At 63.7% G+C, this 53,441-nt stretch carries 57 protein-coding genes and 1 tRNA gene (1 of these 58 cut by a window edge); 27 read left to right on the top strand and 31 right to left on the bottom strand.

Annotated elements, in window-relative coordinates; all coding sequences use genetic code 11:
• A protein-coding gene (gene rpsD, locus GBJ34_RS03390; protein ID WP_151717844.1) for a 30S ribosomal protein S4 crosses the window boundary here: on the top strand, positions 1-434 show its 3' portion. The gene continues 187 nt to the left of window position 1, outside the view; the window shows 434 of its 621 coding nt (coding positions 188-621); its start codon lies off the left edge, out of view; it ends in the stop codon at positions 432-434.
• A 225-nt stretch (positions 435-659) separates the two neighbouring features.
• On the top strand, positions 660-1,235 hold the full coding sequence (locus tag GBJ34_RS03385) for a hypothetical protein (RefSeq protein ID WP_151717843.1): 576 nt from the start codon (positions 660-662) through the stop codon (positions 1,233-1,235).
• A 52-nt stretch (positions 1,236-1,287) separates the two neighbouring features.
• Here GBJ34_RS03385 and GBJ34_RS03380 read toward each other — a convergent pair whose 3' ends face one another.
• On the bottom strand, positions 1,288-1,626 hold the full coding sequence (locus GBJ34_RS03380; protein WP_151717842.1) for a hypothetical protein: 339 nt from the start codon (positions 1,624-1,626) through the stop codon (positions 1,288-1,290).
• A 220-nt stretch (positions 1,627-1,846) separates the two neighbouring features.
• Here GBJ34_RS03380 and GBJ34_RS03375 point away from each other — a divergent pair, with 220 nt between their 5' ends.
• The 4 genes from GBJ34_RS03375 (at position 1,847) to GBJ34_RS03360 (ending at position 5,652) form a co-directional block, all read left to right on the top strand.
• Positions 1,847-2,380 carry a TIGR00645 family protein gene (locus GBJ34_RS03375; protein WP_151717841.1) on the top strand — a complete coding sequence of 178 codons (534 nt, stop codon included), beginning with the start codon at positions 1,847-1,849 and terminating at the stop codon, positions 2,378-2,380.
• Positions 2,381-2,541: 161 nt separating this feature from the next.
• Complete coding sequence (gene hisC, locus GBJ34_RS03370; RefSeq protein ID WP_151717840.1) at positions 2,542-3,627, top strand: histidinol-phosphate transaminase; 1,086 nt, start codon at positions 2,542-2,544, stop codon at positions 3,625-3,627.
• A gap of 63 nt (positions 3,628-3,690) precedes the next feature.
• The gene (locus GBJ34_RS03365; protein WP_151717839.1) at positions 3,691-4,611 is read left to right on the top strand and encodes a prephenate/arogenate dehydrogenase family protein; all 921 of its coding nucleotides are present in this window, start codon (positions 3,691-3,693) and stop codon (positions 4,609-4,611) included.
• A gap of 24 nt (positions 4,612-4,635) precedes the next feature.
• Positions 4,636-5,652, top strand: coding sequence for an extensin-like domain-containing protein (locus GBJ34_RS03360; protein WP_226341026.1), 1,017 nt, complete (start codon positions 4,636-4,638; stop codon positions 5,650-5,652).
• Positions 5,653-5,856: 204 nt separating this feature from the next.
• Here the strand turns inward: GBJ34_RS03360 and GBJ34_RS03355 are convergent, their stop codons facing one another.
• The 3 genes from GBJ34_RS03355 to GBJ34_RS03345 all read right to left on the bottom strand — a co-directional run bounded on the left by GBJ34_RS03355 (position 5,857) and on the right by GBJ34_RS03345 (position 9,197).
• Positions 5,857-7,440, bottom strand: a complete 1,584-nt coding sequence (locus GBJ34_RS03355; protein ID WP_151717838.1) for a peptidoglycan -binding protein — start codon at positions 7,438-7,440, stop codon at positions 5,857-5,859.
• Between the two features lie 2 nt (positions 7,441-7,442).
• Positions 7,443-8,606 carry a biopolymer transporter ExbB gene (locus GBJ34_RS03350; RefSeq protein WP_151717837.1) on the bottom strand — a complete coding sequence of 388 codons (1,164 nt, stop codon included), beginning with the start codon at positions 8,604-8,606 and terminating at the stop codon, positions 7,443-7,445.
• 69 nt (positions 8,607-8,675) lie between these two features.
• Entirely contained in the window at positions 8,676-9,197 is a 522-nt protein-coding gene (locus GBJ34_RS03345; protein ID WP_151717836.1) for a gamma-glutamylcyclotransferase, read from the bottom strand.
• A gap of 60 nt (positions 9,198-9,257) precedes the next feature.
• Between GBJ34_RS03345 and GBJ34_RS03340 the strand changes: the two genes are divergently transcribed.
• Positions 9,258-10,226, top strand: a complete 969-nt coding sequence (locus GBJ34_RS03340; RefSeq protein ID WP_192931094.1) for a DUF2125 domain-containing protein — start codon at positions 9,258-9,260, stop codon at positions 10,224-10,226.
• On the opposite strand, the gene GBJ34_RS03335 is transcribed toward GBJ34_RS03340, so the two are convergent.
• From GBJ34_RS03335 to gloB, 3 genes are all read right to left on the bottom strand, one after another.
• On the bottom strand, positions 10,218-11,180 hold the full coding sequence (locus tag GBJ34_RS03335) for a M23 family metallopeptidase (protein WP_151717834.1): 963 nt from the start codon (positions 11,178-11,180) through the stop codon (positions 10,218-10,220). The genes GBJ34_RS03340 and GBJ34_RS03335 overlap by 9 nt on opposite strands.
• The gene (gene clpA, locus GBJ34_RS03330; protein WP_151717833.1) at positions 11,177-13,498 is read right to left on the bottom strand and encodes an ATP-dependent Clp protease ATP-binding subunit ClpA; all 2,322 of its coding nucleotides are present in this window, start codon (positions 13,496-13,498) and stop codon (positions 11,177-11,179) included. Before clpA ends, GBJ34_RS03335 begins: the two co-directional genes overlap by 4 nt.
• A 175-nt stretch (positions 13,499-13,673) precedes the next feature.
• Positions 13,674-14,435 (bottom strand): hydroxyacylglutathione hydrolase, encoded by a 762-nt coding sequence (gloB, locus tag GBJ34_RS03325; protein ID WP_151717832.1) that lies wholly within the window; start codon positions 14,433-14,435, stop codon positions 13,674-13,676.
• Positions 14,436-14,547: 112 nt separating this feature from the next.
• Between gloB and GBJ34_RS03320 the strand changes: the two genes are divergently transcribed.
• A complete protein-coding gene (locus GBJ34_RS03320) occupies positions 14,548-15,309 on the top strand; it encodes a class I SAM-dependent methyltransferase (protein ID WP_151717831.1) in 762 nt (253 codons plus the stop codon).
• Positions 15,310-15,374: 65 nt separating this feature from the next.
• Here the strand turns inward: GBJ34_RS03320 and GBJ34_RS03315 are convergent, their stop codons facing one another.
• Together GBJ34_RS03315 and GBJ34_RS03310 are read right to left on the bottom strand one after the other, a co-directional pair.
• Positions 15,375-16,874, bottom strand: a complete 1,500-nt coding sequence (locus tag GBJ34_RS03315) for a calcium-binding protein (RefSeq protein WP_192931093.1) — start codon at positions 16,872-16,874, stop codon at positions 15,375-15,377.
• Between the two features lie 132 nt (positions 16,875-17,006).
• Positions 17,007-17,528, bottom strand: coding sequence for a L,D-transpeptidase (locus tag GBJ34_RS03310; protein ID WP_192931104.1), 522 nt, complete (start codon positions 17,526-17,528; stop codon positions 17,007-17,009).
• Positions 17,529-18,277: 749 nt separating this feature from the next.
• Between GBJ34_RS03310 and GBJ34_RS03305 the strand changes: the two genes are divergently transcribed.
• The 6 genes from GBJ34_RS03305 (at position 18,278) to GBJ34_RS03280 (ending at position 23,640) form a co-directional block, all read left to right on the top strand.
• Positions 18,278-18,838: a F0F1 ATP synthase subunit delta gene (locus GBJ34_RS03305; RefSeq protein WP_151717828.1), complete on the top strand. Its 561-nt coding sequence runs from the start codon at positions 18,278-18,280 to the stop codon at positions 18,836-18,838.
• Positions 18,838-20,376, top strand: a complete 1,539-nt coding sequence (atpA, locus tag GBJ34_RS03300) for a F0F1 ATP synthase subunit alpha (RefSeq protein ID WP_151717827.1) — start codon at positions 18,838-18,840, stop codon at positions 20,374-20,376. The genes GBJ34_RS03305 and atpA overlap by 1 nt, the downstream gene beginning before the upstream one ends.
• 21 nt (positions 20,377-20,397) lie before the next feature.
• Complete coding sequence (locus GBJ34_RS03295) at positions 20,398-21,282, top strand: F0F1 ATP synthase subunit gamma (protein ID WP_151717826.1); 885 nt, start codon at positions 20,398-20,400, stop codon at positions 21,280-21,282.
• A gap of 21 nt (positions 21,283-21,303) precedes the next feature.
• The gene (gene atpD / locus GBJ34_RS03290) at positions 21,304-22,728 is read left to right on the top strand and encodes a F0F1 ATP synthase subunit beta (RefSeq protein WP_151717825.1); all 1,425 of its coding nucleotides are present in this window, start codon (positions 21,304-21,306) and stop codon (positions 22,726-22,728) included.
• 10 nt (positions 22,729-22,738) lie between these two features.
• Positions 22,739-23,137 carry a F0F1 ATP synthase subunit epsilon gene (locus tag GBJ34_RS03285; protein WP_151717824.1) on the top strand — a complete coding sequence of 133 codons (399 nt, stop codon included), beginning with the start codon at positions 22,739-22,741 and terminating at the stop codon, positions 23,135-23,137.
• A 152-nt stretch (positions 23,138-23,289) separates the two neighbouring features.
• Entirely contained in the window at positions 23,290-23,640 is a 351-nt protein-coding gene (locus tag GBJ34_RS03280) for an H-type lectin domain-containing protein (RefSeq protein ID WP_151717823.1), read from the top strand.
• 129 nt (positions 23,641-23,769) lie between these two features.
• Here the strand turns inward: GBJ34_RS03280 and GBJ34_RS03275 are convergent, their stop codons facing one another.
• Positions 23,770-24,789, bottom strand: a complete 1,020-nt coding sequence (locus GBJ34_RS03275) for a ribose-phosphate pyrophosphokinase (protein ID WP_151717822.1) — start codon at positions 24,787-24,789, stop codon at positions 23,770-23,772.
• Between the two features lie 142 nt (positions 24,790-24,931).
• Between GBJ34_RS03275 and GBJ34_RS03270 the strand changes: the two genes are divergently transcribed.
• Both GBJ34_RS03270 and GBJ34_RS03265 read left to right on the top strand, forming a co-directional pair.
• Positions 24,932-25,528: a 2-hydroxychromene-2-carboxylate isomerase gene (locus GBJ34_RS03270; protein ID WP_151717821.1), complete on the top strand. Its 597-nt coding sequence runs from the start codon at positions 24,932-24,934 to the stop codon at positions 25,526-25,528.
• The gene (locus GBJ34_RS03265; RefSeq protein ID WP_226341025.1) at positions 25,525-26,349 is read left to right on the top strand and encodes an alpha/beta fold hydrolase; all 825 of its coding nucleotides are present in this window, start codon (positions 25,525-25,527) and stop codon (positions 26,347-26,349) included. Before GBJ34_RS03270 ends, GBJ34_RS03265 begins: the two co-directional genes overlap by 4 nt.
• Before the next feature lie 100 nt (positions 26,350-26,449).
• On the opposite strand, the gene GBJ34_RS03260 is transcribed toward GBJ34_RS03265, so the two are convergent.
• The 7 genes from GBJ34_RS03260 to GBJ34_RS03230 form a co-directional block, all read right to left on the bottom strand.
• A complete protein-coding gene (locus GBJ34_RS03260) occupies positions 26,450-27,469 on the bottom strand; it encodes a threonine aldolase family protein (RefSeq protein ID WP_151717820.1) in 1,020 nt (339 codons plus the stop codon).
• 1 nt (position 27,470) lies between these two features.
• Positions 27,471-27,923, bottom strand: coding sequence for a YcgN family cysteine cluster protein (locus GBJ34_RS03255; protein ID WP_151717819.1), 453 nt, complete (start codon positions 27,921-27,923; stop codon positions 27,471-27,473).
• Between the two features lie 38 nt (positions 27,924-27,961).
• Complete coding sequence (locus GBJ34_RS03250; protein WP_151717818.1) at positions 27,962-28,882, bottom strand: bifunctional riboflavin kinase/FAD synthetase; 921 nt, start codon at positions 28,880-28,882, stop codon at positions 27,962-27,964.
• Between the two features lie 28 nt (positions 28,883-28,910).
• Positions 28,911-29,354: a MaoC family dehydratase gene (locus tag GBJ34_RS03245; RefSeq protein ID WP_151717817.1), complete on the bottom strand. Its 444-nt coding sequence runs from the start codon at positions 29,352-29,354 to the stop codon at positions 28,911-28,913.
• Positions 29,355-29,473: 119 nt separating this feature from the next.
• The gene (locus GBJ34_RS03240; RefSeq protein ID WP_151717816.1) at positions 29,474-30,355 is read right to left on the bottom strand and encodes an HAD family hydrolase; all 882 of its coding nucleotides are present in this window, start codon (positions 30,353-30,355) and stop codon (positions 29,474-29,476) included.
• 92 nt (positions 30,356-30,447) lie between these two features.
• Entirely contained in the window at positions 30,448-31,365 is a 918-nt protein-coding gene (locus GBJ34_RS03235; protein ID WP_151717815.1) for a manganese-dependent inorganic pyrophosphatase, read from the bottom strand.
• Positions 31,366-31,561: 196 nt separating this feature from the next.
• Positions 31,562-32,584: a TraB/GumN family protein gene (locus GBJ34_RS03230; protein ID WP_226341024.1), complete on the bottom strand. Its 1,023-nt coding sequence runs from the start codon at positions 32,582-32,584 to the stop codon at positions 31,562-31,564.
• Positions 32,585-32,778: 194 nt separating this feature from the next.
• Between GBJ34_RS03230 and GBJ34_RS03225 the strand changes: the two genes are divergently transcribed.
• From GBJ34_RS03225 to GBJ34_RS03215, 3 genes are all read left to right on the top strand, one after another.
• Positions 32,779-33,066, top strand: coding sequence for a co-chaperone GroES (locus tag GBJ34_RS03225; RefSeq protein ID WP_151717814.1), 288 nt, complete (start codon positions 32,779-32,781; stop codon positions 33,064-33,066).
• 73 nt (positions 33,067-33,139) lie between these two features.
• On the top strand, positions 33,140-34,777 hold the full coding sequence (gene groL, locus GBJ34_RS03220; protein WP_151717813.1) for a chaperonin GroEL: 1,638 nt from the start codon (positions 33,140-33,142) through the stop codon (positions 34,775-34,777).
• A gap of 175 nt (positions 34,778-34,952) precedes the next feature.
• Positions 34,953-35,357 carry a low affinity iron permease family protein gene (locus GBJ34_RS03215; protein WP_151717812.1) on the top strand — a complete coding sequence of 135 codons (405 nt, stop codon included), beginning with the start codon at positions 34,953-34,955 and terminating at the stop codon, positions 35,355-35,357.
• Positions 35,358-35,484: 127 nt separating this feature from the next.
• On the opposite strand, the gene GBJ34_RS03210 is transcribed toward GBJ34_RS03215, so the two are convergent.
• Positions 35,485-36,225, bottom strand: coding sequence for a DeoR/GlpR family DNA-binding transcription regulator (locus GBJ34_RS03210; protein ID WP_192931092.1), 741 nt, complete (start codon positions 36,223-36,225; stop codon positions 35,485-35,487).
• Positions 36,226-36,300: 75 nt separating this feature from the next.
• Between GBJ34_RS03210 and GBJ34_RS03205 the strand changes: the two genes are divergently transcribed.
• The gene (locus GBJ34_RS03205; protein WP_151717810.1) at positions 36,301-36,654 is read left to right on the top strand and encodes a DUF4406 domain-containing protein; all 354 of its coding nucleotides are present in this window, start codon (positions 36,301-36,303) and stop codon (positions 36,652-36,654) included.
• 111 nt (positions 36,655-36,765) lie between these two features.
• On the opposite strand, the gene GBJ34_RS03200 is transcribed toward GBJ34_RS03205, so the two are convergent.
• The 3 genes from GBJ34_RS03200 to GBJ34_RS03190 form a co-directional block, all read right to left on the bottom strand.
• Positions 36,766-37,842, bottom strand: coding sequence for a 5-(carboxyamino)imidazole ribonucleotide synthase (locus tag GBJ34_RS03200; protein ID WP_151717809.1), 1,077 nt, complete (start codon positions 37,840-37,842; stop codon positions 36,766-36,768).
• Between the two features lies 1 nt (position 37,843).
• Positions 37,844-38,329, bottom strand: coding sequence for a 5-(carboxyamino)imidazole ribonucleotide mutase (gene purE, locus GBJ34_RS03195; protein WP_151717808.1), 486 nt, complete (start codon positions 38,327-38,329; stop codon positions 37,844-37,846).
• A gap of 174 nt (positions 38,330-38,503) precedes the next feature.
• Complete coding sequence (locus tag GBJ34_RS03190) at positions 38,504-38,722, bottom strand: YdcH family protein (protein ID WP_151717807.1); 219 nt, start codon at positions 38,720-38,722, stop codon at positions 38,504-38,506.
• Between the two features lie 261 nt (positions 38,723-38,983).
• Here GBJ34_RS03190 and GBJ34_RS03185 point away from each other — a divergent pair, with 261 nt between their 5' ends.
• Both GBJ34_RS03185 and GBJ34_RS03180 read left to right on the top strand, forming a co-directional pair.
• Positions 38,984-39,439 (top strand): Hsp20 family protein, encoded by a 456-nt coding sequence (locus tag GBJ34_RS03185; RefSeq protein ID WP_151717806.1) that lies wholly within the window; start codon positions 38,984-38,986, stop codon positions 39,437-39,439.
• Between the two features lie 14 nt (positions 39,440-39,453).
• On the top strand, positions 39,454-39,681 hold the full coding sequence (locus tag GBJ34_RS03180; protein WP_151717805.1) for a DUF1150 family protein: 228 nt from the start codon (positions 39,454-39,456) through the stop codon (positions 39,679-39,681).
• A 102-nt stretch (positions 39,682-39,783) separates the two neighbouring features.
• Here the strand turns inward: GBJ34_RS03180 and GBJ34_RS03175 are convergent, their stop codons facing one another.
• Both GBJ34_RS03175 and trxB read right to left on the bottom strand, forming a co-directional pair.
• The gene (locus GBJ34_RS03175) at positions 39,784-41,076 is read right to left on the bottom strand and encodes an MFS transporter (protein WP_151717804.1); all 1,293 of its coding nucleotides are present in this window, start codon (positions 41,074-41,076) and stop codon (positions 39,784-39,786) included.
• Positions 41,077-41,289: 213 nt separating this feature from the next.
• Positions 41,290-42,228, bottom strand: coding sequence for a thioredoxin-disulfide reductase (trxB, locus tag GBJ34_RS03170; protein ID WP_151717803.1), 939 nt, complete (start codon positions 42,226-42,228; stop codon positions 41,290-41,292).
• A 282-nt stretch (positions 42,229-42,510) separates the two neighbouring features.
• Here trxB and GBJ34_RS03165 point away from each other — a divergent pair, with 282 nt between their 5' ends.
• Complete coding sequence (locus GBJ34_RS03165; RefSeq protein ID WP_151717802.1) at positions 42,511-43,011, top strand: Lrp/AsnC family transcriptional regulator; 501 nt, start codon at positions 42,511-42,513, stop codon at positions 43,009-43,011.
• A 536-nt stretch (positions 43,012-43,547) separates the two neighbouring features.
• Here the strand turns inward: GBJ34_RS03165 and GBJ34_RS20455 are convergent.
• The 4 genes from GBJ34_RS20455 to lgt all read right to left on the bottom strand — a co-directional run bounded on the left by GBJ34_RS20455 (position 43,548) and on the right by lgt (position 46,737).
• Positions 43,548-43,718 (bottom strand): hypothetical protein, encoded by a 171-nt coding sequence (locus GBJ34_RS20455; RefSeq protein WP_192931091.1) that lies wholly within the window; start codon positions 43,716-43,718, stop codon positions 43,548-43,550.
• 261 nt (positions 43,719-43,979) lie between these two features.
• Positions 43,980-44,750, bottom strand: coding sequence for a peptidoglycan editing factor PgeF (gene pgeF, locus GBJ34_RS03160; protein WP_226341023.1), 771 nt, complete (start codon positions 44,748-44,750; stop codon positions 43,980-43,982).
• Positions 44,751-44,753: 3 nt separating this feature from the next.
• A complete protein-coding gene (locus GBJ34_RS03155; protein WP_151717801.1) occupies positions 44,754-45,845 on the bottom strand; it encodes a class I SAM-dependent methyltransferase in 1,092 nt (363 codons plus the stop codon).
• A complete protein-coding gene (lgt, locus tag GBJ34_RS03150) occupies positions 45,832-46,737 on the bottom strand; it encodes a prolipoprotein diacylglyceryl transferase (RefSeq protein ID WP_151717800.1) in 906 nt (301 codons plus the stop codon). Before lgt ends, GBJ34_RS03155 begins: the two co-directional genes overlap by 14 nt.
• A 166-nt stretch (positions 46,738-46,903) precedes the next feature.
• Here lgt and GBJ34_RS03145 point away from each other — a divergent pair, with 166 nt between their 5' ends.
• Together GBJ34_RS03145 and GBJ34_RS03140 are read left to right on the top strand one after the other, a co-directional pair.
• On the top strand, positions 46,904-47,161 hold the full coding sequence (locus tag GBJ34_RS03145; RefSeq protein ID WP_151717799.1) for an accessory factor UbiK family protein: 258 nt from the start codon (positions 46,904-46,906) through the stop codon (positions 47,159-47,161).
• Positions 47,162-47,449: 288 nt separating this feature from the next.
• Positions 47,450-47,523, top strand: a tRNA-Gly gene (locus GBJ34_RS03140).
• Positions 47,524-48,035: 512 nt separating this feature from the next.
• Here the strand turns inward: GBJ34_RS03140 and GBJ34_RS03135 are convergent.
• The 3 genes from GBJ34_RS03135 to fabA all read right to left on the bottom strand — a co-directional run bounded on the left by GBJ34_RS03135 (position 48,036) and on the right by fabA (position 50,670).
• A complete protein-coding gene (locus GBJ34_RS03135; protein ID WP_151717798.1) occupies positions 48,036-48,824 on the bottom strand; it encodes an enoyl-ACP reductase FabI in 789 nt (262 codons plus the stop codon).
• Positions 48,825-48,865: 41 nt separating this feature from the next.
• Entirely contained in the window at positions 48,866-50,095 is a 1,230-nt protein-coding gene (gene fabB / locus GBJ34_RS03130; RefSeq protein ID WP_151717797.1) for a beta-ketoacyl-ACP synthase I, read from the bottom strand.
• A 65-nt stretch (positions 50,096-50,160) separates the two neighbouring features.
• Positions 50,161-50,670: a bifunctional 3-hydroxydecanoyl-ACP dehydratase/trans-2-decenoyl-ACP isomerase gene (gene fabA, locus GBJ34_RS03125; protein ID WP_151717796.1), complete on the bottom strand. Its 510-nt coding sequence runs from the start codon at positions 50,668-50,670 to the stop codon at positions 50,161-50,163.
• Between the two features lie 300 nt (positions 50,671-50,970).
• On the opposite strand from fabA, the gene irrA reads away from it, so the two are divergent.
• Entirely contained in the window at positions 50,971-51,432 is a 462-nt protein-coding gene (gene irrA, locus GBJ34_RS03120; protein WP_151717795.1) for an iron response transcriptional regulator IrrA, read from the top strand.
• Positions 51,433-51,534: 102 nt separating this feature from the next.
• Here irrA and GBJ34_RS03115 read toward each other — a convergent pair whose 3' ends face one another.
• The gene (locus GBJ34_RS03115) at positions 51,535-52,245 is read right to left on the bottom strand and encodes a hypothetical protein (RefSeq protein ID WP_151717794.1); all 711 of its coding nucleotides are present in this window, start codon (positions 52,243-52,245) and stop codon (positions 51,535-51,537) included.
• A 230-nt stretch (positions 52,246-52,475) separates the two neighbouring features.
• Between GBJ34_RS03115 and GBJ34_RS03110 the strand changes: the two genes are divergently transcribed.
• Complete coding sequence (locus GBJ34_RS03110) at positions 52,476-53,375, top strand: LysR substrate-binding domain-containing protein (protein ID WP_151717793.1); 900 nt, start codon at positions 52,476-52,478, stop codon at positions 53,373-53,375.
• Positions 53,376-53,441 lie beyond the last annotated feature (66 nt).

The following is a 53,441-nucleotide window of genomic DNA, read 5'->3' as shown; positions in this document are numbered from 1 at the left end:
GCGACCTGACCGAAAAGCAGTTCCGCAAGATCTATGGCGAAGCCGAGCGCGTCAAGGGCGATACCGGCGAGATGCTGGTGGGTCTGCTGGAGCGCCGTCTGGATGCGGTTGTCTACCGCGCCAAGTTCGTTCCGACCGTCTTTGCTGCCCGTCAGTTTGTCAACCACGGCCATGTGCTGGTGAATGGCAAGCGCGTGAACATCGCTTCCTACCGTGTGAAGGAAGGCGATCTGATCGAAGTTCGTCAGAAGTCGAAGCAACTGGCCATCGTGCTGGAAGCCGTCGCCCTGACCGAGCGTGACGTGCCGGATTACATCGAAGTCGACCATTCCAAAATGACCGCGAAATTCGTGCGCACCCCGGCTCTGTCGGACGTGCCCTATCCGGTCGTCATGGAACCGAACCTCGTCGTCGAATACTACGCGAAGAACTGATCGTTCTTTTTGCATCTTGTGCTTTGGAAAGGGCCTGCCATGTGCGGGCCCTTTTCCTTTTTGAGCCGCAGTCTGGGGCCGCTGCCTGGGCTGAGGACGGCGCAGCTTCGCAGAAGGCAGGCAAGGCCATCTGATCCAGATCAACGCATGGGCCGGCACCTGGGCTCTATGGTTTGCGAAACGCAGCTGCCAGATCCCCGCAGATGCCGGAATCCGGAACCGCCCATGTCTTTGATCGCCTTTCTTTCCGCCACGCTGGCGCTGCTGCTGGCCCCGGGGCCGACCAATACCCTGATGGGGGTGGCCGGGGCGCAGGGTGGGATGCGCCATGTGCTGCATCTGCTGCCGGCGGAACTTCTGGGCTATCTTGCCACGATCCTGCCTCTGCTTCTGCTGGGGGCGGGGGTGCTGGCGCAATACCCGCAACTTGTCTCCGCGCTGACGCTCGCCTCGGCGATCTGGGTCATGGTCCTTGCATTGCGGTTGTGGGGGCAGCAGGTGCGCGGTGGGGCGGATACCGCGATCACCCTGCGGCGGGTCTTTGTGACGACCCTGCTCAATCCCAAGGCGCTGATCTTCGGCCTTGTATTGCTGCCCGATCCGGCAAGCCCGGATATTCTGTCGCGCCTCGGGCTGTTCTGCTTGATGGTCAGCGGCGTTGCCATGGTCTGGGGTGGGGCGGGGGTACTGGCGCAGGCGGGCCTGGGCGGGGCCGCACGCGTGCAGGTGATCCAACGCTGCGCCGCGCTCTGGCTGGCTATCGTCTCGATCACCCTGATCGCCGGGGTGATCCGCGCCTGAGCGCGGATGCCGGTTCAGGTTTAGGCTGGCAAAAACTCTGGAACGAGCCGGATCAGCGTTCGAACAATCCGCTGATTTCAGCGCGTTGCGAGGCCTTGTCATAGGCGCAGACCGCGACGCGTTCGGTGGTTGTGCCTGCCTCAAAACCGATCAACACGGCAAAGCCATAGGATTCCGACCCAAAGGGATCGACGTGAATTGTATTTACCGCAATCTTGCCCACCGCAGCACTCAGGCAGGTCTGGCGCACATCTTCGGCAAATTCCTCCCATGCGTCGCCGCTGGAGGCGCGGGCGGGCTGCATGGATGCAACAACCCCGGCAAGCAGGCAGGCGGCAATCGAAAGCGGCCGGGCAAGGCCAGAACACGGTATCCCAAAACGCTGTGTCATCGATAGTATTCCTCTGAAGTCCGGCTTCGCCCACAGGTATAGCGGTAAATCCGGGTGGTGCCAGCGCTTTGGCCGTTCGGGGCGTGGCCCATATGGCCCCGACATGGCGCGGCGGCCGCGATCCCGAAGAATTTTGGTCACACTGTCCTTTCGCCGGGCTTTTCTTTTCAGGCACCGCCGCTTATTTCGCAACTGCAGCACAAACAGGAGTCGCGAAGCAATGGCCGCGGACAAGAATTCTCTCGAAGCCCGGTTCGAGCAGGGGCTTTTCGCCTCGCGCTGGCTGATGGCACCGATGTATCTCGGGCTGGTGATCAGCCTTGCGATGCTGACCATCGTTTTTGTGAAGGAACTGGCCTATTACGCGGGCAAGACCTTCACCATGACCGCCGATCAGGGGATCCTTGCGATCCTGACGCTGATCGATTTGTCGCTGGCGGCGAACCTTTTGCTGATCGTGCTGTTCTCGGGCTATGAGAACTTCGTCTCCAAGCTGGATCTGGGCGATCAGCGCGACCGGCCGAGCTGGATGGGCAAGGTCGATTTCTCGGGCCTGAAGATGAAGCTGATCGCCTCGATCGTCGCGATCTCGGGCATCCATCTGCTGAAGGTCTTCATGGAGATCGGCAAGGGCGCGGTGCCGCTGGATCCGGCCAAGCTGCAATGGATGGTGATCATCCATCTGACCTTCGTGGCCTCGGGCGTGCTTCTGGCACTGATGGACTGGCTGGCGGCCAAGACCACCAAGCACTGAGACGGGCAAACACTGAGGCGGGTCGCAATAGCACCCGAAACCACCCCGAAACTGACGCAACAGGGCCGCGATTGCGGCCCTTTCGCATGGCGCGGGCAAATCGCACTGGCAAAGCGCGGGGGCGACCGCTAAACCCGCCTCGGAAGACAATGGAGACCGCGATGACCGACGCCATCCGCCCGCAGCCCGGGATCATGGATATTGCCCTTTATGAAGGTGGCAAGGCCCATGTTGCCGGCGTGAGCAATGTGGTGAAGCTGAGTTCGAACGAAAACCCGTTCGGACCCTCGGACAAGGCAAAGGAAGCCTTCGCCAAATCGGTGCATCAGCTGCATCGCTACCCCTCCACCGATCATGCCAGCCTGCGTCAAGCCATTGCCGAGGCGCATGGTCTGGATGCCAGCCGCATCATCTGTGGCGTGGGCTCGGATGAGATCATCCATTTCCTGAACCAAGCCTATGCGGGTCCGGGGGATGAGGTGCTTTATACCGAGCACGGTTTCCTGATGTATAAAATCTCGGCCATGGCGGCGGGGGCCACCCCGGTCGAGGTGCCCGAGCGCGAGCGCACGACCGATGTCGATGCGCTGCTGGCGGCCTGCAATGAGCGCACCAAGCTCGTGTTCATCGCCAATCCGAACAACCCGACCGGCACGATGATTTCCGCCGGTGAGGTGGCGCGTCTGGCGCGCGGCTTGCCGCCGCAGGCCATTCTGGTGCTGGACGGGGCTTACGCCGAATATGTCGACGGCTTTGATGCGGGCCTCAGCCTGGTCGAAGCGATGCCGAATGTGGTGATGACGCGGACTTTCTCCAAGATCTATGGCTTGGGCGGTTTGCGGATCGGCTGGGGCTATGGGCCGAAAGACATCATCGATGTGCTGAACCGCATCCGTGGGCCGTTCAACCTGTCCAATACCCAGCTGGAAACGGCTGAGGCTGCGGTGCGCGATCAGGATTTCGTCAGCAAATGCAGATCCGAGAATGCCCGCCTGCGTCATTGGCTGGCCGAGGCGCTGGCGGCGGTTGGCGTGCCCTCTGATACATCGATGGCGAATTTCGTGCTGGCGCGCTTTGCCAATACCGAAGAGGCCGAAGCCTGTGATGCCTTCCTGCAAGAGCAGGGGCTGATCGTGCGCCGCGTCGCGAGCTACAAGCTGCCGCATTGCCTGCGCATCACGGTGGGCGATGAGGCCTCGTGCCGCCGGGTCGCCTATGCGATCGGTCAGTTCAAGGGCGTGAAGTGATGGTGGGCGCGGCGTGGCAACGGGCGTGACGGATGGCGGGCGCAAAGTGATGGTGGGCGTGAAATGACGGTGATCTACAAGCGCGTCGCCCTGATCGGGCTGGGGCTGATCGCCTCTTCCATGGCACATGCGATGAAGGCGCAGGGGCTGGCGGCTGAGATCGTGGGCTATGCCAAATCGCCCGAAAGCCGCGCCATCGCCTGCGAAATCGGCTTTATCGACCACGCGGCGGATACTGCGGCCGAGGCGGTTCGGGGCGCCGATCTGGTGGTGCTGGCCGTGCCGGTCGGCGCGATGGAGGCGATTGCGACTGAGATCGGGCCTCATCTGGCACCCGGCGCGACCGTCACCGACGTGGGCTCTGTCAAGCAGGCGGTGATTGCTGCGGTGCAGCCGCATATGCCGGAAGGCGTGCATTTCATCCCCGGACACCCGATTGCGGGCACCGAACATTCCGGCCCGCGTTCGGGCTTTGCCAGCCTGTTCCAGAACCGTTGGTGGCTGCTGACACCGGTGCCGGGGGCCGATCCCGAGGCCACGCGCCGCCTGCGCCAACTGTGCGAGGCGATGGGGGCCAAGGTCGACGAGATGGATGCGGCGCATCACGACCTCGTTTTGGCCGTCACCTCGCATACCCCACACCTTATTGCCTATACGATGGTGGGCGTGGCTGACGATCTGCGTCGGGTGACCGATAGCGAGGTGATCCAGTATTCGGCGGCGGGTTTTCGCGACTTTACGCGGATTGCCGCCAGTGACCCTACCATGTGGCGCGATGTGTTCTTGACGAACAAGGAGGCGACGCTGGATATTCTCGGCCGGTTCACCGAGGAGCTGTTCGCGCTGCAGCGCGCGATCCGTCTGGGGGATGGCGATCATCTGCACGCCTATTTCACCCGGACCCGCGCCATCCGTCGGGGGATCATCGAAGCCGGGCAGGACACCTCTGCGCCGGATTTCGGGCGGGGTCAGCCGCCCGGCTGATTGAGACGGGTCGGGGGATATCGAATGAAATCTGTTGCACTGGTTCTTGCCACTGGTTTTGCGCTGTTCTCCGGTGCGGCAGGGGCAGAGGGGCTGCAGAAATCGCTGCTGCCCAAGGCGCGTCCGGTGCTGGATGCGGCTGCCGGGGCCACCCAATCTTCGCGACCCACCGCGCCTTCGCAAACGCCGGTGCCTTCGCAAAGTCCGGCACCATCTCAGATCTCAGGGCCCGCACAGATGGTGGTCGCCACGGTCTCCACCGCCAATGCGATCATCCCTCCGATGAAGCCGCAACCACGCCCGGATGGGCTGGCTGAACGTTATGCGAAGGTGCTGGAGGATCTGGCCGCGCCGAAGATCGATCCCGGTTCTGTGACCGAAGTGGCGGCGCTGACGCTGGTCAAGCCGCTGACCCGTCCCAAGCCCCGGCCTGCCAACCTGGACACCACGCGCCGGAAAGAGGCACCCGAGGCGCGGGTGCAAAAGGCGGCGGCTGTGCGCACCCTGCCGGGTAAATCTGCCGTCTTATCGCAAAAGGGATCGGTCTGCGGTGATCCGTCGATCCGGGGCCAGACCATTGCCCCGATCACCAGCCGGGTGCAGGGCTGCGGCATCGCCGATCCGGTGAAGGTGACCGAGATTGCGGGGGTGAAGCTGTCGCCGGCTGCGACCATCACCTGCGACACGGCGCAGGCCGCGAAATCCTGGATCGAGCGCGGCGTGCAGCCGGCCTTTGACCATCAGGTGGTCAAGCTGCAAATCGCGGGCAGCTATGTCTGCCGTCCGCGCAATGGCAAGAAGGGTGCCAAGGTCAGCGAGCATGCCCGCGGGCGGGCAATCGATGTCGCGGCCTTTGTGCTGGCCGATGGGCGGTCGCTGTCGGTGCTGGGCGATTATCGCAAATCCCGTGCGATCAAGGCCGCGCATAAATCGGCATGTGGCCCCTTTGGCACCACCCTCGGGCCGGGGTCGGATGGCCATCACGAAGACCATCTGCATATGGACATCGTGAGCTATCGCAACGGACGTTACTGCAAGTAAAGGGGGCGGGGCGCTTGGTGCCCTTCGGCCCGTGTCCACGGCACAGCCATGGGCGCTTCACGCGCGCGTCCAAGCAAATGGCGTGTGAAAAAGGAAGAGGCACAGGCATGTCCTCCTCTCTCATTCGTCTTATCTCAACTTTCCTCAGGTCGGGCGCGCCGTTGGTGAATGGGCGCGCGGGCCCGAAAGGGGCGCGGGCCCCCCTTATCTTTCCGTCAGCTTCAGTTCGATCCGGCGGTTCTGGGCGCGTGCCTCGGGGCTTGTGCCTTGTGCGACGGGCTGCCATTCGCCAAAGCCGGTGGCGGCAAGGTGATTGGCCGGGAAGCCCAGATCTGTCTGCATATAACGCACGACTGACAGGGCGCGGGCCTGGCTCAGTTCCCAATTGTCGCGGAAGGTGCCAGTGCCTGAAAGTGGCACATCATCGGTATGGCCATCGACGCGGATGATCCAGTCAATGCCGGGCGGGATCTCGGAGGCGACCTCTTTCAGCGTCGCGGTCACGCTGGCAATCTGGGTGCGACCCTCAGGGGCGAGATCGGCAGAGCCGGGGTTGAACAGCACTTCGGACGAGAACACGAACCGATCGCCCACGATGCGCACGCCTTCGCGCCCGGCCAGAACCTGCCGCATCTGCCCGAAGAACTCGGAGCGGAACTTTTCCAGATCCAGCTTCTCGGCCTCCAGCCGCTTGCGCTCGGCCTCTTCCAGCTCCGCCCGGCGCTTTTGTTCCGAGGCGACCTGCGCCAAGGCCGAATTCAGCTGCCCGCCCAGATTTTCCAGCTGCACCTTGGCCGCGCTGTCCCGCGCCACGGCGCTGTCCAGCAGGCCCTGCAATTCGCCCAACTGGCTGCGCAGCGCCGCGATCTGTTCGTTCAGCAGGGCAACCCTGCGGTCAGATTCGGTGGATCTGGTCTTTTGATCGGCCAGCAGCGCGCGGGCGGTCTCCAGCAGATCGGCCTGCGGGGCCTCCACCCCTTGGGCGGCGGCCAGCAGGGTCAGGGTTTCCTCCGCCCGTTTGCGTTGTTCTTCGAGCGAGAGCGTCAGGGCGGTCAGTTCGCTGTCCGATGATTGCAGCTTGTCGCGCAATTCCTGCAAGGCATTGGCATCGACCAGCTTCTCGGCCTCGGCCTGTGACAGCGCCACGCCCTGCGCAGCATTGTCGGCGCGCAGCTTGGCGGCCAGGGCCTCCACCGCGTCGGCACGGGCGGCGGCAAGGCGCGCGGCTTCGGTCTGGGCATCAATCTCGGTGCGGGCTTTCGCAAGGGCAAGGTTCAGCGCCTCTTGCTCGGTCAGCAGTTTCTGCTGTGCCGCCTGCAGTTCGGTGACCGAGGCGGTCAGGGCCTGCGCCTCGCCCTTCGCCGCGTCGCGTTCGGCGATCAGGCTGGCCACTTGCGCCTCGAAACTGGCGATACGGCCCCGTGCCGCCGTCAGATCGCCCTGCGCGGTGGTCAGTTGCGACGACAGCGCCGCGATCTGCCCCGCCTGTGCCTCGCCACGCGCGCGGGCCTCGGCCAGTGTGGCAGTCAGATTGCCCACCTCGGCTTGCAAGCCATCGGCGCGCTTGCGCTCCAATCCAAGTGTATCGGCCAGTTGCGCGACCTGCGCGGTCAACGAGTCCAACTCGGTGTCCTGGCTGTCGATGGTCTGGCGTAGCACCGATTGCATGACGGTGAAGATCGTCAGAACGAACATCAGCACCATCAGCAGCGTGGTCACCGCATCGACAAAGCCGGGCCAGACCATGCCTTCGGAATTGCGATCCGATCTGCGGCGGGACAGGGCCATGGTCAGCCCCGCATCCGCAGCAACTGCCGCACCGATTGGGTCAGCGCCGACAGATCGCCGCGCAGATCGGCCAGACTTTCCTGGCGCCCAGCCGAGATTTCCTCAAGAATCCGTAGCAATTGCACATCGATGGAGCGCAGCCGCATCCGGCTTTCGGCATCGACATGCGGCCCGCCATCCTCGCGCGTCAGGGCCTGGACCATGCGCTCCTGCCCTTCGGCGATGCGCATCAGCAGGGCGGTCTGTGCCTCCTGCGCCTCAAGCCGGGCGGCAAGGCGGCTGACTGCGCCCGCCAGTTCGCCGGTCCGTTCATCCGCAAGGCTGCGGCTGACATCGGATTGGGTGAACAGCATTTGCAGATTGTCGATCTGCCCCCCGAGATTGTCGAGCACCTGCGCAAGCTGCCCCATGCCATTGTCGCCACCCTCGCCACCCTCCAGCCCGATGCGGGTGATCGAGGACAGCCATTCCTCAAGTTCACGGAAGAAGCGGTTCTGGCCATGGCCCGAGAACAGTTCCAGCAAACCGATGACCAGCGATCCGGCAAGGCCCAGAAGCGAGGATGAAAACGCTGTGCCCATGCCGCCAAGCTGGTCTTCCAGCCCACTCATCAGCTTTGTGAAGATATCGGCAGAAGATTCGCCTTCTTGCGGGGTCAGCGAGCGGATGGTTTCGACCACCGCCGGCACCGTCGTCGCAAGGCCGTAGAAGGTGCCCAGAAGACCGAGGAAGATCAGCAGGTTGGTCAGGTACTTGGTGATATCGCGCGCCTCGTCCAGCCGGGTTGCGACGGAATCAAGGATCGTGCGCGAGGACGATGACGAGATCTGCATCCGCGCGCTGCGCGGCCCCAGCAGCGCGGCCAGCGGGGCAAGGATGCGGGGCGCGGCCTCCACCTCTGCGCCGGGGCGGTCCTGCACGAAGGCATCGATCCAGCTGACCGATTGCACCAGTTGCCAGATCTGCCAGAAGCAGCTGATCAGGCCAAGGACGAAGACGGCCACGATCAGGAAGCTGAGACCGTGATTGGCCTCGAAGATATGGCGCAAGGTCGGAAACATCAGCCAGCATGTCGCGCCGACGGCCGCCAGCGAGACAAGCATCAGCACGATCTGACGGATGGGTTGCGTAAAGGCGGGCGGAGGGGTCTGGGCCAGACGGGTCACGAAGAATTCCCTGCTGCTCGGGGCGCTTTGGGCGTCAGGATAGGGGCGGGCCGTCGATAAGCCAAGCGCTTAGGCGGTCAGTTCACGCACCCGTTGTGCCAGCCATTCCAGATCCGGATCTGCGATGCCCAGATCGGTCAGATGTGCGGCCGTGTTCCACAGGTAATCGCGGTTGGGGCCGCGCCCGCCGGTGGCATGGGCGATGATTTGCGCCTGTTCCTCAAGGGCCAACCCGCCGCAATATTGCACATGGTCGGGGTCGATCACATAGGTCAGGCAGGCGATGGTCTGGCCTTCTGCCGTGACGGGCAGGGTTTCTTCCAGATAGGCGGAAGACACCAGCTCGCGCTCGCGCAGCTCCGCCAGCGTCTGCGCCTCAGCCCCCGGTTCGACGCGAAAGGCCACGCCATCACACCATGCGCCATTGGCCCGATCCAGCGCCAGAACCAGACCCGGCGCGGTCTCGCTGCCACGATGATGGATGGAGCGCATACAGAAGCTGCGATGCCAGCCCGAGGCGCGGGCGATGCGCCGTTCCGCCACCGGAAAGCCGGGATGCCAGATCAAGGAACCGTAACCGAAGACCCACATGGCTGGCCCTCCCTTCCCGGTCTTAGTAAGATGGCGCAAAGCGAAGGAAAAGGGGCTGAAATGCGGGCGCTGACTTGGATCGTGATCATTCTGGCGGTGCTGTATGGCGGCTACTGGTTCGTGGGCGCGCGCAGCGCCGAACAGGCGGTGGAAACCGCGCTGCAAGAGGCCGGTGCGCGCGGCATTCATATTGCGCATCAGGGTTATGGCATTTCGGGCTTTCCCAGCCGGTTCGACCTGACGGTGACTGAGCCGCGCGTAGATGCAGGCGGCGTGCAGTGGCAGGCACCTTTCGCGCAGGTCTTCGCGCTGAGCTATACACCCTGGAAGCTGATCGCAGCGCTGCCGGAAGAGCAGAGCATCAGCTTTGCCGGGCAGGCGGTCGATGTGGCCTCGACCGAGATGAAGGCCTCGCTGTTCATGAAGCCGCGCGGCGCGTTGCCGCTGGACCGGTTCGATGCGGTGATCGAGGGGGCGAGCCTGCGCTCGGACGCCGGATGGTCGCTGGGCTTTGCCTCGGCCAATGCCTCCTTGATCGCGGGCGAAGGGGCGCAGGCGCAGGCGGCGTTCCGCATGTTGGATATCGTGCCGGATCAGGCGCTTATGGCGCGGCTGAACGGCGCGCTGCCCGGCACGGTCGCGCGGCTGGACCTGCTTGCTGACCTGACCCTGGATGCGGCCCTGGAACTGCGCGGGGCGGCGCCACGGTTGCAACAGGTGTCGTTGACCGAGGCCAATCTGATCTGGGGGTCTTTGACGCTGAAGGCGGCGGGCGATCTGGTCGCAGATCCGCAGGGCCAGGCCGAGGGCACGGTGCAATTGCGTGTCGAGGGCTGGCAGGAGGGCCTGGCCGCGCTGGAGGCCGCCGGTCTGGTGCCGGAGCAGTTCCGCTTGCCGCTGCGCTCGGTGCTGGAAAACCTGGCCGCGCAATCGACCGAGACGGGGGTCTTGCAATTGCCGCTGGTGATGGCGAATGGCCGGATGATGTTGGGGCCGGTGCCGCTCGGCCCCGCGCCGCTGCTAAGGTAGCGTGATCTCGGCGCGGTGACGGTCGATCACCGCGTCACCGCGATGCAATACCGCCTCGCCGATATAGTTGCCTGACGGCCACCGCGCCGCGCGCAGGCGCTTGCCAAGCGCGCGGAAACTTTGCGCCTGTGTCCGTTCCAGCGTGACATTCTCTTCGGCCAGGATCCCGTCCGGGCCAGTCAGACGCAGATCCAGCCGGTCACCCGCGCGGGTGCCGTAAAGATAGGCCCAGAACACGAAGCCGGGGGATGTTGCATCGGGCCGGGCGACATCACCCTGCTGCACCGCATCATAGGCGGGCACCTCACTGGCAAAGCCGCCGGTGATGAGGCCGCCCGGTTGCAGCGCCAGATCAGGTTGCCAGAGATCGGGCTGGGAAGCGCCGCAGGTGGATTGCGCCTCGGGCGCGAAGGGATCGACCTCGGTGCCATTGCGGCGCAGGCTCAGATGCAGATGCGGAAATTCGGTCATGCCGGACAGGCCGATCTCACCCAAAGGGGTGCCTGCAGCCACCCGATCGCCCGCCTTCACCCGGATGCTGCCTTGCTTCAAGTGGCAATACTGGGTTTCCCAGTCGTCCTCATGGCTTAGCACGACGCCATTGCCGCATTCGCGCCCCGCAACGGTTGGCGCGCCCGCATCCCCCTGCCGGATATCGGCCATGCCATCGCGCAGGCCTCGCACCGTGCCGGGGGCGGCCGCGAGCACAGCCACACCGGCCTGCATTGCATTCAGTGAAGGCAGGGCGAAATCGGTGCCGTCATGGCCATCATAGGTTAGGCTGCCACAGGCAAAATCCTGTGCGCCGGGGCCGGGATCGTGGTCTGGTGCGTGCTGGATGAAACAGCTTTCGCCAAGCATGCAATCGACCGGCAAGGCCAATTGAAAAGCCCCCGCCGGAAGGGCGGGGGCGATCAGCGCCGCAAGCAGCGCCGGTTTCAGCGCAGGGCTCATTCCGCCGTCAAGAGCGGCGGCTTTTGCCCGGTGAGGCGCGGCTTGCCGGGCTCTTCGATCACGAGGTCGATCTTGTCGTCCTTGACGCCGACCCGGACCACACCACCTTTTTGCAGACGGCCAAACAGCAACTCCTCTGCCAGCGGTTTCTTCAGATATTCCTGAATGACCCGGCCCAGCGGACGCGCGCCCATCTTGTCGTCATAGCCATTGTCGCCCAGCCATTGCGCGGCCTCGGGCGACAATTCGATATGGACATTGCGATCCATCAACTGCGCCTCAAGCTGCAGCACGAACTTCTCGACCACCTGCATGATCGTGTCCTTGATGAGCGGCGCAAAGGAGACGACGGCATCCAGACGGTTGCGGAACTCCGGTGTGAAGGTGCGCTCGATCGCCGCCGTATCCTCGCCCGTGCGCTTTTCGCGGCCAAAGCCAATGGCGGATTTCTGCATATCCGAGGCACCGGCATTGGTGGTCATGATGAGGATGACATTGCGGAAATCAACCTGCCGCCCGTTATGGTCGGTCAGCTTGCCGTGATCCATCACCTGCAACAGAATGTTGTAGACATCCGGGTGGGCCTTTTCGATCTCGTCCAGCAGCAGCACGCAATGCGGGTGCTGGTCAACACCATCCGTCAACATGCCGCCCTGATCGAAGCCGACATAACCGGGGGGCGCACCGATCAGACGCGAGACCGCGTGTTTCTCCATATATTCCGACATGTCGAAACGCAGCAGCTCCACCCCCAGCGTGTTTGCCAGTTGCTTGGCGACCTCGGTCTTGCCGACGCCTGTTGGCCCAGCGAACAGATAATTGCCAATGGGCTTTTCCGGCTCGCGCAGACCGGCACGGGCGAGCTTGATCGAGGCCGAAAGCGCCTCGATCGCCTTGTCCTGCCCGAAGACCACGCGTTTGAGCGATTTTTCCAGATCGCGCAGGATCTCGGCATCGTCTTTCGACACCGATTTCGGCGGGATACGGGCGATCTTGGCCACTACGGCCTCGATCTCCTTGATGCCGATGGTCTTGCGGCGCTTGTTCGCCGCCAAGAGATGCTGCGCGGCCCCCGCCTCATCGATCACGTCAATCGCGCTGTCGGGCAGTTTGCGGTCATTGATATAGCGCGCGGCCAGTTCCACCGCCGATTTGATCGCCTCATTGGTGTAGCGCAGATCGTGATGTTCCTCGAAATGCGGCTTCAACCCTTGCAGGATCTTGATCGTGTCGGGAACAGACGGCTCGTTCACGTCGATCTTCTGGAACCGGCGGCTCAGTGCGCGGTCCTTCTCGAAATGCTGACGGAACTCCTTGTAGGTCGTCGATCCCATGCAGCGCAGCTTGCCGCCCTGCAGCGCAGGCTTCAGCAGGTTGGAGGCATCCATTGCCCCGCCAGAGGTGGCACCGGCCCCGATCACGGTATGGATCTCGTCGATGAACAGGATCGCGTCTGGGTGATCCTCCATCTCCTTGACGACGGCCTTCAGACGTTCCTCGAAATCCCCGCGATAACGGGTGCCTGCCAGCAGCGCGCCCATATCAAGGCTGTAGATGGTCGCCCCGGACAGGATTTCCGGCGTTTCACCATCGACGATCTTCTTTGCCAGACCTTCGGCAATCGCGGTCTTGCCCACGCCCGGATCCCCCACCAGCAGCGGGTTGTTCTTGCGGCGACGGCACAGGACCTGAATCGCCCGCTCCACCTCGGCCTCGCGGCCGATCAGCGGGTCGACATCGCCCTTGCGGGCCTTCACGTTCAGATCGACGCAATATTTGGACAGCGCCGATTCCTTGGCCTCACCCGCCTCGCCCTTGGGCGTCTCGTGCTGATGCTCCTCCGATCCGGTGATCGGGCGGCTTTCGCCAAAGCTCGGGTCCTTGGCCACGCCATGGGCGATGAAATTCACCGCATCATAGCGGGTCATGTCCTGTTCTTGCAGGAAATAGGCGGCATTCGATTCGCGCTCGGCAAAGATCGCGACCAGCACATTGGCGCCGGTCACTTCGGTCCGGCCCGAGGATTGCACATGGATCGCCGCGCGCTGGATGACACGCTGGAAGGCGGCGGTCGGCACCGCCTCCGACCCTTCGACTTCGGTGACGAGGGTGGAAAGGTCATCATCGACGAATTCGGTCAATGTCTTGCGCAGATCATCAAGGTCGACCGAACAGGCACGCATGACGCGCGCGGCATCGGGTTCGTCGATCAGCGCCAGAAGCAGATGTTCGAGCGTTGCCAGTTCATGACGGCGGGCATTGGCCAAAGCGAGCGCGCCGTGGATGGCCTGTTCAAGGGTGGTGGAAAACGATGGCACGATCGAGTGCTCCTTCCTTCTGGCGGGGGAGGGGTGTGACCCCCCTCCGGTCCGACCTTGGCCTCATAGGGTTAAAGTTCGGTTTTACTGCGCGCCGCTTCAAGCCCCAATTCGCAGATTTGCCCGTTTGGCAGGCATCGGTCACAAAATGTGATCCTTTGGATTCACCAAAGCCTCAGAAATTGTCCTTGAGGGCGCGGATTTTGGTGAAAACCTCGGCATCCGGCGCGCCTTCCATGCCAAGTGCCGCCTTCATCGCCGGATCGCGGGCGCGCAGCATCGGGTTGGTTGCGATCTCTTCCGACAGGATCGAGGGCACGGTGGGCAGGCCTGCGCTGCGCGCGCGGGCGATGCGGTCCAGCCGTTCGGTCAGCGCGGGCGGCTCATCCAGGCTTCGGGCGAAGCGGGCATTGCTTTCGGTATATTCATGCCCCGAACAGACCACCGCATCGCCGGGCAGATCCATCAGCCGCGACAGGCTGTCCCACATCTGTGCCGGGCTCCCCTCGAACAGCCGGCCGCAACCCATCGCCATCAGGCTGTCGCCGGTGAACAGAAATCCATCCTCGGGGAACCAGAAGGCGATATGGCCGACCGTATGGCCCGAGACGTCGATCACCTCTGCATCGGCGGAACCCAGGCTGAACCGCTCGCCCGGCATCACCGTCCGGGTCAAGGGCGGCAGGCGATGGGCGTCGGCTGCGGCGCCGATCACCGCCACATCGGGGCCAAGGGCCAGCCCTGCCAGCCCGTCGACATGATCGCTGTGGTGATGTGTCAGAAGCACATGGCTCAGTGCCCAGCCGCGCGCGTCCAGCTCTTTCAGGATCGGATCAGCCTCCGGCACATCGATCACGGCTGTGGCCCCCGAGACATCATCGTGGATCAGGAAGGCGTAATTGTCCTTCAGGCAGGGGATGGTCACGAGTTGCAGCATGGCGTTTCCTGTTCTGTGGTCTATGGTGCCAGACAGATCTCTGACTGGACGGTCTCTCGTTATCTGAAATCCGGCGTTGCCTGAAATCTGGGGCCTGGGGGAAGCGGCTGCAATGCATCTCGACGTGCTCGACCTGCGGAATTTCTATTATCGCACCCAATTGGGGCGCGTGGCGCAGCGCGCGATCCGCGATCAGCTGGTTTCCATGTGGCCTCCGGCGGCCGGCGAGACGGTGGCAGGATTCGGTTTTGCGGTGCCGCTTTTGCGCCCCTATCTGGCGGAAGCGCGGCGGGTGATCGGCCTGATGCCGGGCCCGCAAGGCGTGATGCCCTGGCCTGCCGGCATGGAGAATGTCAGCGTTCTCTGCGAGGAAACCGCATGGCCTGTCCAGACCGGCCATGTCGATCGGTTGGTGCTGATGCACGGACTTGAGACATCGGATAACCCATCAGAGGTGCTGGCGGAATGCACGCGGGTTTTGGGGCCTGGCGGCAAGGCGATTTTCGTGGTGCCCAACCGATCCGGCCTCTGGGCGCGGCGCGATGGCACGCCCTTCGGCTTTGGCAGGCCCTATTCGCTGGGCCAGCTGGAGGCGCAGCTGAAACGGCATGGGTTCACGCCTGAACGCCATGTGGCATCGCTTTATGCCCCGCCCTCGGCGCGGCGTTTCTGGTTGCGCACCTCTCATGTCTGGGAACGGCTTGGGCGCGGCATTGCCCCCTGGCTTGCGGGTGGGGTGCTGATGGTGGAGGCCAGCAAGCAGGTCTATGCCCCCACTCGCGGCGGACTTGCGGCGGCGGTGCGCAAACCCTTGAAAGTGCTGGAGGGCATGGGCCAACCCGCGCCGGAGCCCGCGCTGAACCGGCTGGATTGACCACCCGGGCAGCGGTTGCAGGGCCCAGGTTTGGTGCCCCTTGCCCAAGTCGTGACTGCTGGCCCTTAGCGGATCCAATCCGAGCTTGTCAGAGCGACCCGCGCCAGATCGACCGTCGTGCCGGGCGGGAAGGTCACGGCACAGAAGGGCATGATCTGCTGGTCATAGTTCGGGTCATCCACATCCGCGGGCGGCCCGAAGGTGGAGCTGACCCAGATTTCCAGCCCCTTGCCGGTCTCGCGCAGTTCGGCCTGCAGGCTGCCCTGGCGGGCAAAGGATTCGACCTCGATGGTGATGCGATCCTCGCCCGGGTCGTAATCGGCGATATGGGTCGGGCCGATGCTGCTGCTGATCTCGCCAGTGTGGTGGTAATCCGGGGCATTGGCGTTGACCTCGAACAGATCCGCCCCCGCGCCCCCGATGCCGGTATCGCCGCTGGACAGCACCAGACGATCATCCCCCGCGCCGCCCGCCAGCGTGTCGGCGGCACCATCATCATGCAGGCTTTCCCAAGTTGACATGGGCGACCAGTCCTGCATGACCGCCAGATCATCCGATCCGTAAAGCGTGTCATTGCCCGCGCCGCCATCAATGCTGTCGGCCCCCTGACCGCCAGAGATCATATCGGCCTCAGGGCCCCAGAGGTTCGGGCCCAGGACGTCATCCTGCTCCCCACCTTGCTGCATCGAATAGGCATCGCGCGGCAGGTCGGTATCGATATGGCCGTCCGGGCTGACCTTGAGGCTGTCGCCGGGATAGCGCGCCCGCAGCAGGTCGCCGTCTTCGGCGGTCAAGGGCGCGTCGGTGCCTTCCGGCCCGTAATCGATCACCAACAGCGCCTTGTCGCCATCAAGGATCTGGGTCGACAGCACAGTGCTGCCATCCTCGGAAAGCGTTTGTTCAAAGGCAAGTTCCGAAGGTCTGGTGATCCCTTCGGCCTCCAGCACGACCGGCGGGAAGGGATTGCCACCCGCAAGGGCCGCGCGCGCGGCCATGGGGTCAAAGCCTTGCAGGGTGGCGGGGCCGACCTCTTCCTGCGCGTCGGAATGGATGCGGAAGGTCACGCTGTCGCCCATATCCATGATGACGGTGTTGCCGGCATGGGCCCCGATCGTGTCGGCCCCCGCGCCGCCGTCCAGCGTGACGCCGTCGCCTGCCATATGCGACACCAGTATATCGTCGCCCGCCCCGCCCGACAGGCTGGCCGTGCCTTCGGGCCAGATCTGCGGGCTGAAGCCATCTTCGGGCCACAGGCCGAGGTTGATGCGGTCATCGCCCGTGCCGCCCTCCAGCGTCACATCGCGCGGGGTGTCGGTTTCGGGGAGATAGGCCAGGGCATCATTACCACCATGGCCCGCCACGCGAAGCGCGTCCTGCGTGGCATCCGGGTCGGCCTGGTCAACCACCAGACGGTCCGCCCCTTCGGTGCCTTCAACCAGGCTCAGATCCGGCGGGGTGGGCTGTTCCGGCTCATCCGTATCGGGCTCATCACGGTCGGAATGGTCATCAAAGACCGTCATCAGGCCAGCCAGACCGAAAAGCCCCAAAAGCACCATGGAGAACATCATACTCTTCCCAAAACCATAACGCATCCGCGCAAAATGGCACGGCGCACTCAATCTTGGGCTGATCTTGTCGCAGCGCGCGGGAGCCTGTCAAGGCGGGGCAATGTGGCGGATCCGGCCGGGGCCTTGCGATCAGATGATGCGGACCTGGGTGCCGATGGGGCAGAGGTCGAACAGCACCGAGACCATCTCGTTGTAAAGCCCGATACAGCCATCCGAGGATTTGCGGCCGATCTTGCGGGTGTCATGGGTGCCGTGAATGATATAGGCGGGCCAGCTCAGATACATCGCATGGGTGCCAAGCGGGTTCTGCGGGCCAGGGCCGATCGGCTTCCAATCCGGGAAACGCTGCATCTGCGATGCGGTGGGGGTCCAGCTTGGGCCGACCTTCTTGCGCACGATCTCGGTATAGCCGCGCTTGGTCAACTCGTCCGACCGCGGCACCGAGGTCGGGAAGATATGATAGATCGAGGCATCCGCATTCCAGAAATGCAGCGCGCGCGAAACGGTGTCGCAGACGATGGCCCCCTTGCCGAGCGTGGGGAAATGCTCTTCCCAGCGTTGCATCTCGAAGCTGGAGGAATTGGACCGCACCGGCCCTTGATCCGAGGCGCGCGCCTGTGCGGGCAGCAGCACCGTGCCGACACCGCCCATCAAGCCAAGGCCAAGAAGGCCAAGCGCGTGGCGGCGGGTGCGGCCTGCGGTGTGGCCCTGTGCAGGGGTGTCTGACGTGGTGCTTGGTGTGGTTTGTGAAATGAGGGGCCGTGACATCGGGATCCTGCTTTCGCCTCGGCCCATTTTATCGCGGGCCTGTTTTCGGTTTTTGGCCGTCTTTGTGACGGCCCATTGTTTTTGCCTGTGCCCCGGTCGTGCAGGGTATCCCTCGGGCTATTCCTGCGGATCCGGCGGGCGCGTGAGGCAAGATCAGCCAAAGGCGGAATCCGGTCAACCGCCCCGGGGCAGCTATGACGCGATGGTGATCCATGCGTGATCCTGGGCGGCCCAGTCGGGGCGCGGCTCCGCCTGCGATGGGCAGGCGATGGTGATCCATGCGTGATCCTGTCCAGGGCGGTGCGGCTTCGCGCGCGGTGTGCAGGCCGGGCGCCACGCCAAAGGTGGCAAAACGGGCCGCAAAACCGGCCGAAAAACGTTTCCCGGCTGTGAATGTGTCACATCGGCTTTGTTTCGGCCTGCGCTGCGCGGCTGTGGCGCAAAGAAGCGCGATGTTTGCGCGTGACAAGCTGTATTCCGGCTGTGTTCACGGTTGCGGCATTGGGATGCGTCTGCTAGAGACGCCTCGGATTTGAGACGCATGTGCATCATGCGCCAACAATAGCCTCTTGTCTGAACGGCGCATCACGCCAGGCCGGGCAGAGCAGGGGGCAAGCAGCGGAAGGGTTGTCGTGTCCGAAACAGCTTCGATCTCCTCCGGCATTGCCGCGCGCTACGCAACCGCCCTGTTCGATCTTGCAAAAGAATCGCAGGGCCTGAAGGCACTGGAAGGGGATGTTGACGCGATCGACGCCGCTCTCCTGTCTTCTGCGGATCTGCGCGACCTGATTTCCTCGCCGATCTATTCGCGCGAAGAGCAGGGCAATGCCATTGCGGCCATTGCCGCCAAATCGGGCCTGTCGGCCCTGACTGCGCATACGCTCGCCCTGATGGCGCAAAAGCGCCGCCTGTTCGTGCTGCCGCAACTGCTGGCCGATCTGCGCGCCCGCATTGCCGCCGAAAAGGGCGAGGTGACCGCCGAGGTTACCGCTGCAACCGCGCTAAGCGCGGAACAGGCTGCAAAACTTGCCGAAACGCTGAAAGCGCGCGTGGGCAAGACCGTCAAAGTGAATGTCGCCGTCGATGAAAGCCTCATCGGCGGTCTTGTCGTCAAGCTGGGCTCTACCATGATCGACACCTCGATCAAGTCGAAGCTCGCGGCTCTCCAGAATGCAATGAAAGAGGTTGGGTGATGGGAATCCAGGCTGCTGAGATCTCTGCGATCCTCAAGGAGCAGATCAAGAACTTCGGCAAAGACGCGGCTGTGGCCGAAGTCGGCCGCGTGCTGTCGGTTGGCGACGGTATCGCGCGCGTCCACGGGCTGGACAATGTCCAGGCCGGCGAGATGGTGGAGTTCCCCGGCGGCATCCGCGGGATGGCGCTGAACCTCGAGGTTGACAATGTCGGCGTCGTGATCTTCGGCTCCGACCAGGACATCAAGGAAGGCGACACCGTCAAGCGCACCAAGTCCATCGTGGACGTGCCCGCAGGTGACGCGCTGCTCGGCCGCGTGGTCGACGGTCTCGGCAACCCGATCGACGGCAAAGGCCCGATCGCTGCGACCGAACGTCGCATCGCCGACGTGAAAGCCCCCGGCATCATCCCGCGCAAATCGGTGCATGAGCCGATGGCGACCGGCCTGAAAGCCGTGGACGCGATGATCCCGGTTGGCCGTGGCCAGCGCGAACTGATCATCGGCGACCGTCAGACCGGCAAGACCGCTGTGGCGCTGGACACCATCCTGAACCAGAAGTCCTATAACGAGGCTGCCGGTTCGGACGAGTCGAAGAAGCTCTATTGCATCTATGTCGCGATCGGCCAGAAGCGCTCGACCGTGGCCCAGCTGGTGAAGAAGCTCGAAGAGACCGGCGCGATCGACTACACGATCGTCGTGGCTGCAACCGCGTCCGACCCGGCACCGATGCAGTTCCTGGCACCCTATTCGGCGACCGCCATGGCGGAGTTTTTCCGCGACAACGGCCGCCACGCGCTGATCATCTATGATGACCTGTCCAAACAGGCCGTGTCCTATCGTCAGATGTCGCTGCTGCTGCGTCGTCCGCCGGGCCGCGAAGCCTATCCGGGCGACGTGTTCTACCTCCACTCGCGCCTGCTGGAGCGTTCGGCCAAGCTGAACGAGGATTTCGGTGCCGGCTCGCTGACGGCACTCCCGATCATCGAAACCCAGGGCGGCGACGTGTCGGCCTTTATCCCGACCAACGTGATCTCGATCACCGACGGCCAGATCTTCCTGGAAACCGAACTGTTCTACCAGGGCATCCGCCCGGCGGTGAACACCGGTCTGTCGGTGTCGCGCGTGGGCTCCTCGGCTCAGACCAATTCGATGAAAACCGTGGCTGGCCCGGTGAAACTGTCGCTCGCCCAATATCGCGAGATGGCGGCTTTCGCCCAGTTCGGTTCGGATCTTGACGCTTCGACCCAGGCCCTGCTGAACCGTGGCGCGCGCCTGACCGAGCTGATGAAGCAACCGCAATATTCGCCGCTGACCAACGCGGAAATCGTCTGCGTGATCTATGCAGGCACCGCGGGCTTCCTCGACAAGGTCGCCGTGAAGGACGTGGGCCGCTTTGAAGCCGGTCTGCTCGCCTATCTGCGTGGCCCGCGCAAGGATATCCTGGACTGGCTGACCTCGGCTGACCCGAAGATCAAGGGCGCTGACGAGCAAAAGCTGAAAGACGCGATCGCCGATTTCGCCAAGACCTTCGCTTGAGCGGCCTGAGGGGAGCAGAGAATGCCCAGCCTTAAGGACCTCAAGAACCGGATCACGAGCGTCAAGAACACGCGCAAGATCACGAAGGCCATGCAAATGGTGGCGGCGGCGAAACTGCGCCGCGCGCAAGAGGCCGCAGAGGCAGCCCGTCCCTATGCTGACCGCATGAATGCGGTCATCGCGGGGCTGGCGGCTTCGGTCGGTGGATCCAATGGCGCGCCCCGGCTTCTGGCCGGGACGGGTGCCGACAAGGTGCATCTGCTGAAGGTGCATCTGCTGGTCGTCATGACCTCGGAGCGTGGGCTTTGCGGCGGCTTCAATACCACCATCGTGCGGCTTGTCCGCGCGAAGGCGAATGAACTGCTGGCCGCTGGCAAGACCGTGAAGATCCTGACGGTCGGCAAGAAGGGCCGGGAACAGCTGCGTCGTGACTTTGGCGATCATTTCGTCGGTCACGTCGACATGGCCGAAGTGAAGCGTGTAGGCTATGCCAATGCGCAGGACATCGCCCGCGAGATCTTTGCCCGCTTTGAGGCTGGCGAATTCGATGTGGCGACGATCTTCTTCAACCGCTTCCAGTCGGTCATCAGCCAGATCCCGACGGCGCAACAGATCATCCCGGCGCAGCCCGTGGAGACCTCTGAAGTGTCGGCGCTTTACGACTACGAGCCCAGCGAAGAGGCCATTCTGGCCGACCTGCTGCCGCGTGGTGTGGCGACGCAGATCTTCACCGCATTGCTGGAAAACGGGGCGTCTGAACAGGGTGCCCGGATGAGCGCGATGGACAATGCAACCCGCAACGCGGGTGACATGATCAACAAACTGACGATCCAGTATAACCGGAGCCGTCAGGCCGCGATCACCAAAGAGCTTATCGAAATCATCTCGGGCGCCGAGGCGCTCTGACGACCCGAACGGAGAAACGACATGGCACAAGCAAAAGGCAAAGTGACGCAAGTCATCGGCGCCGTTGTTGACGTCCAGTTCGACGGCGCTCTGCCGGCGATTCTGAACGCGATCACCACCGACAACAATGGCAAGCCGCTGGTTATGGAAGTGGCGCAGCACCTTGGCGAAAGCACCGTGCGTGCGGTCGCCATGGACTCGACCGAAGGTCTGGTGCGCGGCGCAGCCGTCGAAGATACCGGCGCGCCGATCTCGGTGCCGGTCGGCACCGCCACCCTCGGCCGCATCCTGAACGTGGTCGGCGAACCCGTTGACGAAAAGGGCCCGGTTGTCAGCGAAGCCCGCCGCGCGATCCACGCACCGGCCCCGGCTTTCGAGCAGCAATCGACCGCGACCGAGATCCTCGTGACCGGCATCAAGGTCATCGACCTGCTGGCCCCCTATACCAAGGGCGGCAAGATCGGCCTGTTCGGCGGTGCCGGCGTGGGCAAGACCGTTCTCATCATGGAACTGATCAACAACATCGCGAAAGTGCACTCGGGTGTGTCCGTGTTCGCCGGTGTGGGTGAGCGGACCCGTGAGGGCAACGACCTTTACCACGAGATGATCGAATCGGGCGTTATCGACCTGGAAGATCTGACCAAGTCGAAGATCGCCCTGGTTTACGGCCAGATGAACGAGCCCCCGGGTGCCCGGATGCGGATCGCGCTGTCGGGTCTGACGCTGGCAGAACAGTTCCGCGACGAAACCGGCGCAGACGTGCTGTTCTTCGTCGACAACATCTTCCGCTTCACCCAGGCCGGTTCGGAAGTGTCGGCTCTGCTGGGCCGTATCCCGTCCGCCGTGGGCTACCAGCCGACGCTGGCGACCGACATGGGCGCGATGCAGGAGCGCATCACCTCGACCAAGAACGGCTCGATCACCTCGGTGCAAGCCGTCTATGTTCCGGCCGACGACCTTACCGACCCGGCACCGGCCACCTCCTTTGCCCACCTTGACGCCACGACCGTTCTGGACCGTGCGATCTCGGAAAAAGGCATCTACCCGGCTGTGGACCCGCTCGGCTCGACCTCGCGTCTGCTTGACCCGCTGATCATCGGCGAAGAGCATTACAAGGTCGCCACCGACGTGCAGAAAGTGCTGCAACGCTACAAGTCGCTGCAAGACATCATCGCCATCCTCGGGATGGACGAACTGTCGGAAGACGACAAACTGGCCGTGGCCCGCGCCCGCAAGATCGAGCGCTTCCTGTCGCAGCCCTTCGACGTGGCAAAAGTGTTCACCGGCTCGGACGGTGTGCAGGTTCCGCTGGAAAAAACCATCGCCTCGTTCAAGGCCGTGGTTGCCGGGGAATACGATCACCTGCCGGAAGCCGCCTTCTACATGGTCGGCGACATCGAGGAAGTGAAAGCCAAGGCTGCCAAACTCTCCGCAGCTGCGGCGTAAGGGGGCATAGATGGCCAATACCCTGCAATTCGACCTGGTGTCGCCCGAACGGAAGCTCGCTTCTGTTCAGGCCACCGAGGTGCAGATCCCGGGGGCCGAAGGTGACATGACGGCGATGGCGGGCCATGTGGCCACCATCACCACCCTGCGCCCCGGCATCCTCAAGGCGATCGGGCCGCAAGGGACGCAGGCCTTCGCCGTGACCGGCGGTTTTGCCGAGATCGGTGCCAGCAGCGTCACCGTGCTTGCGGAACGCGCCATCCCGGTCGACGACCTGTCGGGCACCGTGCTGGACGATCTGGTCAAGGAAGCCCGCGAGCTTCTGGCCATCGCGCCGGAGGATCAGAAGGCACATGCCGAGATGGTCCTGAGCGATGTTCTGGCCCTGCGCAGCCACGCCAAGCACTGAGCGGCTGTGACATTTTTGAAAGGCCCCGGTTACACGGGGCCTTTCGCATTGATAAAATCCGATTTTTGCCGGAATTTGCGCGCCAGATGTTCTTGGCGCAGATCGTTGTGAATGGCGTCACGCTCTTTGCGGGGCATGGGGATGAGGACCGCATGAGACGGATCAATACGAGTTCCTTCGGGATCGTGCAGGGCAGCCGGGTGTTGTTCAGCGATTTTGCCGATGGTGGTGCCATGTGGACAGGGCAGGGGCCGCGCGAAAGCCGGTTCATCGTCACCTTTGCAGAACCCTTCCTGGACCCGCCGGTGGTGATGGTGGGGATCTCGATGTGGGATATGGATCACAAGCACAATTCCCGCGCCGATATCAGCGCCGATGCCATCACCGAGCGCGGCTTCCACATCGTGTTCCGCACCTGGGGCGACAGCCGCGTCGCACGGGTGCGTGCCGACTGGACGGCCATCGGCTCGGTTGCCAGCGAAGACGACTGGGTTCTTTACTGATCCGAATTTTCAACGAAAATTCGGGTGCCCCCAGGCTTGGCTGGCGATCCAAAGAGCGACCTGACCTGCAAACGCGAAGGGGCAGCCCTGTAGGGCGGCCCCGGTCATTTCTGCGGTGGATCGCGCGGCTCAGCTGCGCTGATAGATGCCCTCATAGATCGGCACCAGCGTATCGGTCTCGAACAGTGACGAGACCGAGGTGCCGTGCCAGGTGTTCAGGATCGCCTGGGCAAACATCGGGGCGGTCGGCACGATGCGGATATTCGGGCAGGCCTTCACGGCGTCCGAGGGCTCGATCGAATCGGTGATGACCAGCGATTTCATCACCGATTTGGTCACCCGCTCTACCGCCGGGCCCGACAGCACGCCATGGGTGATATAGGAATGGACCTCGGTGGCACCCGCCTCCATCAGCGTCTCTGCCGCCTTGCACAGCGTGCCGGCCGTGTCGCAGATGTCATCCACGATGATGCACTTCTTGCCGCGCACATCGCCAATCACCGTCATACCGGCGACTTCGCCGGCCTTCTCGCGGCGCTTGTCAACGATGGCGAGCGGGGCGTTGATGCGTTTCGCGATCTCGCGTGCGCGGGCCACACCGCCGACATCGGGCGAGACGATCATCAGATCATCCATCTGGCCCTTGAAATGGTGTTCGATATCCAGGCTGAACAGCGGGCTGGCATAGAGGTTGTCGACCGGGATGTCGAAAAAGCCCTGGATCTGGACGGCGTGCAGATCCAGCGTCAGCACACGGTCAATGCCAGCTTCGGTGATCAGGTTCGAGACCAGTTTGGCGCTGATCGGGGTGCGGGCCTTGGCGCGGCGGTCCTGACGGGCATAGCCGAAATAGGGGATCACGGCGGTGATGCGATCCGCCGACGAACGGCGCAGCGCATCGGCGATGATCAGCAGCTCCATCAGGTTGTCATTGGCCGGGTTCGAGGTCGGCTGGATGATATACATATCCTCGCCACGGACATTCTCGTAGACTTCGACGAAGATTTCCTGATCGTTGAACCGCTCTACCCGTGCATCGACCAGACCGACCTGCACACCGCGATGCATCGACATCCGTCGTGCAATGCTGTTGGCGAGGCTTCGGTTCGCATTGCCCGAAATCAGCTTCGGTTCCGTCATGGCTGCCATAGTCTTCGTCCTGTGTTCCGTGGGCCTGGAAGCAACGCGGGACCTTGGCCGGGGGGATTCGGGGCGCGGATCCGGGCGTTGACACCGCTTATCACCGGGCTAGGGTCTCCGCAAACCGCGCAACAGCAGGGGAGGGCGCATCATGGCCCATATCGACTACTTTTTCTCCGTCGTCTCGCCCTATGTCTATCTTGCCGGGCAGCGGCTCGAGGCGATCGCGGCCCAATTTGATGCAACGGTGGATTACAAGCCGCTTGATCCGGGTCAGTTGTTTGGCCGCACCGGCGGCGTGGCCTTTGCCGACCGCCATGACAGCCGCAAGGCCTATCGGTTGCAGGATATCCAGCGGCAGGCCCGCAAATATGGGCAGGTGCTGAACGTGCAGCCGCAATACTGGCCGGTGAATGCAGCACCTGCCTCCTATGCCATCATCTCGGCGCAGCGCGCGGGCGGCGGCGATCTGGGCGCGTTGGTGCATGGGCTGGCGCGGGCCTGCTGGGCCGAAAATCGCGACATCTCCGATGATGCGGTGATCCGAGATCTGCTGGCGCAAAGCGGTTTTGACCCGGATGTGGCCGATCGTGGCATGTTGGCCGCCGCTGAAACCTATGCCGTCAATCTGGAAGAGGCGGTGTCGCGCGGCGTTTTCGGTGTGCCCTTCTATGCCGTTGGCAAGGAACTGTTCTGGGGCCAGGACCGGCTGGAGGATCTGGCGCTGCATCTGGCGGGCGCACTTTGAGCAAGGCCGCATCGCCAGGCGCGCCTGATCCTGTCGCGGCCCTGTCGCTGCGCCGTTGGCACGAGGGGGCCGCGCGCCGGGGCGTGGCGCTGCATTGTTCGCTGGGTCATGGCGGAGCCTGGTCAGGTCTGGTCGGTCATCTGCCGGGGCTGGATCTGACGGCGCTGGACCTGCCGGGCCATGGCCGGGCAGAGCCTTTGCCTATGGGCACAGATCTGCATGACATGGCAACCCAAATGGGGCATGTGCTGCTGGACAGCGTGCCCGGCAAGCCTGATCTGATCGGGCATAGCTTCGGGGCGACGGTGGCGCTGCGTTTGGCCTTGGAGCGTCCGGGGCGGCTGCGCAGCCTGACGCTGATCGAGCCTGTGCTGTTTTCCATCGTCCGCGATACGCAGGTATTCGCCGATTTCGCCCAGGATTATGGCCGTGTCACGGCAGCGATTGCACATGATCCCGAGGCCGCGGCGGCGGCGTTTCATGGCGTCTGGGGCCATGGCCGCTTTGCCGATCTCGCGCAGGCGCAGCGCGCCTATATGGCGGCGCGGATGCCGCTGGTTCTGGCCCAGAACCCGGCATTGCTGGAGGATAGGCCCGGTCTGACCCGTCCGGGTGGGCTTGAGGCGCTGGACCTGCCGGTGTTGCTGCTGGAAGGCGGTGACAGCCCGCCGGTGATTGCGGCCATTCAGGGCGCATTGACCGCGCGTCTGCCGCAGGCAAGGCGGGTCGTCGTGGCAGGGGCCGCACATATGCTGCCCATCACTCATCCCGGGGCGGTGGCCGCAGATATGGCAAGGCTGATGGAGCTGGAAACGGTCTGACCCGGGAACAGGCAGGGCATTCGCACAGGCAGGACATTCGAACAGCCTGGCCTTGGGACAGCTCGATCTTCGAAAAGCCTGGCCCTGCTCATGGTGGGATTTAGAACAGGCTGAGGAAGCGTGCGACCTCGGCCTCACTCGTGGCCCAACTGGTGACCAGCCGCGCGCCTTCGCGGCCATCCGCGCCGGGCATGTCGTAAAATGCAGCACCTTCGGAGCGCAGCCGGGCCGAGGTGCCGGCATCCCACTCAGGGAACAGGATATTGGCCTCGACCGGATGGGTCAGGGTCACGCCTCTGGCCGCCAGCCCCCGCGCCAGGCGCGCAGCCATCCGATTGGCATGGGCCGCCCATGTCAGCCAGTGGTCGCTGTCCAGCATGGCCAGCATCTGTGCGGCCAGATAGCGCCCCTTTGACAGAAGATGCCCGCCGCGCTTGCGCCGCAGCTCAAATTCCCAGGCCTTGGCGGGATCGAAGAAGATCACCGCCTCAACCCCCATCAGCCCGTTCTTGGTGCCGCCAAAGGACAGCACATCGACGCCCGCCTGCCAGCTGAGCGCAGCAGGCCGCGCGCCGGTTGCGGCCACCGCATTGCAGAATCGCGCACCATCCAGATGGACGGGCAGGCCCGCCGCGCGCGCAACCCCGGCAAGTGCCGCCGTGGCCGTGGCGGAATAGACCGTGCCGGCTTCGGTCACATTGGTCAGCGACAGCGCCCCGCGCTGGACATTGTGCAGGCTTTCGCCGGTGGCGTTGATGCTGGCTGCCAGAACCTCGGGTGCAAGCCGCGCATGGGGGCCCGCAATCGGGATCAGCTTGGCACCGTTACTGTAAAATTCGGGCGCGCCGCATTCATCGGTGTTGATATGGGCTGCCTCATGGCAGAACACCGCGCCCCAGGGCGGGCAAAGACTGGCCAGGGCCAGCGCATTGGCGGCGGTGCCGGTGGTCACCAGATGCACCACGGCTTCGGGCGCATCGAACAACGTGCGCAGCCGGGTCTGCACGGCCAGCGTCGGATCATCCGCGCCATAGCCCTTGGTAAAACCCTCATTCACGCTGGTCAGCGCGGCCAGAACCGGCGGTGGCACCGGCGCTGCATTGTCAGAGGTGAACCACATCCTAAAGACCGCCCTCGATGATATAATCGTCCCAGTCGTCTTCCGTGACCTCGTATTCCGGCACGGTCCAGCCCCGGACCGACGCGCCCGCGGCATGAACGCTGTCAGGATCGCCCGTCAGCAACGGATGCCAATCCGGCAATTCCTCACCGAAATGCAACCGGCGATAGGCGCAGGTCTGCGGCATCCAATAGGCGATCTCGGGCAGGGCCTTGGGCGTCAGCTGCACGCAATCGGGAACGAATTGCTTGCGGATCGGATATTGGGTGCAGCGACAGCTTTCACCATCCAGCAGCCGACAGGCGACGCGGGTGAACTCCACCTCGCCGGTATCCTCATATTCGATCTTGTTGAGACAGCATTTGCCGCAGCCGTCGCACAGGGCCTCCCATTCGGTGGGCGTCATCCTGGCGAGCGGAACGGTTTCCCAGAAGCGGGGGCGAAGCTTGGACATGGCGGCACTCTGCGCCTGGTGGCGGCAAAAGGGAAGGGTCAGCCTGCAAGGATCGCGCGGGCGCGATCACAATCGGCATCCATCTGCGCGATCAGTGCGGGCAGACCGTCGAATTTCAATTCAGGGCGCAGGTATTCCACCAGCGCAACCGACAGATGCTGGCCATAAAGATCGCCCTTGAAATCGAAGATATAGGTTTCAAGGTTCGGGGTGTTTTCGCCAAACATCGGGCGCACGCCAAGGCTTGCCGCGCCGCCATAGCTGCCCGCCTGCGGCCCGGTCAGGATATCGACCTTCACCGCATAGACGCCAAGGCGTGGCAGATGCAGGTCGGCCACGCTCATGTTTGCGGTGGGGAAACCCAGTTCGCGCCCGCGCTTTTCGCCATGCAGCACCGCCCCCTCGATCCGGTGCAGGTGCCCCAGCATCGTGGTCGCATCGCGCGGACGGCCTTCGGACAGCGCATTGCGGATCGCGGTCGAGGACACCTCCTTGCCGCCTGCGCGCAAAAGCGGCGCGATGGTCACGCCAAAGCCAAGCTGGCCCCCAAGCGCCTGCAGGTCGGCGCCATTGCCGCGCCGCCCCTTGCCGAAACAGAAATCTGTGCCGACCGTGACATGGCTGATGCCAAGCCCGTCTGCCAGCACATCGCGGGCAAAACCTTCCGGCGTCAGCGCGGCCATCTCGGCATTGAAGGGCAGTTCATACAGCGTCTGGACCCCGAGCTTGGCCAGACGATTGGCCCGCGCCTCGGCATTCATCAGCCGGAAGGGCGGGGCGTCGGGGGCAAAAAACTCGCGCGGATGCGGCTCGAATGTCAGCACAGCCAGGGGGCCGTGGCCCGCCGCCGCCTGAATGACCGACCGATGCCCGATATGCACACCGTCGAAATTGCCCATGGCGATGGACATGTTCCGGTCTTCCGGCGCGATCCCTTGCCAATGCTTGATGATCTTCATGCGGCCCCGCGGCGAGGGCGTGCAGCCCTCAGTCGAACTTGCGGCTTGGTGCCAGAACCAGCGCCTCGCCCTTCAGGACCACGGTATGTCCCACGGCGGCATGGGTTTCAAGGGTCACCCGGCGTTTGGCATGGTCCACCGCCGTTACCTTGACCTCGGCATAGACCGTGTCGCCGGGGCGCACAGGTGCCATGAATTTCAGGCTTTGCCCCAGATAGACCGTGCCATGGCCGGGCAGTTGTTCGCCGATCACCGCGGAAATCAGCCCGGCGGTCAACATGCCATGCGCGATACGGCCCTGAAAGATGGTGTCCTGTGCATAGGCATCATCCAGATGCACCGGATTGCGGTCGGTCGACACTTCGGCAAACAGCGCGATATCGTGGTCGGTCACGGTCTTGCGCAAATGGCGCGACATGCCGATCTCGATATCCTCGATGCAGATCGTGCCACGCGGCTGATTGTCGAGCATCTGGCGATTCCCCCGGAGTTGCTGCATCGCAATATATCAAATGCTGCAATGCGGCGCAATCTGTCGCGCAAGATGCTGTCACGGATTATACTAAAGATGTAATTTTCTTGCGGTCGCGTTCAGGCCAGATGCGGCATGACCCAGGTTGGTGCCAACCGTTCCTGTGCCAGCCAGGTCTGCATCAAAGCAGGGTCGGGCCGCGTGGGATCGGGGCCGAAATGCGGGGCGGCAATGCCGCCGGTGATGAACAGTGTATCCAGCCCCTCGTTCTGGCCACCAAGGATATCGGTCCAGGGGCCATCGCCGATGCACAGGATCTCCTCGTTGCTGATCCGCTCGTATTGGGTGCCAAGGATACGGCGGGCCAGATCGTAGATCGGCGGATGCGGCTTGCCGAAATACAGCACCTCGCCGCCGCGCCTAACGTAATCTTCGGCCAGGGCACCTGCGCAATAGACCCGCTTGTCGCCCATATCCACCACGATATCGGGATTGGCGCAGAGCATGGTCAGACCGCGCGTCTTGCCCTCCAGCAGTTCGGCGCGGTAATCCTCGGGCGTCTCTGTCAGGTCATCGCGCAAGCCGGTGCAGACGATCCCTTCGGCTTCGGCCAGCGGCACGAAGCTGATCGGGGGATGGTCGCGCATCTCGGGCGGCAGGTCGGTGAAGAAGGGCATGTCCTTGTCGGAGCCGATGAAATAGACCCGGTGCCCGACCGCGCCGCTGACCAGCGCATATTGCGCCGCATCGCCCGACGAGACGATCAGGTCATAGCAGTCGCGCGGCGCGCCGATCCGTTCCAGCTGGGCGGCAACGCTGCCTTTGGGGCGCGGCGCATTGGTCATCAGCACGACAATCCCGCCCTGCGCACGATAGGCCTGCAATGCGGCGACTGCGGCGGGGAAGGGTGTCTTGCCGTTGTGCAGACACCCCCAGAGATCGCAGAACACCGCGCGATAGCGGCCGGAGATTTCGGACAGGGCAGAGATCATCTCGGTCATGGCGCGGCCTTTCGCAATCTGTTGGGGGCGCAACCCGCAGTGCAGAGGACGGCCCGGCGCGACAGCTGCGCCTCCGGGCCATCCGGCAGGGATCACAGGGTCAGCGACGGGATGATCTGCTTCTTGCGGCTCATGATGCCGGGCAGGACCACGCTGTCGCCGGTAACGGTGCAGCCGAACGAGGCTTCGGCCAGTTGCTTGACCAGATCGTTCGGCACCAGAAGGGTGGCCTCTTCCTTCAGGATGTCGATGATGAACAGCAGCACCTGATCGGCGCCGTCTTTCTGCGCCACGGCGGGCATGGAGGCCATCAGGCTGTCCTTGCGATCCAGCAGGACCTTCGGCGCGGTGGTTTCCAGCACCGAAACCCGCAGCTCCTTGCCCGCGACATTGTATTCCTTGCTGTCCATGCGCAGCAATTCGGCATCCGAGAAGGCTGAGACATCGGATTTCGCCTCGAACATCGCGCTGGCGAGGTCAGGGATCGAGACGCCCAGATCGGCGGCCAGTGCCTCGGCCACCTTGCGGTCATGCGCGGTGGTGGTGGGCGAGCGGAACTCCAGCGTATCCGACAGGATGCAGGACAGCATCGCGCCTTTCACGCCGCGCGGCGCGCGGGCCAGATCGGCACCCATGATGTCATAGATCAGCGTCGAGGTGCAGGCCAGCGGCCGCATCGTGATGTCAATGGGTGTCTTGGTCTTCAAGCCGCCAACCAGCATATGGTGGTCGATGATGCCAAGGATTTTCGCGTCATTGATCGAGGGGGGCAGTTCTGCCGGATTGTTGGTATCGACGATGAACACCTCATCACCTGATGCCACATCGGCGATGATCTCCGGTTTGTCGAACCCCCAGTGCTTCAACACAAAAGCGGCTTCGGTATTGGGCTCGCCCAGCAGCACGGCGCGGGCGGGGGTGCCTTTGACCTCGGTCAGATACCAGGCCCAGGCAAGGGGCGATCCGGTGGAATCGGTATCGGGGGATTTGTGGCCAAAAACCTTGATCATGGGATGCTCTCTCGGGCTGGACGATTTGCGCTGCCTTATAGGCGAGGAAAGCGGGCTTGTCACTTCGATGCCGCAATGCGGCGCGCGCTTGCCAAGACCGGCAGGCAAGGTGTGGGTCAGTTTGCGGTGACAAGGACGGGCGCAGACAGCCCCCGGCGCGCCGGATGCGCAGTCTTGAAGTTTCAGGGGGCCGGGATCAGGGCAAGAGCGGCAGGCGCTCGACCTGCCAGCCGTCCTGCGCCAACAGGTTCAGCACGCCTTTTTCGCCGGCCAGATGCAGCGCTCCGAAGGCCACGAACACCGGGCCTTCCGCCGCTGCGGCCTCGATCACCGGAATCCAGGCCTGATTGCGGCGCGACATCAGCACCTCTTCCATCATGGCAAATTCGGCATCGACCCTTTCCGGCGTATAGCCGGGGAAATCCTGCGCCATGACGCGCAGATACTCCCAGATCCGGCGGCTGTCCTCGTTGAAGTACCCCTCGGCCAGCGTATTGGCGTAATCGGCGATGCGGTCTTCCATCAGCATCGACGAGCGCAGCATATCCAGCTGCTGATCTGGCGTCAGGGTCTCGAAGATGCCGAACAGGGTCGTGTGCGGTTCCAGCGCGCGGATCGGCTTGCCCGCATCTGTTGCCAGATCCATCACCCGGTGATCCAGCCCCTTGCCCGCGGCCACCTCGGCCATATCACAAGGCGCGATGGCCAGCATGGTCGCCAGATACCAGGGCCGCATCTTGGCCCCCATGAAGGCCGGGATATTGCGCGCGGCCATCGCCGCCGAGATCTGCGCCCATTCCTCGGGTGGCATCTGCTCCATCAGGCTGGCACCATCGGTCAGGAACAGCAGCGACGGGTCGGCCGCGATATCACGCTTCAAGGCGCGTTCTTCCTCGGGGCCCGCCTCGACCAGCAGGGCGGAGGCTTCCGCGATCAGCGGTGCGATCCTTGCCACCACCGCATCATGGCGCGGATCGGCCATGTGATAGGTGCCAAGCAAGGTGATCGCGTGCTGGCCTTCCTTGCTGGCTTGCCACAGATTGCCCGTCGCAAAGGGCTGCGCCGCCGTCGCGGCGGCAACAGCCGCCGAATCGGCGGCATCCATTTCGGCAAGCAAATTCTGCCCGTTACAGCGCGCCTGCGCCTGCGGGGCCAGACACAGCATGGCGATCAGCGCGGCGCAGAGGCTGCGCAAGGGGGCGGGGCGAAGCAATGACATCAGGACCATAGCGCAAGCGTCTCACATCCGGGCGCAGGTGGAAAGGCGGCGGTGGGTCGAATTTTTTTGCACGGTTTTCGCACAATGCGATGTTGACAGGTCGCAGGACGCTGCCTAACTCTGCTGCGCGTTGGCACTCACTGGGTGTGAGTGCTAATCAGATTTCAAACTGGAACCCGAGGGAGTGTTACCAGATGGCTTTCAAACCGCTGCATGATCGTGTGCTGGTCAAGCGCGTCCAGAGCGACGAAAAGACCAAGGGCGGCCTGATCATCCCCGACACCGCCAAGGAAAAGCCCGCTGAAGGCGAGGTTGTGTCCGTGGGCGAGGGCGCACGCAAGGATTCGGGCGAGCTGATCGCGCCGACCGTCAAAGCTGGCGACCGCGTGCTGTTCGGCAAATGGTCGGGCACCGAAGTGACCGTGAACGGCGAAGAGCTGCTCATCATGAAGGAAAGCGACATCCTCGGCATCCTGTCGTAAGGCCCTGACGCCTTTCGACTGATCCGGGATCGCGATCCCTTCCCACGATATTCAGACAACTGGAGCAAGCAAAATGGCTGCCAAGGACGTCAAGTTCACCACCGATGCCCGTGACCGTATGCTGCGCGGCGTCAACACCCTCGCCGATGCGGTGAAGGTGACCCTGGGCCCGAAAGGCCGCAACGTCGTCATCGAGAAATCCTTCGGCGCACCGCGCATCACCAAGGACGGTGTGTCGGTTGCCAAGGAAATCGAACTGGCCGACAAGTTCGAGAACATGGGCGCCCAGCTCGTGAAAGAAGTCGCGTCGCGCACCAATGACGAAGCGGGTGACGGCACCACCACCGCCACCGTGCTGGCACAAGCCATCATCAAGGAAGGCCTGCGTTCGGTCGCAGCCGGCCTGAACCCGATGGATCTGAAGCGCGGCATCGATCTGGCCACCGGCAAGGTCGTGGAAGCGATCAAGGCTGCCTCGCGTCCGGTCAAGGACTCCGACGAGGTTGCGCAGGTCGGCACCATCTCCGCCAATGGCGAAGCCACCATCGGCCGCTTCATCGCTGACGCGATGCAGAAAGTCGGCAACGAGGGCGTGATCACCGTCGAAGAGAACAAGGGCCTGGAGACTTCGGTTGAAGTCGTCGAAGGGATGCAGTTCGACCGCGGCTACCTGTCGCCCTACTTCGTCACCAACCCGGACAAGATGGTTGCCGAGCTGGAAGACGCGCTGATCCTGCTGCACGAGAAAAAACTCTCGTCGCTGCAGCCGATGGTCCCGCTGCTGGAAGCCGTGATCCAGTCGCAGCGCCCGCTGATCATCGTGGCTGAAGACGTGGAAGGCGAGGCTCTGGCCACGCTCGTCGTCAACAAGCTGCGTGGCGGCCTGAAAATCGCAGCCGTCAAGGCTCCGGGCTTCGGCGACCGTCGCAAGGCCATGCTGCAGGACATCGCGATCCTGACCGGCGGTCAGGTGATCTCCGACGATCTCGGCATGAAGCTGGAAAATGTCACCATCGACATGCTCGGCAAGGCCAAGAAAGTTTCGATCAACAAGGACAACACCACCATCGTTGATGGCGCTGGTGAAAAAGCCGAGATCGAAGCCCGCGTGGCCCAGATCCGCACCCAGATCGAGGAAACCACCTCGGATTACGACAAAGAGAAACTGCAAGAGCGCGTGGCCAAACTGGCTGGCGGTGTTGCCGTGATCCGCGTCGGCGGTGCGACCGAAGTCGAAGTGAAAGAGCGCAAGGATCGCGTGGATGACGCCCTGAACGCGACCCGTGCGGCCGTGCAGGAAGGCGTGATCGTCGGCGGCGGCGTGGCTCTGGTTCAGGCCACCAAGGCGCTGGACGGCCTGAAAGGCGCGAACTCGGATCAGGACGTTGGCGTCGCCATCATCCGCCGCGCGCTGGAAGCTCCGCTGCGTCAGATCGCCGAAAACTCGGGCGTTGACGGTGCGGTTGTTGCCGGCAAGATCCGTGAATCGTCCTCCACCTCGTTCGGCTTCAACGCCCAGACCGAGGAATATGGCGACATGTTCACCTTCGGCGTCATCGACCCGGCCAAAGTGACCCGCACCGCGCTGGAAAACGCGGCATCGGTTGCTTCGCTCCTGATCACCACCGAGGCCATGATCGCCGACAAACCGGCGGACAAGGCAGCTGCTCCGGCAATGCCGGGCGGCGGCATGGGCGGCATGGATTTCTGATCCAGCCCCTTCGCAGGCTTACGGAAAAGGGCACCCATTCGGGTGCCCTTTTTCATGCACGGGGGCGGTTTGGCCTGCATGTGCGGCGGAACGAACTGGTTCTTGCGCAGCCATAGGGCATCGGCCACTCTGCCCGGATCGTGAGGCCCCGATCTGGAGGGCTGAGGGGGGCGGAATGTCGGATCGTTACGGCAGCATGGCCAAGCTGGTAGCGCGCTGGTGCGGCAAGCAATCGACCCTGACACTGGCCATCGGGGTGATCGTGCTCTGGGTCGTGTCTGGGCCGATCTTCAATTTTTCCGACACATGGCAGCTGGTCATCAATACCGGCACCACCATCGTGACCTTTCTCATGGTTTTCCTGATCCAGAACACCCAGAACCGCGATACCGCCGCGATCCAGTTGAAGCTGGATGAGCTGATCCGGGCCACCCAAGGCGCACATAATGCCCTGATGGATCTGGAAGAGCTGGAGGAACGCCAACTGGACGAGTTTCGCCGCCGCTATATCCGGCTCGCCGGACAAGCCCGGCAGCGGCTGGAACAAGGCGAGGTTGATACTGACACGCCCGATGCGTGAAGCACCCTGTGCGCGAACTGGCGGCAGCCCGCGGGCAGGCAGTTTGCGACGGTTGACCCGTTTCCGGCTGCGACACGGTGGCAATTTGCGGGTGAGGACTTGGTGCCGAGTGTGGGCCTAACCCGGTTCACGCCGCGATATGGCGGCACCCTTCGGGCAGCCAGTCCGGCGGCGGGCCGCTGCTGACAAGGCTGGTCATCCCCCCCAGCCCCGCGACACGATAGGGCGAGGTCGCCCCCAGCTTGTCGGGCGTGGCCAGCACCACCGTTTCGGCAGCGGACTGGATCATGCGCGCCTTCAGCCGGGCCTCTTCCGGGTGGCCGGTGGTCAGGCCGGTCTCGGGATGCAGTCCAGTCACCCCCAGAAAACACAGATCCGCGCGGATGCCTGCATAGGTTTCAAAAGCCTGCGCCCCTGTTGCCACCATCGACAACCGCAGGACGGGCCCGCCGACCAGCAGGATCTCGATCCCCGGAAACGGCTCCAGGGCGGCGGCGATGGCCGGGGCATGGGTCACGATGGTGCAGGCCAGCCCCGGCGGCAGTCTGGAAACCAGCGCCAGATGCGTGGTGCCGCCATCCATCAGCACGATCTGGCCGGGCTGGATCAAGCTGACAGCGGCTTGCGCAAGGGCGGCCTTGGCGCGCGGATGGAGTGAGCGTCGCACCGCGACCGGCGCATGGGTGGGTGATAGCGGCAGCGCGCCGCCATGCACCCGCAACAGCCGCCCCTCAGCGGCCAGATCGCGCAGATCGCGGCGGATCGTGTCTTCAGACACCTGCAATTCGGTCGCCAGATCGGCGGCAATCAGCCGTCCGTCGCGTGACAGGCGGTCCATCAGCATGGCCTTGCGATCCTGGGTCAGCATGAATGAATCCATGATATTGCACGAATCAGCATAAACGTGCAGATGCAGGCAATCAACCGGAAAGGAGATCCGACAATGATGATTCTGATTGCTGGCCCCTATCGCAGCGGCACGGGCGACGATCCCGCCAGGATGGCGGACAATCTGGCGCGGCTGGAGGCGGCGGCCTGGCCGATTTTTGAAAAAGGCCATGTGCCGATGATCGGGGAATGGGCGGCGCTGCCAGTGCTGCGCGGAGCAGGCGGCGATGCCATTGGCGGCGCGCTTTACACTGCGGTGATGCACCCGACCGCGCATCGCCTGCTTGAGAAATGTGACGGTGTCTTGCGGCTGCCGGGGGCGTCGACTGGCGCGGACGAGGATGTGCGCCGGGCGCAGGCGCGCGGCATCCCGGTCTGGCACAGTCTGGAGGAGATCCCGCAGGCGTGAGGGGCTGCAAAAGCAAAAGGGGGCGATCGCGCCCCCTCGGGCATGCGCCCCTCACCCCCTGAGGATATTTTCAGGCAGAAAATGACAGGCGGGCGGAAGTGCGGGCAGGGGTTACTTCGGCACCACGCGGTTCACATGGCCCATCTTGCGACCGGGGCGGGCCTCGGCCTTGCCGTAAAGGTGCAGGGCTGCGTGTTTCTCGGTCGCGATCTGCGGCACGCGCAGCACGTCATCGCCGATCAGGTTCTCCATCACCACATCGGAATGGCGGCTGCCATCGCCCAGCGGCCAGCCCGCGACGGCACGGATATGCTGTTCAAACTGGTCGACGGCGCAGCCATTCTGCGTCCAGTGGCCGGAATTGTGCACGCGGGGCGCAATCTCGTTCACGATCAGGCCCTGCCGCGTCACGAACAGCTCCACCCCCATCACGCCGACATAATCCAGCGCATTCAGGATGCGCGCGGCCAGCAGCACCGCGTCGCTGCGCTGGCCGGGGCTGAGACGGGCTGGGATTGTGGTCGTGTGCAGGATGCCGTCGCGATGGACATTCTCGCCCGGGTCATAGCAGGAGACCGAGCCATCCTGACCACGCGCGGCAATCACCGAGACTTCATGGCTGAAGCTGATGAAGCCTTCCAGAACGGAAGGCGCGCCATTCATTGCGGCCCATGCGGCAGGCGCATCCTCGGGCGCTTTCAGCCGGGCCTGGCCCTTGCCGTCATAGCCAAGGCGGGTGGTCTTCAGGATGGCGGGCGCGCCGATCTCGGCAATCGCGGCCTCCAGATCGGGCAGGCTGTTCACCGCCTTATAGGGCGCGCAGGTCAGGCCCAACCCGGTCAGGAAATCCTTTTCCGCGATGCGATCCTGGCTGATCGCCAGCGCGCGACGGTTGGGGCGGATTGGCTTTGCGGCCTCCAGCAGATCCAGCGCGGCGGTGGGGACATTCTCGAATTCATAGGTGATGACATCGACCGAGGCCGCGAAGGCCCGCAGCGCCTCGGCATCGTCATAGCTGGCAATCGTCACCCGATCGGCGACATGACCTGCGGGCGGGTTGGCACCTGGCTCATAGATATGGGTCAGATAGCCCAGACGCGAGGCCGCGACCGAAAGCATCCGGCCCAGCTGGCCGCCGCCCAGAATGCCGATCACCGATCCGGGGGGGAGGGGGGCAAGGCTGGTCATCTTATTCATCCTTCGGCGCATCGGGGATCGAAGCAGACAGCGCATCGCGCCAGGCGTCCAGCCGCGCCGCCAGCGCCGGGTCGGAGACCGCAAGGATCCCCGCCGCCATCAGGCCCGCATTGGCCGCACCCGCAGCCCCGATGGCCATGGTCGCCACCGGAAAGCCTTTTGGCATTTGCAGGATGGAATACAGGCTGTCGACGCCCGACAGCGCCTTGGTCTGCACCGGCACACCGATCACCGGCACGCGGGTCTTGGAGGCCATCATGCCTGGCAGGTGGGCGGCACCGCCCGCACCCGCGATGATGACTTTCAGCCCGCGCTCCACGGCGGTCTTGCCATAGGTCCAAAGCCGGTCCGGGGTGCGGTGCGCGCTGACGATCTTGGCCTCATAGGGGATGCCCAGCTCATCAAGGATGGTCGCGGCCTCGCGCATCGTCGGCCAGTCCGACTGGCTGCCCATGATGATTCCGACCTCGACAGTCATGGCATTCCCCTTGCTTTTGCAGGGGCTTTAGCGTGACGCCGGGCGCGGGGCAAGCGGCCTGCACGGCCCACCAGCATGGATCGTCGGTCACAGGCGATGATTGCAGGCCGCAGGCACGGATCCTGGGCAATGATGATAGAGCAAAGGCGCGGATCGCGGGCGGGGAATGTGGCCTCAGGCGATGATATCGGGGATCAGCTGATCCTCGATCTTCACGATCTGGTCCTTCAGCGCCAGCTTCTGCTTCTTCAGGCGGCGCAGCGTCAGCGCATCGGGGCGGGTGTTCGCCTCCAGGGCGTGGATCGCCTCATCCAGATCGCGATGCTCGCGGCGCAGAACCTCAAGCCTGATGCGCAGCATCTCTTCGAGGTTCAGTTCCATCGAGGCATTCATGTCGGCACATCCTGGCGCAAGAGCTTGGGCGGAGAACGGGCGACGAGTCGTCGTTGTCCAGTTGGTTAAATATAGCGATTTTTCGGGGCTTTGGGAAGAAATCTGCCGCGCTGGCGCAGGGAAACGGCGGTGCCTGTCTCTGTTGCGGGCGTCAGGGCAGGGCGGGGTTGCGCGGGGGCAGTCTGCGCCCCATATTGAGGTCAAGGCCGCGACGCCCTTCGGGGGTCCGGCACGATATGTCGCTTATGCAAGGGCAAGTCGATGACCAAGATCAGCTTCGGGGCACATCCCTATCTGCTCGGGTTCGAACAGCTTGAACGGCTGGTCGAACGCACCGCGAAATCCGGGGATGGCTATCCCCCCTTCAATATCGAGGCGGTCACCGAGAACGCCTATCGCATCACCCTGGCCGTGGCGGGTTTCCGCGAGGAAGACATGTCGATCACGGTTGAGGATCGCCAGCTGGTGATCCGGGGCCGCCAATCCGATGACAGCGCCGAACGGGTCTGGCTGCATCGCGGCATTGCCAGCCGCGCCTTTCAGCGCAGTTTTGTGCTGGCCGACGGGGTTGAGGTCGGTGGCGCGCATATGGAACACGGGCTGCTGCATATCGATCTGCACCGGGTGGTGCCGGATACGGTGGTGCAGACCATCCCGATCCGCTCGGGGCGCGCCAATGCGCCCGCGGCCCCCGTCAAACGTATCGAAGCGAAGTAAGAAGGAGGACGATCATGGAAACCAAGGTCAATTTCCTGCCGGAGACCGGGGGCCGCATCGTCTATGTGCGTCCGGTGGCTGTTGTCGATCTGCCGGAGGACATTCAGGCGCAGGCCGAGGGGCTTGAGACGCTTTATGCGCTGTATCGCCCCGATGGCGAGCGGCTGGCACTGGTGAAGGATCGCGGTCTGGCCTTCCAGCTGGCGCGTCAGAACGATCTGGCCCCGGTCAGCACGCATTGATCGTCAGGTAGGCCTCGGGTGCCCGCATCCGCCAAACCGGCACAGATCAAAGATGAGAACGGCACCCCACGGGGTGCCGTTTTGCGTTGAAAAGGGCGGCGATCAGACCTTGTCGCGCCCGATCAGCAGGATGCAGACCATGGTGATCGCGGCGGCGGCCAGCAGGTAAAGGCCAACGGCCCACATGCCGTAAGCGGTGGCAAGCCAGGTCGCGGCATAGGGGGCCAAGGATGCCCCGAAAATGCCGGCAAAATTGAAGGTCATCGACGATCCGGTATAGCGCACCTCGGTCGGGAAGGGGGCGGCCAGGGCCGCACCGATCACGCCATAGGTCAGCCCCATCAGGAACATGCCCAGCGTCACGAAGCCATAGATCTGCGCAACCGATCCGGTCAGCAGTGGGGCCAGCGCAAAGGAGAAGGCCGCGATCAGCGCAGTCACCACCAGCAGGAAGGCATAGCGCCCGGTGCGGTCTGCAACCTTGCCCGCGATCACGATGGCGATCCCGAAGATGACCGAGCCATAGATCTGCACCGCCAGCGCGTCCTTGAACGAGATGCCGCGCACCTTGATGTTATAGGACAGAAGGTAAGCCGAGCAGATATAGAACAGAACAAAGGTGACCAGCGCCACAAAGGTGCCCAGCACGAGGCTGCGCTTGTGGTGGCGGAACAGCTCGGCGGCGGGGACCGCCACGCGCTCTTCCTTGTCGATGGCTTTCTGAAACTCCGGTGTCTCGGTCAGCGACAGGCGCACCCAGAGACCGACCGCGATCAGCAGGATCGAGCCCACGAAGGGAATGCGCCAGCCCCAGGACAGAAGCTGTTCCTGCGACATGAAATGCAGGAGCACCCAGAACAGCCCCGAAGACAGGAACAGGCCGACCGGCGCGCCCAGTTGCGGAAACATGCCATACCAGCTGCGCTTGCCTTCGGGGGCGTTTTCGGTGGCGAGCAGCACCGCACCGCCCCATTCTCCGCCAAGGCCGAAGCCCTGACCAAAGCGGCACAGCGCCAGCAGCAGCGGCGCGGCAATGCCGATGCGCTCATATCCGGGCAGCAGGCCGATGATCACGGTCGAAATGCCCATGGTCAGCAGCGCCGCGACCAGCGTGGTCTTGCGGCCGATCCGGTCGCCGTAATGGCCAAAGACCAGTGCGCCGAAGGGGCGCGCGAAGAAGGCGATGGAGAAGGTGGCGAAAGACGCCAACAGGGCGGTCATCGGATCGCTGCCCGGGAAGAACAGTGTCGGGAAGACCAGCACGGCGGCGGTGGCATAGGCGTAGAAGTCGAAGAATTCGATGGTGGTGCCGATCAGGCTCGCCCCAAGAACGCGGGCGGGTGAGTTGGTCGGCCCTGCCAATGCGGCAGAGGGGGGCAGCGTTGCGTCAGACATGATTTCCTTCCTTCGCCCTTAGGGTCGGGCGACCTGTCTGGCGGGCTTAGGAAGGAAATATTGCCGTGAAAACCTGCAAAGCGACATTTTCGGCATGTTGCAGGGCGGGTTTGCGCAATGCGCATGGCTCCGCTGCGGATACTTGGGGCCCGGAGGTGGCACAAAGCCACCACCGGTGTGGTTCATGGGGGCAAGGTGCCCTGGCCTGACCTGTCAGTGCCCGGCCAGCCAGCGTTCGGCGTCAAGGGCGGCCATGCAGCCCATGCCGGCGCTGGTGATGGCCTGACGATAGATATGGTCGGTCAGATCGCCCGCGGCGAAGACCCCGGGGATCGAGGTGCGGGTGCTGCCGGCCTCGACCTTCACATAGCCGCCATCATGCAATTCCAGCTGATCTTTCACCAACTCAGAAGCCGGGCTATGGCCGATCGCCACGAAGAAACCGGCGCAGGGCACATCGGTGGTCTCGGCGGTCTGCACATTGCGCGCGCGCACGGCGGTGACCCCCAGCGGCGTGTCGTCACCCAGAACCTCGGTCACCTCATGGTTCCACAGCACCTCGACCTTCGGGTGCTTGAACAGGCGGTCCTGCATGATCTTTTCGGCGCGCAGGCTGTCGCGGCGATGGATCAGCGTCACTTTGGTCGCAAAATTGGTCAGGAACAGTGCCTCTTCCACGGCGGTATTGCCGCCGCCGATCACCACGACCTCTTTGCCGCGATAGAAGAAGCCGTCACAGGTGGCGCAGGCCGAGACGCCGAAGCCCTTGAACTTTTCTTCCGAGGGCAGGCCCAGCCATTTGGCCTGTGCGCCGGTGGCCAGGATCACCGCATCGGCTGTATAGGTCATGCCGCTGTCGGATGTCGCGACAAAGGGGCGCTGCCCCAGATCGAGCTTCGCGATATAGTCAGAGACGATGTCGGCGCCCATGGCACGGGCGTGCTCTTCCATCCGCACCATCAGGTCGGGGCCCTGAACATGGGTGTCACCCGGCCAATTCTCCACCTCGGTGGTGATGGTCAGCTGGCCGCCCGGTTGCAGGCCCTGCACCAGAACCGGCTCCAGCATGGCGCGCGCCGCATAGACGGCGGCCGTGTAGCCCGCAGGGCCGGAGCCGATGATCAGAACCTTGCTGTGCCGCGTCTCGCCCATGATACCCAATCCTTGATGTCTGGGCTTCATATAGGCTGCACCCCGGCCAAGGGCAAATGCGTTTCACCCGCATGACCGGGTTGCGCCGGGCGCAAGGGCAGGGGGGGGGGCGATTCTGGCGCGCGCATGTCGTTTCTCTTGCTTCAGGTGAAACAATGTTGCGCTGATCCGCTTATGAACCTAATGTCCGCGCAGGGAAGACGCCGGGCACGAGGGCCGGACACGGGCCAGGAGGGGCGCGTGCGGCCAAAGCGGCCTTGCGCCAATAACAAGGATGATCACATGGCCGGTTCGCGGCTGGACCCCATCGACCGTCACATTCTGGCCGAATTGCAGGCGGATGGGCGGATGACAAATGTGGAATTGGCCAAGCGCGTCGGCATCTCCGCGCCGCCCTGTCTGCGGCGGGTGCGCACGCTGGAGGAGGCGGGCTACATCCGCGGCTATCACGCCGATATCGATGCGCGTGAACTGGGCTTCGAGGTGGCGGTCTTTGCCATGGTGCGGCTGCACAGCCAGGCCGAAAGCGACCTGTCGGCCTTTGAGGAACGCTGCCGCAAATGGCCGCTGGTGCGCGAATGCCATATGCTGAATGGCGAGATCGACTTTATTCTGAAATGCGTGGCCCCCGACCTGTCGGGCTTCCAGAGCTTTCTGACCGGCGAGTTGCTGAAAGCCGACAATGTGGCCAGCGTGAAGACCAGCCTTGTCATCCGCTGTGCCAAGGATGAACCTGGCCTGCCCTTCGATGTGCTGGAAGAGCGGCTGAACCGCACCGCTTGAAACAGCCATGCCCGGAATGCCAGAAGCCGCCCGAAGGGGCGGCTTTTTCGTGCGGTGATCGCGCTGCAGGTGCAGGAAATTTCAGCGGGGCTGGAACATGCGGACCGGGAACCCGCATAACGCAAAGCCCCAAAAGCAGAACAGGCGGCCCCGTAATGCTGAGCAGAGGGTCTCAGCTAGGGGCCGCCCGTGCAGAGCTGCACACACTGTCACGCGCCGGTTAAGGGAACCGGCAGCGAAGGGGGGTGCCTTGGGGAAGATCCCGTGGTCTTACCGCGCCGCCATCCGCATCACATTCCCCGCATTTGCTGGGTCCGTAGATCAAAGATGGCCAAAAGGCGGCGCGGTGTCAAAGAAAAATCACGCCTGTTCGCTATCCGTCTGATTTAAAACAAATTTGCCTCAATTGTTTCCTATCGGCGATGCCATGGCGGCAAATGCACGGCAAGGTTGATCGGGTCGGATCGCGCAGCAGGCCGAATCAAATGAAAAAGACCGCCCAGAGGCGGCCTTGGTGATTCTGTCGCAGGGCTGGTTCAGCGCGCGGCAAGCGCCTGTGCCGGGACGGCGGGCTTGGCCAGCGCGGGTTGTGCCGAGGATTGCATGGCGGCAGGACGGCGGCGCATACCGCGCTGCCAAGGCATCGTAACCTGCATGTCCTGCGCGGTCGCGATCACCGATTTCAGCCAGCGACGTTCCTTTTTCATGCTCTGCTCCATGACATTCTGTCTCTTTTTGCTATGGCCGGACCGGGGGGGCGAACGACCTTCAAGAAGCAGAATCGCTGTTCATTGCGGCGGGGATGGGGACAGGAATGTGGCATTTGACCGAATTCCCGAGATCGGCGCGTGCTGTGGACTTTGCCGACCAATGCCATGAATTGTTATGAAATTCAGGCCAGACCTGACGAATTTCGAGGATTGTTTCCAGAATTGCGGCAAAAGCGCGGCAAATATCGCCGCAATCCTTTACAGCCGGATGCAGGAAATCAGTCTTCCGTAATCCGCCTCGGCGGCATGGGTGGTGCGGCGATAGGAATAGAAGCGCGCCGGATCGCTATAGGTGCAATGGCCTGTCCATTGCGCCTGCGCTACGCCCGCAGCACGCAGGCGCGCCAGCGCATAGCCCGGAAGATCGAACAACGCGCGATCGCCCTTGCCATTGGCGAAAAACCGCGCGGCTTGCGCATCACCGTCAACAAAGTCCTGCACGAATTCCGGCCCGACCTCATAGGCGGCCTGGCTGATGGTTGGCCCGATCACGGCGGTAATGCGGTCGCGCTGCGCGCCCAACCCCTCCATCGCGGCCAGCGTGGCTTCCAGAACACCGTCACGGGTGCCCCGCCATCCGGCATGGGCCGCGCCAATCACCCCGGCGGCGGCGTCGGCAAACAGCACCGGCTGGCAATCCGCGGTCAGAATGCCCAGAACCAGCCCCGGCGTGTTGGTCACCATCGCATCGGCGCGGGGGGCAGGCCCGTCATGTGGCCCGGTGATCACCGCCACATCGGGGGAATGCACCTGATGCACGGTCACCAGCGCCGCGACGGGCGCTCCCATGGTCTCGGCCACGCGGGCGCGGTTGATCTGCACCACCTCGGCCAGATCGCTGCTGCCGGTGCCGCAATTCAGCCCGGCAAAGATGCCCGACGAGGCCCCGCCCTTTCGGGTGAAAAATCCGTGGCGCAGCGGCGCGAGTGCAGGCGAGGTGATGGTCTCGATCGGGGACATCTGCGGCATGGGTCAGGCAAATCCGGGGGGCGGCAAGGTGCCGGGGGCATGAAGGGCAAGGGCTTTGAACAGCGTCCCCATTTCGGCGGGGTCGGTCAAGCGGCGCGTGGCGGCAAGGTGGGTGTCAAGGGCTGGGCCTGTCAGCCGTGCGGCAAGTGCGGAGCTGCGCGCCGCAATACCAAGGGCGGTCAGAACCTCGCCTTGCGTGCGGTAGGCGACGGGGCAGGTGGCGGCCTGGGCCAAGGCCGCGAAATCGACATGTGCGGTCAGATCAGCCTGGCCGGGTTCTGCAAGCGGATCGGTGAAGGCATGGTTTCGCAGCGCCTGAAACGTATCGCCCCGGCTCTGCCAGCCGCCATAATCCACGATCAGGGCCGCGCCGCCATGGCGTGTGATGCGGCTTGATATTTCGGCCATGATCGGGCCGGCAGCAGGGCAATATTCCACCACATCGCCCGGTGCGGTGTCGGCCAGCCGATGTTCCAGCAGCGCGAGCGGTGCCGGGGCGGACAAGGCGAGTTGCAGCCTGCCTGCACCCTGCGTCCCATCTGCAGAATTTGCTCCCCCCGCGTTTTCCGTGACCATCGTCTCGCGCCAACCCGCCGCATCGCGGGTGAATTGCCGGATCGGCAGCGCGTCGAAAAATTCGTTGGCCAGCAGGAACAGTGGCTGCTGCGGCAGATCGCCCGCATGGTCGCGCCAGGTTACCGGATGGGTGCCAAGGGCCGCACGTTGCGTCGCACGCAGGGCGGGCGAGGCCTCTATCAATGTGACCTCGGCGGCCGCATGAAAGCCGGGAACGCGGGCGGTGGCGCGCAGCACATCGGCCATCAGCGTGCCGCGGCCGGGGCCAAGTTCTGCCAGCGTGAAACGGGCAGGTGCCCCGCTATCGAGCCAGTGCTGCGCCAGACACAGCCCCAGCAATTCGCCAAACATCTGGCTGATCTCAGGCGCGGTGGTGAAGTCCCCCGCCGCGCCAAACGGCACCTGCGTGGTGTAATAGCCGTGTTCGGGATGCAGAAGGCATTCGGCCATGTAATCGGCCAGACGCATCGGCCCCTCCAGCCGGATACGGCGGATCAGCAGCGCTTCAAGCGGGGACATGCTTGGTGCGGACACTGCGGGCGCGGATCACAAGCCAGATGCCGACAAGGATCATCGGCAATGACAGAACCTGACCGGCGGTCAGGCCATAGCCGCCCAGATGGATGTAAAGGCCCAGCGGGTTTTCAGCGGTCACGAATTGCGCATCGGGCTGGCGGAAAAATTCGACAATGAAGCGTGCAAGCCCATAGCCCGCAAGGAAAGTGCCCGCGATCAGGCCGGCGCGGAAGAACGCGCTTTTGGCGCGGAAGGCCAGCCAGATCAGAATGATACCCAGCAGCAGCCCTTCCAGTCCCGCCTCGTAAAGCTGGCTCGGATGGCGGATGCAGGGGCCCTCCATCGTGGCACAGGCCTGCGCGGCCTCACCCGGGAAGGCAAAGCCCCAGGGCATGGTCGTGGCACGGCCCCAGAGTTCGGCATTGATGAAATTGGCGATCCGCCCCAACAGCAGGCCGGGCGGCGCGGCCAGCGCCAGCAGATCGGCCATCGGCAAAAGCGCGATGCCCTCGCGGCGGCAGAAGATCAGGGCGGCAACCACGACCCCCAGGAAACCGCCATGGAAGGACATGCCGCCCTCCCACACCTTCAGAATATCCCCCGGATGGCTCAGGTAATGCCCGGGCTGATAGAACAGCACGAAACCAAGCCGTCCGCCCAGAACCACGCCCACGATGATCCATGTCAGCAGCCGGTCCAGCTGTTCGGCATTCAGCGGGGCCGTGCCGCCCGGCCAGAGCCTTGGGCTGCGGATGGCCCGCAGCACCAGCCGCCACCCGATCAGCAGCCCGGCAATATAGGCCAGGGCATACCAGCGCAGCGCCAGATGCAGCCCGAACAGGTTGATCGAAAAGATCTCGGGCGAGATATCGGGAAAGGGCAGGTAAGGGGTCATGCCTGGCTCCGCGTTTCGGGACGTGTCTAGCCGGCGGGCCATAGGCCGCGCCTCGGGATGCGGTCAGCTTGTCAGGCGGGCATGGCGCTTTGTCAACCGGATGCCGCGCCCCTTGCGGGCGCGGGCCGGGCACCGCATATAAGGCAGGCAAACGCAGGAGAGACCCATGCAGAGCCGCAGCAAGATCCTTGACGATATCTCGCAGCTGATGACCAACGCCATGGGCGTGGCGCAAGGTGCGAAGACCGAGGCCGAGACCGCGGTGAAAAGCCTGATGGATCGCTGGCTGGCGGATCGCGATTTCGTCTCACGCGAGGAATTCGATGCCGTCCGCGCCATGGCGCAGAAGGCACGGGAAGAGAATGAGGCGCTTTCCGCCCGTCTGGCAGCCCTTGAAGCATCGGCTGCGCCGAAGAAGAAGTGACCTGAAGCCCTGGGCGACGTGCTGCCCGGGATACAGATGGTGGATGGTGCAACGGTCGGGGGCAGCCTCGGCCGTTTTGCTTTGCTTTGCTTTGTCATCCCTTGTGCAGCCGTCTTGCCCGGCGGCGGGCAGCTCATGCGGCGGGCAGGGAGGGCTGCGGATCCTTCGGGAATGCGCGGCCTGGATCGGCAAGGGCGGTGGGGCGAAGATCTGCCGGTTTCGCCGCACAGGACCGCAATCCGGGGCTTGCAGACCCCGCCCGCGCGATGTTAAGCGGGGGCCAGAGCGGCGGGTATGGTGTAGTGGTAGCGCCTCAGCCTTCCAAGCTGATGGGGCGGGTTCGATTCCCGCTACCCGCTCCAGGTTTTTCAACAGTCGCTCGATTTCCCGTCACCACCTTCTTCTGTTGCGACAGGTTCAGGCTTTATGCCCGCATCTTGAGCCTGCGGCTGGTCATCGCCCCTTCGCGGCGTGACGGCTTGGCTGCGCCATGCGGTGCCTTTGGCCTTCAAGTGAAGAAGACCGGGAGCGTACCCCTGGCCTTCTGTTTCGCGGTGCGGGTACTGGGGATACCCGCATCGCGAAACACCGTGCCCCGATGCCCCGCATGATGATCGCGGGGCTGTGGGGGACATCTCTTGTGCCTGCTTTTCAGGCCGTCTCTTGCCAGGACGTTGCCGCTACATCGGCGGAACGGCAAGGGGGGACATGCAGTTCAGGCCGTGCGGCCTTGTCGTCAAATCCAGGGCGTCAGGACGAAGACGCGTGCATCGCGTCTTCGGGCGGCGGCGCAGGGGGCGGATGTGATCTGCCAAACATGCTGCGGCACCGGGAAGGGGCCGCAGCAGCGGGACGCGCGGCGTCACCCCCGCAGTCAGAGATTGCCCGCCTGCGGCATCCCCAGGACGTGAAAGCCGCCATCGACCCGCACAACCTCACCCGTGGTGAAGGCCCCGTAATCGGAACACAGCCAGACGGCGGTGCCACCCACAGCCTCCAGCGTCGCGTTGGAGCGCAGCGGGGCGTTTTCTTCGGTATGGCGATAGGTGGCGCGGGCCCCGCCGATGGCGGCCCCGGCCAGCGTTTTCATCGGCCCGGGCGAGATTGCATTGACCCGGATGCCCTGTGGCCCCAGATCATTGGCCAGATAGCGCGTGGCGCTTTCCAATGCGGCCTTGGCCACGCCCATCACGTTGTAATTCGGCGTGACCCGGTTCGAGCCCTGGAAGGTCAGCGTGATCAGGCTGCCACCTTCGGGCATCAGATCGGCGGCGCGGCGCGCAACGTCGATGAAGGAGAAGCAGGAAATATCGAGCGAATGCTTGAAATTCGCCCGGCTGGTATTGATGAAACGCCCGGTCAGCTCGTTCTTGTCGGAAAATGCGATGGCATGGATCAGGAAATCGATCTGGCCCCAGCGGTCCTTCAGCTTGCCAAAGCAGGCGGCAAGGCTGTCATCATCGGTCACATCGACATCGACCAGAAAGTCCGACCCGACCGAGGCGGCAAGCGGTTCGACCCGCTTGCCGAAGGCTTCGCCCTGATAGGAAAAGGCCAGCTCTGCCCCCTCATCTGCCAGCGCCTTTGCGATGCCCCAGGCGATGGATCGCTCATTCGCGACGCCCATCACCAGCCCGCGCTTGCCTGTCATCAATCCGGCCATGCCGTCCTCCCGTATTCGATTTTTCGACGAAAAATCGGGGGTTACTTCTGAAACTTGCTCATCACCAGGGTCGCGTTGGTGCCGCCAAAGCCAAAGCTGTTGGACAGCACCGAATCCATCCCGACATTCTCGCGCAGGGTGGTCGCGATCTCTTCGGGTTTCAATTCCGGGTCAAGCTGCGTGACATTGGCCGAGGCGGTGATGAAATCACCCTGCAGCATCAGCAGCGAATAGATCGCCTCATGCACGCCGGTCGCGCCAAGGCTGTGCCCGGTCAGCGATTTGGTCGACGAGATCGGCGGCACATGGCCCTCGCCGAAGACGCGGCGCACCGCACGCACCTCGGTCACGTCGCCCGCGGGCGTCGAGGTGCCATGGGCGTTGATATAGCTGATCTTGCGCCCTTCCGGCAGGGTCGAGACCGCGAGGCGCATCGAGCGTTCGCCGCCTTCGCCCGAAGGGGCCACCATGTCATGACCATCCGAGGTCGCGCCATAGCCGGTCACTTCGGCATAGATCTTCGCGCCGCGCGCAAGGGCGTGTTCCAGCTCTTCCAGCACGACGACACCGCCGCCGCCTGCGATGACAAAGCCATCGCGCGTCGCGTCAAAGGCGCGGCTCGCGGTGGCGGGGCTGTCATTATATTTCGACGACATGGCCCCCATCGCGTCGAACAGGCAGGACAGCGTCCAGTCCAGCTCCTCGCCGCCGCCGGCAAAGACGATATCCTGCTTGCCCATCTGGATCAGTTCGGTGCCGTTGCCGATGCAATGCGCCGAGGTCGAGCAGGCCGAGGTGATCGAATAGTTCACGCCCTTGATCTTGAACGGCGTGGCCAGGCAGGCAGAGTTGGTGCTGCTCATGCAGCGGGTGACCATGAATGGTCCCATGCGCTTGGGCGCGCCCTTTTCCACGACGATGTTATGCGCCTGGAAGAAGTTGGAGGTCGACGGCCCGCCGGAGCCCACGATGATGCCGGTGCGCTCATTGGAGACGTCGCTTGCCTCCAGCCCGCTGTCAGAAATCGCCTGTTGCATGGCGAGGAAGTTATAGGCAGCCCCCGGGCCCATGAACCGCAGGTCGCGCTTGTCGATATGATCTTCCAGCACGATCTGCGGCATCCCGTGAACCTGGCTGCGGAAGCCGCGTTCGGCATATTCCGGCGAGAAGACGATGCCGGACTTGCCCGCACGCAGCGAGGCCTCGACCTCGGCCGCAGAATTGCCGATCGGGGAAATGATGCCGATGCCGGTGATGACGACGCGACGCATGACGTTTCCTTCCTTGAATTCCGGCCCCGCAACGGGGCTTGAAGCAGGTCGCGGGGACCCGCGTCTTAGCTGGTGGAGAGCGCGACCTTCATATCAGTGACCTGATAGATAACCTCGCCATCGGCTTCGACAATGCCATTTGCCACGCCCATGGTCAGGCGGCGGGTTTGGATGGCCTTGGTGAAATCGACCTTATAGGTCAGCATCTTGCGGTCGGGCCGCACCATGCCGGTCAGTTTGACCTCGCCCACGCCAAGCGCATAGCCCCGGCCTTCCCAGCTGCGCCAGCCCAGATTGAAGCCGGTCAGCTGCCACAACCCGTCAAGGCCCAGGCAGCCTGGCATGATCGGGTTGCCGGGGAAATGGCAGTCGAAGAACCAAAGATCCGGCGTAATGTCGAATTCCGCAACCACATGGCCCTTGCCATGCAGACCGCCATCGCCGGAAATATCGGTGATGCGGTCCATCATCAGCATCGGCGGCGCAGGAAGCTGTGCATTGCCCGGACCGAACAATTCGCCGCGCGCACATTTCAGCAGGTCTTCGCGGTCGAAGCTTGTCGGATATACGGTCATCTGTCCCCCGGAATGCCCTGTGGTCTTTCGCATCCTCTATCACCCCGGCTTTGGCCGTGGCAAGGGCGGGCAGGGGGCAAGGGGTGGCAGGGATGCCGCAGCGACATGTAATCTGCGATGCGATCCGCGCGCGCCATCGCGGGGGACGTTCCGCCCGGGCGGGGCCGATCCTCAGACCGGCTGTCGCGAGACTGGCTGTCGCGATCCGCCGCCCGGCCAAAAGCGAAAATTGGCGATAGCATTTGAAACTTTCCGTGCATCACCTTAAATTGCAAGCTGAACAGCATTGGACAGGACCCCATGCAGGCAGAGACACAGGCTCACGATCTGGCGCAGGGCGACAAGACCCAGGACCGGGCACGCGTCCGGGCGGAAGCGTGGCTGACGCATGGTGGCCTGCGGCCCACGCGCCAAAGGGTGTCGTTGGCCACACTTTTGGTGGGTGATGGCGAGGATCGCCATGTCACCGCCGAAAGCCTGTATGCCCTTTCGGCGCAAGGCAGCGAGAAGGTGAGCCTTGCCACCGTTTACAACACGCTGCGCGCCTTTTGTGATGCGGGTCTGATGCAAGAAGTCGTGGTCGACGGGGCGAAAAGCTATTTCGACACCCGCATGGATGACCACCCGCATTTCTATTGGGAGGACAGCGCGACGCTGACCGATGCCCCTGCGGAGCAATTGCAGATCGCCTGCCTGCCCACGCCGCCCGACGGGACCGAGATTTCGCGGGTCGATGTGGTGATCCGGCTGCGCCGCAAGTAACGTCAAGTCAGGTCTGGCGCCCCTCATGTCGGGGGCATCAGGCAGAGATGAAAAGGCCGGGCGATCTGCCCGGCTTTTTGTCTTTATGCGATCAAGCGCGGATCAGAGCCCGGGCAGGATGTTGAACAGCGACCGTTTGCCGAAGCTGACGCCCGGTTTCTGGCCAAAGGCAAAATCGACCCCCAGCTTCAGATAGGTATCGCTCACGCGGTTGCCGGCGGTGTCATCGGCGCTGACCCGGCCGATTTCGCCAGTCAGTTTGGTGGCCTCGCCCATGGCATAATCGCCATTCAGGCCAATGCGCGTGCCGTCGACCACTCCATTCGACTTCATGTAATCGACCGAGGCCCCAAGGCCAAAGCGGTCATTCATCGCCATCCGGCCTGCAACGCCCGCCATGGTGCCATTGCTGCCGACCTCGTCGATCATCGCGATATAGCCGTCCACATGGGTATTGCCGACCATGGTGGCATATTCCAGCCCATAGAAATCTTCGGTGCCCACAACCTTGTCCCAGCCATAGAACAGGCCCGCAGTGCCGCCATTGGCAAAGGTCCAGTTCAGGTGCGTGGTGAAATTCAGCGCCGTGTCATCCAGCGCATGAAGACCCGACAGCCCAAGATCGGTCTGGGTCGAGAAACTTTGCCCAAAGGCCCATTCCAGTTGCACATCTGCCGAGGATTTGGCGCGGTCACTGTCGCCGGTAAAGGCCGAATGCGACAGGCCCGCACGGCCGCCGACAAATTCCGCCTGCGCCGCGAAGGGCAAGGTTGTGCAGGCCAGAACGGCCCCCGCGAGAAGGCTGATGCGCATCTTAAAACTCCTGTAACCGGGTAAGACCGGACTGCTCCGGGCCTTTTGTGGCCCTTGTTCTGGCAAAAGGATAAAACGCCGTGCGAAAGTCGACAAGCACGAATGCGGCGCTTGGGCGGGTTCGCGCGGGCCGGGGCCGTGATGCGGCGGGGCCTGTATCTTGAATGCACCGCCCCCTATGCTGCGGGTCATTGGCCTGATCGGGGGGCGACGGGCGCACGGGGGTGGCGATGGAATTCAAATGGCTGGAAGACTTCCTTTCGCTTTGCGAGACGCATAGCTTTTCGCGCGCGGCAGAGCAGCGCGGCGTGACGCAAAGCGCGTTCTCCCGCCGCATCCGCGCGCTGGAAAGCTGGATGGGGGCGGAACTGGTCAGCCGCGACAGCTTTCCCGTCACCCTGACGCCCGAGGGCCGCAGCTTTCGCGAAACCGCGGAAGAGGCGGTGCGGATGATCGATGCCCGCCGGGCAGAGTTCCGTCACCAGAAGGATAGCGGGCCGGTCATTGCCTTGGTGGCGCTGCACAGTCTGACGGTGACCTTTCTGCCGCATTGGCTGACCCGGCTGCGTGAGGTTCTGGGGCCGGTCGCAACCCGGGTGAAGCCCGAGAATTACGACCGCTGCCTGGAGGCGCTGACCGAAGGTGGATATGACTTTTTCCTGACATTCCATCATGATGCGGTGCCGACGCCGCTGGATGCGCGGGCCTATCCGCATCTGGTGGTGGGCCATGACGCGCTGGTGGCGGTGGCGCGTCCGAACCGCCCCGCGCTTTGGGCGACCGAGGGCGAGGCGCTGCCCTTGCTGCAATATTCGCGTGGATCCTTCCTTGGCCTGATGGCCGCGATTGCGCAGGCCCAGCCCGGCGCGCCGCGCGTCTATGTCGCCCATACCAATGAGGCCAGCATGGCCGAGGCGATGAAATCCATGGCGGTGGAAGGGCACGGCATCTGCTGGTTGCCGCGCCGCATGGTTGCGCCCGAACTGGCCGACGGGCGGCTGATCGTGGTCGGGCCGGAACTTCCGCTGGAACTGCGGCTCTACCGCAATGCGGCACGGGGCCGGGGCCTGACAAACCGCGTCTGGCAGGCTGCGTCTCAGCTGTCTGCCGATTATGCAAAAATGGAATAACCTTGCCGATATTGGCATTGGAATTGCTGCTTCCATGGGCATAAATGCAGGATCAGGCCCCGAAGA

Source organism: Gemmobacter serpentinus, from assembly GCF_008973825.1.
Taxonomy (GTDB): Bacteria; Pseudomonadota; Alphaproteobacteria; order Rhodobacterales; family Rhodobacteraceae; genus Gemmobacter; species Gemmobacter serpentinus.
Note: the sequence above shows the minus strand (reverse complement) of the source record. Positions and strands in the feature narration are given on the sequence as shown.

What these genes read in the sequence shown, in the direction of transcription:
- lgt (WP_151717800.1), bottom strand. Translation starts at nt 46,737, where the DNA reads ATGACCCCTTACCTGCCCTTTCCCGATATCTCGCCCGAGATCTTTTCG.
- GBJ34_RS03135 (WP_151717798.1), bottom strand. Translation starts at nt 48,824, where the DNA reads ATGGCCGGATTGATGACAGGCAAGCGCGGGCTGGTGATGGGCGTCGCG.
- hisC (WP_151717840.1), top strand. Translation starts at nt 2,542, where the DNA reads ATGACCGACGCCATCCGCCCGCAGCCCGGGATCATGGATATTGCCCTT.
- GBJ34_RS03275 (WP_151717822.1), bottom strand. Translation starts at nt 24,789, where the DNA reads ATGGCAGCCATGACGGAACCGAAGCTGATTTCGGGCAATGCGAACCGA.
- GBJ34_RS03335 (WP_151717834.1), bottom strand. Translation starts at nt 11,180, where the DNA reads ATGAGCCCTGCGCTGAAACCGGCGCTGCTTGCGGCGCTGATCGCCCCC.
- groL (WP_151717813.1), top strand. Translation starts at nt 33,140, where the DNA reads ATGGCTGCCAAGGACGTCAAGTTCACCACCGATGCCCGTGACCGTATG.
- GBJ34_RS03155 (WP_151717801.1), bottom strand. Translation starts at nt 45,845, where the DNA reads ATGTCCCCGCTTGAAGCGCTGCTGATCCGCCGTATCCGGCTGGAGGGG.
- GBJ34_RS03110 (WP_151717793.1), top strand. Translation starts at nt 52,476, where the DNA reads ATGGAATTCAAATGGCTGGAAGACTTCCTTTCGCTTTGCGAGACGCAT.
- GBJ34_RS03365 (WP_151717839.1), top strand. Translation starts at nt 3,691, where the DNA reads ATGACGGTGATCTACAAGCGCGTCGCCCTGATCGGGCTGGGGCTGATC.
- GBJ34_RS03320 (WP_151717831.1), top strand. Translation starts at nt 14,548, where the DNA reads ATGCATCTCGACGTGCTCGACCTGCGGAATTTCTATTATCGCACCCAA.
- GBJ34_RS03295 (WP_151717826.1), top strand. Translation starts at nt 20,398, where the DNA reads ATGCCCAGCCTTAAGGACCTCAAGAACCGGATCACGAGCGTCAAGAAC.
- GBJ34_RS03345 (WP_151717836.1), bottom strand. Translation starts at nt 9,197, where the DNA reads ATGTGGGTCTTCGGTTACGGTTCCTTGATCTGGCATCCCGGCTTTCCG.
- pgeF (WP_226341023.1), bottom strand. Translation starts at nt 44,750, where the DNA reads ATGCCGCAGATGTCCCCGATCGAGACCATCACCTCGCCTGCACTCGCG.
- GBJ34_RS03235 (WP_151717815.1), bottom strand. Translation starts at nt 31,365, where the DNA reads ATGATCAAGGTTTTTGGCCACAAATCCCCCGATACCGATTCCACCGGA.
- GBJ34_RS03255 (WP_151717819.1), bottom strand. Translation starts at nt 27,923, where the DNA reads ATGTCCAAGCTTCGCCCCCGCTTCTGGGAAACCGTTCCGCTCGCCAGG.
- GBJ34_RS03250 (WP_151717818.1), bottom strand. Translation starts at nt 28,882, where the DNA reads ATGAAGATCATCAAGCATTGGCAAGGGATCGCGCCGGAAGACCGGAAC.
- atpD (WP_151717825.1), top strand. Translation starts at nt 21,304, where the DNA reads ATGGCACAAGCAAAAGGCAAAGTGACGCAAGTCATCGGCGCCGTTGTT.
- GBJ34_RS03225 (WP_151717814.1), top strand. Translation starts at nt 32,779, where the DNA reads ATGGCTTTCAAACCGCTGCATGATCGTGTGCTGGTCAAGCGCGTCCAG.
- GBJ34_RS03165 (WP_151717802.1), top strand. Translation starts at nt 42,511, where the DNA reads ATGGCCGGTTCGCGGCTGGACCCCATCGACCGTCACATTCTGGCCGAA.
- GBJ34_RS03380 (WP_151717842.1), bottom strand. Translation starts at nt 1,626, where the DNA reads ATGACACAGCGTTTTGGGATACCGTGTTCTGGCCTTGCCCGGCCGCTT.
- GBJ34_RS03385 (WP_151717843.1), top strand. Translation starts at nt 660, where the DNA reads ATGTCTTTGATCGCCTTTCTTTCCGCCACGCTGGCGCTGCTGCTGGCC.
- fabB (WP_151717797.1), bottom strand. Translation starts at nt 50,095, where the DNA reads ATGCGTCGCGTCGTCATCACCGGCATCGGCATCATTTCCCCGATCGGC.
- GBJ34_RS03280 (WP_151717823.1), top strand. Translation starts at nt 23,290, where the DNA reads ATGAGACGGATCAATACGAGTTCCTTCGGGATCGTGCAGGGCAGCCGG.
- GBJ34_RS03285 (WP_151717824.1), top strand. Translation starts at nt 22,739, where the DNA reads ATGGCCAATACCCTGCAATTCGACCTGGTGTCGCCCGAACGGAAGCTC.
- fabA (WP_151717796.1), bottom strand. Translation starts at nt 50,670, where the DNA reads ATGACCGTATATCCGACAAGCTTCGACCGCGAAGACCTGCTGAAATGT.
- GBJ34_RS03340 (WP_192931094.1), top strand. Translation starts at nt 9,258, where the DNA reads ATGCGGGCGCTGACTTGGATCGTGATCATTCTGGCGGTGCTGTATGGC.
- gloB (WP_151717832.1), bottom strand. Translation starts at nt 14,435, where the DNA reads ATGCTGCAACTCGTGACCATCCCCTGCCTGAAGGACAATTACGCCTTC.
- atpA (WP_151717827.1), top strand. Translation starts at nt 18,838, where the DNA reads ATGGGAATCCAGGCTGCTGAGATCTCTGCGATCCTCAAGGAGCAGATC.
- GBJ34_RS03355 (WP_151717838.1), bottom strand. Translation starts at nt 7,440, where the DNA reads ATGGCCCTGTCCCGCCGCAGATCGGATCGCAATTCCGAAGGCATGGTC.
- GBJ34_RS03190 (WP_151717807.1), bottom strand. Translation starts at nt 38,722, where the DNA reads ATGAATGCCTCGATGGAACTGAACCTCGAAGAGATGCTGCGCATCAGG.
- GBJ34_RS03200 (WP_151717809.1), bottom strand. Translation starts at nt 37,842, where the DNA reads ATGACCAGCCTTGCCCCCCTCCCCCCCGGATCGGTGATCGGCATTCTG.
- GBJ34_RS03245 (WP_151717817.1), bottom strand. Translation starts at nt 29,354, where the DNA reads ATGCTCGACAATCAGCCGCGTGGCACGATCTGCATCGAGGATATCGAG.
- GBJ34_RS03185 (WP_151717806.1), top strand. Translation starts at nt 38,984, where the DNA reads ATGACCAAGATCAGCTTCGGGGCACATCCCTATCTGCTCGGGTTCGAA.
- GBJ34_RS03210 (WP_192931092.1), bottom strand. Translation starts at nt 36,225, where the DNA reads ATGCTGACCCAGGATCGCAAGGCCATGCTGATGGACCGCCTGTCACGC.
- GBJ34_RS03175 (WP_151717804.1), bottom strand. Translation starts at nt 41,076, where the DNA reads ATGTCTGACGCAACGCTGCCCCCCTCTGCCGCATTGGCAGGGCCGACC.
- GBJ34_RS03230 (WP_226341024.1), bottom strand. Translation starts at nt 32,584, where the DNA reads ATGTCATTGCTTCGCCCCGCCCCCTTGCGCAGCCTCTGCGCCGCGCTG.
- irrA (WP_151717795.1), top strand. Translation starts at nt 50,971, where the DNA reads ATGCAGGCAGAGACACAGGCTCACGATCTGGCGCAGGGCGACAAGACC.
- GBJ34_RS03145 (WP_151717799.1), top strand. Translation starts at nt 46,904, where the DNA reads ATGCAGAGCCGCAGCAAGATCCTTGACGATATCTCGCAGCTGATGACC.
- GBJ34_RS03375 (WP_151717841.1), top strand. Translation starts at nt 1,847, where the DNA reads ATGGCCGCGGACAAGAATTCTCTCGAAGCCCGGTTCGAGCAGGGGCTT.
- GBJ34_RS03310 (WP_192931104.1), bottom strand. Translation starts at nt 17,528, where the DNA reads ATGGGCGGTGTCGGCACGGTGCTGCTGCCCGCACAGGCGCGCGCCTCG.
- GBJ34_RS03315 (WP_192931093.1), bottom strand. Translation starts at nt 16,874, where the DNA reads ATGTTCTCCATGGTGCTTTTGGGGCTTTTCGGTCTGGCTGGCCTGATG.
- GBJ34_RS03205 (WP_151717810.1), top strand. Translation starts at nt 36,301, where the DNA reads ATGATGATTCTGATTGCTGGCCCCTATCGCAGCGGCACGGGCGACGAT.
- GBJ34_RS03215 (WP_151717812.1), top strand. Translation starts at nt 34,953, where the DNA reads ATGTCGGATCGTTACGGCAGCATGGCCAAGCTGGTAGCGCGCTGGTGC.
- purE (WP_151717808.1), bottom strand. Translation starts at nt 38,329, where the DNA reads ATGACTGTCGAGGTCGGAATCATCATGGGCAGCCAGTCGGACTGGCCG.
- GBJ34_RS03360 (WP_226341026.1), top strand. Translation starts at nt 4,636, where the DNA reads ATGAAATCTGTTGCACTGGTTCTTGCCACTGGTTTTGCGCTGTTCTCC.
- GBJ34_RS03270 (WP_151717821.1), top strand. Translation starts at nt 24,932, where the DNA reads ATGGCCCATATCGACTACTTTTTCTCCGTCGTCTCGCCCTATGTCTAT.
- GBJ34_RS03115 (WP_151717794.1), bottom strand. Translation starts at nt 52,245, where the DNA reads ATGCGCATCAGCCTTCTCGCGGGGGCCGTTCTGGCCTGCACAACCTTG.
- trxB (WP_151717803.1), bottom strand. Translation starts at nt 42,228, where the DNA reads ATGGGCGAGACGCGGCACAGCAAGGTTCTGATCATCGGCTCCGGCCCT.
- GBJ34_RS03260 (WP_151717820.1), bottom strand. Translation starts at nt 27,469, where the DNA reads ATGTGGTTCACCTCTGACAATGCAGCGCCGGTGCCACCGCCGGTTCTG.
- GBJ34_RS03180 (WP_151717805.1), top strand. Translation starts at nt 39,454, where the DNA reads ATGGAAACCAAGGTCAATTTCCTGCCGGAGACCGGGGGCCGCATCGTC.
- GBJ34_RS03240 (WP_151717816.1), bottom strand. Translation starts at nt 30,355, where the DNA reads ATGACCGAGATGATCTCTGCCCTGTCCGAAATCTCCGGCCGCTATCGC.
- GBJ34_RS20455 (WP_192931091.1), bottom strand. Translation starts at nt 43,718, where the DNA reads ATGAAAAAGGAACGTCGCTGGCTGAAATCGGTGATCGCGACCGCGCAG.